This window comes from Candidatus Chloroploca asiatica, from assembly GCF_002532075.1.
Taxonomy (GTDB): Bacteria; Chloroflexota; Chloroflexia; order Chloroflexales; family Chloroflexaceae; genus Chloroploca; species Chloroploca asiatica.
In genome coordinates this window covers 1-57671 of sequence record NZ_LYXE01000069.1, presented here as the reverse complement: position 1 = coordinate 57671, position 57671 = coordinate 1, and the positions used below count along the sequence as shown (strand labels likewise).

The 57671-nt window shown below is 57.7% G+C and carries 50 protein-coding genes (1 of these 50 running past the window's edge); 11 read left to right on the top strand and 39 right to left on the bottom strand.

All coding sequences use genetic code 11. The features are described from left to right. On the top strand, positions 1-665 hold the 3' portion of the coding sequence (locus A9Q02_RS07990) for a tetratricopeptide repeat protein (RefSeq protein ID WP_097651830.1). Its footprint begins 202 nt before the window's first position; only the last 665 of its 867 coding nucleotides appear in the window; the start codon falls outside the window, past its left edge; its stop codon occupies positions 663-665. A 55-nt stretch (positions 666-720) separates the two neighbouring features. Here A9Q02_RS07990 and A9Q02_RS07985 read toward each other — a convergent pair whose 3' ends face one another. The 6 genes from A9Q02_RS07985 to thrC form a co-directional block, all read right to left on the bottom strand. Further along, positions 721-1392, bottom strand: a complete 672-nt coding sequence (locus tag A9Q02_RS07985) for a M23 family metallopeptidase (protein WP_097651829.1) — start codon at positions 1390-1392, stop codon at positions 721-723. Between the two features lie 2 nt (positions 1393-1394). Beyond that, complete coding sequence (locus A9Q02_RS07980; RefSeq protein WP_245860455.1) at positions 1395-2384, bottom strand: glucosaminidase domain-containing protein; 990 nt, start codon at positions 2382-2384, stop codon at positions 1395-1397. Further along, positions 2381-2905 (bottom strand): hypothetical protein, encoded by a 525-nt coding sequence (locus A9Q02_RS07975; protein ID WP_245860454.1) that lies wholly within the window; start codon positions 2903-2905, stop codon positions 2381-2383. Before A9Q02_RS07975 ends, A9Q02_RS07980 begins: the two co-directional genes overlap by 4 nt. Positions 2906-3117: 212 nt before the next feature. After that, entirely contained in the window at positions 3118-4335 is a 1218-nt protein-coding gene (gene rlmD, locus A9Q02_RS07970; RefSeq protein WP_097651853.1) for a 23S rRNA (uracil(1939)-C(5))-methyltransferase RlmD, read from the bottom strand. A 12-nt stretch (positions 4336-4347) separates the two neighbouring features. Continuing rightward, entirely contained in the window at positions 4348-4851 is a 504-nt protein-coding gene (locus A9Q02_RS07965; RefSeq protein ID WP_097651827.1) for a 3-isopropylmalate dehydratase small subunit, read from the bottom strand. A 6-nt stretch (positions 4852-4857) separates the two neighbouring features. Beyond that, positions 4858-6252, bottom strand: coding sequence for a threonine synthase (gene thrC, locus A9Q02_RS07960; RefSeq protein WP_245860453.1), 1395 nt, complete (start codon positions 6250-6252; stop codon positions 4858-4860). 126 nt (positions 6253-6378) lie between these two features. Here thrC and A9Q02_RS07955 point away from each other — a divergent pair, with 126 nt between their 5' ends. Both A9Q02_RS07955 and A9Q02_RS07950 read left to right on the top strand, forming a co-directional pair. Further along, positions 6379-7380, top strand: coding sequence for an ABC transporter ATP-binding protein (locus A9Q02_RS07955; protein WP_097651826.1), 1002 nt, complete (start codon positions 6379-6381; stop codon positions 7378-7380). A gap of 11 nt (positions 7381-7391) precedes the next feature. Then, entirely contained in the window at positions 7392-9632 is a 2241-nt protein-coding gene (locus A9Q02_RS07950; protein ID WP_172450782.1) for a stage II sporulation protein M, read from the top strand. 283 nt (positions 9633-9915) lie between these two features. Here the strand turns inward: A9Q02_RS07950 and A9Q02_RS07945 are convergent, their stop codons facing one another. The 12 genes from A9Q02_RS07945 to A9Q02_RS07890 form a co-directional block, all read right to left on the bottom strand. Continuing rightward, a complete protein-coding gene (locus A9Q02_RS07945; RefSeq protein ID WP_172450780.1) occupies positions 9916-10395 on the bottom strand; it encodes a nitroreductase family deazaflavin-dependent oxidoreductase in 480 nt (159 codons plus the stop codon). A 4-nt stretch (positions 10396-10399) separates the two neighbouring features. Continuing rightward, on the bottom strand, positions 10400-11347 hold the full coding sequence (locus tag A9Q02_RS07940) for a hypothetical protein (RefSeq protein ID WP_097651823.1): 948 nt from the start codon (positions 11345-11347) through the stop codon (positions 10400-10402). Between the two features lie 139 nt (positions 11348-11486). Continuing rightward, complete coding sequence (gene glpX / locus A9Q02_RS07935; RefSeq protein WP_097651822.1) at positions 11487-12467, bottom strand: class II fructose-bisphosphatase; 981 nt, start codon at positions 12465-12467, stop codon at positions 11487-11489. A 22-nt stretch (positions 12468-12489) separates the two neighbouring features. Then, complete coding sequence (locus A9Q02_RS07930; protein ID WP_097651821.1) at positions 12490-14613, bottom strand: SulP family inorganic anion transporter; 2124 nt, start codon at positions 14611-14613, stop codon at positions 12490-12492. 43 nt (positions 14614-14656) lie between these two features. Beyond that, complete coding sequence (locus A9Q02_RS07925) at positions 14657-15700, bottom strand: agmatine deiminase family protein (protein ID WP_097651820.1); 1044 nt, start codon at positions 15698-15700, stop codon at positions 14657-14659. Positions 15701-15705: 5 nt separating this feature from the next. After that, on the bottom strand, positions 15706-16590 hold the full coding sequence (locus A9Q02_RS07920) for a carbon-nitrogen hydrolase (RefSeq protein ID WP_097651819.1): 885 nt from the start codon (positions 16588-16590) through the stop codon (positions 15706-15708). 154 nt (positions 16591-16744) lie between these two features. Next, positions 16745-17779, bottom strand: a complete 1035-nt coding sequence (locus A9Q02_RS07915) for an MraY family glycosyltransferase (protein ID WP_097651818.1) — start codon at positions 17777-17779, stop codon at positions 16745-16747. Position 17780: 1 nt separating this feature from the next. Further along, a complete protein-coding gene (locus A9Q02_RS07910; protein WP_097651817.1) occupies positions 17781-21128 on the bottom strand; it encodes an O-antigen ligase family protein in 3348 nt (1115 codons plus the stop codon). Continuing rightward, entirely contained in the window at positions 21125-22882 is a 1758-nt protein-coding gene (recN, locus tag A9Q02_RS07905; RefSeq protein ID WP_097651816.1) for a DNA repair protein RecN, read from the bottom strand. The genes A9Q02_RS07910 and recN overlap by 4 nt, the downstream gene beginning before the upstream one ends. A 69-nt stretch (positions 22883-22951) precedes the next feature. Continuing rightward, a complete protein-coding gene (locus A9Q02_RS07900; RefSeq protein WP_097651815.1) occupies positions 22952-25027 on the bottom strand; it encodes a diguanylate cyclase in 2076 nt (691 codons plus the stop codon). Further along, positions 25017-26069, bottom strand: a complete 1053-nt coding sequence (locus A9Q02_RS07895) for a uroporphyrinogen decarboxylase family protein (RefSeq protein ID WP_097651814.1) — start codon at positions 26067-26069, stop codon at positions 25017-25019. Before A9Q02_RS07895 ends, A9Q02_RS07900 begins: the two co-directional genes overlap by 11 nt. Then, positions 26066-26716 (bottom strand): cobalamin B12-binding domain-containing protein, encoded by a 651-nt coding sequence (locus A9Q02_RS07890; RefSeq protein WP_097651813.1) that lies wholly within the window; start codon positions 26714-26716, stop codon positions 26066-26068. Before A9Q02_RS07890 ends, A9Q02_RS07895 begins: the two co-directional genes overlap by 4 nt. Before the next feature lie 539 nt (positions 26717-27255). On the opposite strand from A9Q02_RS07890, the gene A9Q02_RS07885 reads away from it, so the two are divergent. Beyond that, the gene (locus A9Q02_RS07885; RefSeq protein ID WP_141508773.1) at positions 27256-28044 is read left to right on the top strand and encodes a hypothetical protein; all 789 of its coding nucleotides are present in this window, start codon (positions 27256-27258) and stop codon (positions 28042-28044) included. 127 nt (positions 28045-28171) lie between these two features. Here the strand turns inward: A9Q02_RS07885 and A9Q02_RS07880 are convergent, their stop codons facing one another. The 3 genes from A9Q02_RS07880 to aroC are packed head-to-tail and all read right to left on the bottom strand — an operon-like array spanning position 28172 to position 30825. Next, positions 28172-29137, bottom strand: a complete 966-nt coding sequence (locus tag A9Q02_RS07880) for a prephenate dehydrogenase (protein ID WP_097651811.1) — start codon at positions 29135-29137, stop codon at positions 28172-28174. 9 nt (positions 29138-29146) lie between these two features. Further along, positions 29147-29740: a hypothetical protein gene (locus tag A9Q02_RS07875; RefSeq protein WP_097651810.1), complete on the bottom strand. Its 594-nt coding sequence runs from the start codon at positions 29738-29740 to the stop codon at positions 29147-29149. 14 nt (positions 29741-29754) lie between these two features. Then, a complete protein-coding gene (gene aroC / locus A9Q02_RS07870) occupies positions 29755-30825 on the bottom strand; it encodes a chorismate synthase (RefSeq protein WP_097651809.1) in 1071 nt (356 codons plus the stop codon). A gap of 294 nt (positions 30826-31119) precedes the next feature. On the opposite strand from aroC, the gene A9Q02_RS07865 reads away from it, so the two are divergent. Next, positions 31120-32151, top strand: a complete 1032-nt coding sequence (locus A9Q02_RS07865) for a gluconeogenesis factor YvcK family protein (RefSeq protein WP_097651808.1) — start codon at positions 31120-31122, stop codon at positions 32149-32151. Positions 32152-32231: 80 nt separating this feature from the next. Here the strand turns inward: A9Q02_RS07865 and A9Q02_RS07860 are convergent, their stop codons facing one another. The 12 genes from A9Q02_RS07860 to A9Q02_RS07805 all read right to left on the bottom strand — a co-directional run bounded on the left by A9Q02_RS07860 (position 32232) and on the right by A9Q02_RS07805 (position 46421). Next, positions 32232-33218 carry an ABC transporter permease gene (locus tag A9Q02_RS07860; RefSeq protein WP_097651807.1) on the bottom strand — a complete coding sequence of 329 codons (987 nt, stop codon included), beginning with the start codon at positions 33216-33218 and terminating at the stop codon, positions 32232-32234. Further along, positions 33215-34291, bottom strand: a complete 1077-nt coding sequence (locus A9Q02_RS07855; RefSeq protein WP_097651806.1) for an ABC transporter permease — start codon at positions 34289-34291, stop codon at positions 33215-33217. Before A9Q02_RS07855 ends, A9Q02_RS07860 begins: the two co-directional genes overlap by 4 nt. A gap of 32 nt (positions 34292-34323) precedes the next feature. Beyond that, the gene (locus A9Q02_RS07850) at positions 34324-35886 is read right to left on the bottom strand and encodes an ABC transporter ATP-binding protein (RefSeq protein ID WP_097651805.1); all 1563 of its coding nucleotides are present in this window, start codon (positions 35884-35886) and stop codon (positions 34324-34326) included. Positions 35887-36013: 127 nt separating this feature from the next. Further along, positions 36014-37330, bottom strand: coding sequence for a BMP family lipoprotein (locus tag A9Q02_RS07845; protein WP_097651804.1), 1317 nt, complete (start codon positions 37328-37330; stop codon positions 36014-36016). Between the two features lie 435 nt (positions 37331-37765). Further along, the gene (locus A9Q02_RS07840) at positions 37766-38770 is read right to left on the bottom strand and encodes a cellulase family glycosylhydrolase (protein WP_245860456.1); all 1005 of its coding nucleotides are present in this window, start codon (positions 38768-38770) and stop codon (positions 37766-37768) included. A 212-nt stretch (positions 38771-38982) separates the two neighbouring features. After that, positions 38983-39807: a PfkB family carbohydrate kinase gene (locus A9Q02_RS07835; RefSeq protein ID WP_097651802.1), complete on the bottom strand. Its 825-nt coding sequence runs from the start codon at positions 39805-39807 to the stop codon at positions 38983-38985. 24 nt (positions 39808-39831) lie between these two features. Then, positions 39832-40527: an RNA-binding cell elongation regulator Jag/EloR gene (jag, locus tag A9Q02_RS07830; protein WP_097651801.1), complete on the bottom strand. Its 696-nt coding sequence runs from the start codon at positions 40525-40527 to the stop codon at positions 39832-39834. A gap of 16 nt (positions 40528-40543) precedes the next feature. After that, complete coding sequence (locus A9Q02_RS07825; protein WP_097651800.1) at positions 40544-41563, bottom strand: YidC/Oxa1 family membrane protein insertase; 1020 nt, start codon at positions 41561-41563, stop codon at positions 40544-40546. Between the two features lie 104 nt (positions 41564-41667). Then, positions 41668-42012: a ribonuclease P protein component gene (gene rnpA, locus A9Q02_RS07820; protein WP_097651799.1), complete on the bottom strand. Its 345-nt coding sequence runs from the start codon at positions 42010-42012 to the stop codon at positions 41668-41670. Positions 42013-42083: 71 nt separating this feature from the next. Next, positions 42084-42257: a 50S ribosomal protein L34 gene (gene rpmH, locus A9Q02_RS07815; protein ID WP_097651798.1), complete on the bottom strand. Its 174-nt coding sequence runs from the start codon at positions 42255-42257 to the stop codon at positions 42084-42086. Between the two features lie 200 nt (positions 42258-42457). Then, entirely contained in the window at positions 42458-44299 is a 1842-nt protein-coding gene (locus A9Q02_RS07810) for a S1 RNA-binding domain-containing protein (RefSeq protein WP_097651797.1), read from the bottom strand. A gap of 52 nt (positions 44300-44351) precedes the next feature. Next, positions 44352-46421: a putative cobaltochelatase gene (locus A9Q02_RS07805; RefSeq protein WP_245860452.1), complete on the bottom strand. Its 2070-nt coding sequence runs from the start codon at positions 46419-46421 to the stop codon at positions 44352-44354. Positions 46422-46777: 356 nt separating this feature from the next. Between A9Q02_RS07805 and A9Q02_RS07800 the strand changes: the two genes are divergently transcribed. The 5 genes from A9Q02_RS07800 (at position 46778) to A9Q02_RS07780 (ending at position 52097) form a co-directional block, all read left to right on the top strand. Next, complete coding sequence (locus tag A9Q02_RS07800; RefSeq protein WP_097651796.1) at positions 46778-47857, top strand: rod shape-determining protein; 1080 nt, start codon at positions 46778-46780, stop codon at positions 47855-47857. 109 nt (positions 47858-47966) lie between these two features. Continuing rightward, positions 47967-48875: a rod shape-determining protein MreC gene (mreC, locus tag A9Q02_RS07795; RefSeq protein WP_097651795.1), complete on the top strand. Its 909-nt coding sequence runs from the start codon at positions 47967-47969 to the stop codon at positions 48873-48875. Next, entirely contained in the window at positions 48848-49381 is a 534-nt protein-coding gene (locus A9Q02_RS07790; protein WP_097651794.1) for a rod shape-determining protein MreD, read from the top strand. Before mreC ends, A9Q02_RS07790 begins: the two co-directional genes overlap by 28 nt. A gap of 16 nt (positions 49382-49397) precedes the next feature. Further along, positions 49398-51743 carry a penicillin-binding transpeptidase domain-containing protein gene (locus tag A9Q02_RS07785; protein ID WP_097651793.1) on the top strand — a complete coding sequence of 782 codons (2346 nt, stop codon included), beginning with the start codon at positions 49398-49400 and terminating at the stop codon, positions 51741-51743. A 66-nt stretch (positions 51744-51809) separates the two neighbouring features. Next, positions 51810-52097: a hypothetical protein gene (locus A9Q02_RS07780; RefSeq protein WP_097651792.1), complete on the top strand. Its 288-nt coding sequence runs from the start codon at positions 51810-51812 to the stop codon at positions 52095-52097. A gap of 89 nt (positions 52098-52186) precedes the next feature. Here A9Q02_RS07780 and A9Q02_RS07775 read toward each other — a convergent pair whose 3' ends face one another. The 4 genes from A9Q02_RS07775 to A9Q02_RS07760 form a co-directional block, all read right to left on the bottom strand. Beyond that, on the bottom strand, positions 52187-52906 hold the full coding sequence (locus A9Q02_RS07775; protein WP_245860449.1) for an SDR family NAD(P)-dependent oxidoreductase: 720 nt from the start codon (positions 52904-52906) through the stop codon (positions 52187-52189). After that, the gene (rsfS, locus tag A9Q02_RS07770) at positions 52906-53238 is read right to left on the bottom strand and encodes a ribosome silencing factor (protein WP_097651790.1); all 333 of its coding nucleotides are present in this window, start codon (positions 53236-53238) and stop codon (positions 52906-52908) included. Before rsfS ends, A9Q02_RS07775 begins: the two co-directional genes overlap by 1 nt. A 78-nt stretch (positions 53239-53316) precedes the next feature. Further along, positions 53317-54540 carry a glycogen synthase gene (glgA, locus tag A9Q02_RS07765; RefSeq protein WP_097651789.1) on the bottom strand — a complete coding sequence of 408 codons (1224 nt, stop codon included), beginning with the start codon at positions 54538-54540 and terminating at the stop codon, positions 53317-53319. Between the two features lie 12 nt (positions 54541-54552). Beyond that, the gene (locus A9Q02_RS07760) at positions 54553-55176 is read right to left on the bottom strand and encodes an MBL fold metallo-hydrolase (protein WP_097651788.1); all 624 of its coding nucleotides are present in this window, start codon (positions 55174-55176) and stop codon (positions 54553-54555) included. 413 nt (positions 55177-55589) lie between these two features. Between A9Q02_RS07760 and A9Q02_RS07755 the strand changes: the two genes are divergently transcribed. Continuing rightward, positions 55590-56651, top strand: a complete 1062-nt coding sequence (locus A9Q02_RS07755) for a ParB/RepB/Spo0J family partition protein (protein ID WP_097651787.1) — start codon at positions 55590-55592, stop codon at positions 56649-56651. 73 nt (positions 56652-56724) lie between these two features. Here A9Q02_RS07755 and A9Q02_RS07750 read toward each other — a convergent pair whose 3' ends face one another. Both A9Q02_RS07750 and trxA read right to left on the bottom strand, forming a co-directional pair. Continuing rightward, positions 56725-57009: a metal-sensitive transcriptional regulator gene (locus tag A9Q02_RS07750; protein WP_097651786.1), complete on the bottom strand. Its 285-nt coding sequence runs from the start codon at positions 57007-57009 to the stop codon at positions 56725-56727. Between the two features lie 94 nt (positions 57010-57103). Next, positions 57104-57430, bottom strand: coding sequence for a thioredoxin (gene trxA / locus A9Q02_RS07745; RefSeq protein WP_097651785.1), 327 nt, complete (start codon positions 57428-57430; stop codon positions 57104-57106). Positions 57431-57671: the final 241 nt, after the last annotated feature.

Genomic DNA, 57671 nt, shown 5'->3' with positions numbered 1-57671 from the left:
TGGGGATGGCACGCCAGGCCGTCACGACAGCCAGCTATGCACGCGCCGAACAGGTGCTCGCATGGCTGCTACGCCTCTATCCATACTCGGCCGATGCATATGCCTTGCAAGGGGCGACCTTGCTGGCACGAGGCCAGAGCGAAGCCGCGATCATGGCCTTTCAGCGGGCGATCGCTCTCTTTCCTGCACATCCCGAATTGCACGCAACGCTGAGCGCCGCGCTCCTCGATACAGGTCTCTTCCACGAAGCACGCCAGGCCGCAACCCAGGCCCTTGAGCTTAATCCACGTTCGGCAAGTGCCTATCTGCAACTCGCCGGCATCGAGGAACAACTGGGCAAACCCATCGCAACCATCGAAATGCTCTTGCGCTCAGGGCTAGCCGTGCATCCATTGCCTCCCGATGAAGCCGCTTTGCGCTGTGCGCTGATAGGTCTCTTACTCAATCAGCAGCGCAGCCAAGAGGCCAGACAGATGCTCACCTTGATTGAGCCCTTGTTGCCAGCTTGTCCTGCCCCGCAACGTGCCGACATCCATTTCTATCTGGGGACGCTGCTCAACGCCATTGACGCGCCCGAGCAGGCCCGCCTCCATTTCGAGCAGAGTACGCAGATCGACCCGCGTGGTCGTCACGCTGCCGATGCCTGGCGCGCTGGCAGACAGTAAGCTCAAGCGCACTGCGGTATGATAACGATGACAATGCAGTGCGCTTGTGATCTGCTCAGGGTGCTAGTTCGAACGGGCTAAAATCGAGGGGGTTGCGATTGATCCACGCACCATTGACCTTTTCCCAAACCTGATAATCAAGGTGCGGACCCGACGACATCCCAGTTGATCCCATCGTGCCAATAAGATCGCCTCGGGCAACAACCTGCCCGTTACTCACCGTAAAAGTAGCCAGATGAGCATACCCTGTGCGATACGCATCATTGACGATCCAGACATGATTGCCAGCGGGATAACTATTTGGCGTGACGGTGACAACCCCATCGTGGGTTGCATAAATTGGATGGTTCCAACTCCCCTGGGGATCAGCCATGCCATTGCCAGTGCTGTCGATCGCCAGATCAATCGCCCCCCAGACGTGCGCCGGGGCATGTGTGCCAACGCCATACCCCTGCGTCATCACAGTACTGGTTGCTCGCAGCGGGTTGCCATAGGGACGCTGCGCATCTGGTTGACCACGCCCCTGCTGAGGTTCAGCGACTGCGCGCAAGCTATTGTCGTTGACCGAGGCGAGTGCATTCGTCATGACCGCCGGGGCAAGGCCCTGCCAGCGCGTATACTGCACTGGCTCGTCGTCAGTGCGCAACCACAAGGCCAGGATACCAAGCGAGATCACCAACAAGAAGATCAACGGGCGTCGCCGGCTCTGAGCATAGTGGGCACTCATAGCTACTGTACCCCCTGGGTACGCCAGCGATCAACGAGCTTTTGGACGACGTTGACATAGCCGTTGACATCATTTTCAAAGGAAGGTGCATAGACAGGAATAATATCGGCGACCGTTTGATGCCCTCGCCCCTGTAGATACTCAACATCAATCAGACGGTACCAATCGGCAATGCCATCGTTCCACGAAGGATAATCACGAAACCGACCATAACAGGTTGGATACCCGGCACAGATAATGTTGCCAACATTATGCGTCGTCGAGCCATCAGGCTTGAGCCCGGCCCAACCCTGAGCAGTCCCAGCACCACTCTCGTGAATGAAAAAGGCAACCGCAAAAGCCGGATCAATGCCACGCTGCTGCCCCAGATCAAACCATACGGCACCTGTGCCAGTGGCGGGTGAACCGTACAAAGCCAGGATGGCGTCAATTTGCTGTGGTGTCAGGCTCGGCGCGGCACGCAAGGCATAATCACCCGGAGGACGAACATCACTCAAAAAGACTGCACTGAGGCTATTAGTAACCTGTGGCTGCCCCTCAGAAAATACTTGTGTGCTCCAATTACTGATCAAACCGCCGTTACCGTCAGGACGCATCAGCACTAGTACCAATAGGCTGAGCAGAGCCACGCCCCCAAGGATGAGCCACTGCTTGAAACCACTGATTGATGGAGCAGAAGGCAGTGACGCAAGATGCATCCCCGTCCGAAAATGTGAGCGAGCCGTCTGATGTTCAAAGCGGATCGCCTCTTCGGTAAGCTCATCAAGACGCTGCTGCGAGCACTGTAGTGGTTCGCTTGCTACAGCATACATGTCATGATCGCCAGGCAATTCATCAAGCGGGGTGGGACGGGGACGTATGGGTAACGGCAGATCATCGCCGTTAAGCCAGTCAATCGAAGAACGACGCATCCGTTGCACCGGCTGTGAAGCAAGAGGGGCCACCCTAGACGTACTGCGACGTCTGACTGGATCTTCGTCAAATCTGTTCACAGCCCCTGCTCCTGCATCATTTGTTGCTGCTCTTCTAGTGTTGGGAGACGGAAACCCTCGGCACGATTCAAGTAGATCACGTGCTCATTCCTTACCGTGGCAAGGAGGTCAAGGCGACCATCACGATCAAGGTCATATAGCGATAATATCACAGGCGTCAAATCTTCGCGTGCCCCAAAAAGGTACGGGCCAGGCAAACTCTGCACGTGAGTCGCATCTCCTCCCGGTAAAGCGAGAATAACAACCTGACGGTCGAGATTCAACCCGATGAACCGGGTTGGCCGACCAGCATCTTCCGCTGGATGCCCAACAAAGCCTTCAATATGGGTGGTACGAGGACGACCATAACGCACATCATCAAGACGCTCTTTTGTCCACCCAACGGCCGCATCAATGACGACGTAACTTGCCATCGCGACCAGCAGGAGGGTGACAATGTAGGCAACAAGGCTGATGCTGCCTGGCAAACGGCTGACGGCGGTAGAATTACTGCGACCGACCTGTTCGCGTGCTGCTGCCATAGATGCCCCCGCTTTCCTCATATCACACGTAGTAGTCTGTAACGTACGTTTTCTGCTTTGCTGCCGAAGGGAGTGCCGGCTGAAGCCGGCTTCAGCCGGCACTCCAGAAGCGCATCAGGAAACTTCGTTGACAGACAACTTCGTGGTGCCCGAATAAGAACAAAGGTTCTTTAAAGATGATGGGCATATGATATCAGAACGTACGTTCGGTGTCAAGCAGATAAATCGAGGATAGCCATGGTTTCAACATGCGGGGTATGGGGAAACATATCGTAGCCCTGCATGCGTTCTACCCGATAGCGGCGCGTGAGCACCTGCAAATCCTCGATCTGGGTCAGCGGATTACAAGAGACATACACTATCCGTGCCGGAGCCAGGCGCAAGAGTTCAGCACACACCTCGGGGCCCAGGCCCGTACGCGGCGGGTCGGCGACCACAAGGTCGAGCTGTGACGCCTCGGACGATTGCAAAAAGGGTAAAACCTCCTGGGCAAAAGCCTGTACATTCGTAACGCCGTGGGCTTCGGCATTCCGCGCCGCCAGCACCGCACTCTCTGCGACCGCCTCGACACACATCACGTTGGCCGCGTGCGACGCCAGGTGCAAGGCAAGTGTCCCAACGCCACCATAGAGATCGCCAACCGTGGGCAGTGCTTGCCCAGGGACAGCCGCAGCGATAACGGCATCACGCACATCATCAAGCAACCGTTCGAGCAAATGGACATTGTTTTGAAAAAAGGTATTCGGTCCAATCGCCAGTTCCGTCGCCCCGGCACGCATCAAGAGGGTCTCGCTGCCCCAGCTACGTACCGGTGTTCCAAACGAAAGATCGGTTCGACTCGCATTGAGCAACCAGTGAAAGCCAACCACCCCTGGCTGCGCCAGCGCAATCTGAGCTAGCGCGTGCATTGCCGGTTCGTACTGCGCCCCTTCAGCCGTCACGACAGCGAGCAACAGGGTATCAGATGGGCTCCGTCGTACCACGACATAGCGCAAAAAACCTTCGTGCGTACGCAGGTTGTAGTCGGGCAAGCCGAGTTCAGTCGCACTGATCCAGATCGTTTTAGCCGCAGCAAAGGCAGCCGGAGGAATCAGGTGACAAGTCTCAAGCTCAACAATATAGTTAAATTTGCCACGCGCACGCAGCCCAAAACGGCCTTTGGTGGCAACATAATCCATGCGTGTACGGTACGCATATGGGTCGGGTGATGCCACAACCTCAAGTGGTTGCGCAGGCAAGCAAGGTGCGAGTTGTTCCGCCGATGCAAAAAGCCTGTTCAACGCCTCAGCTTTGGCCGCCACCTGGTCGCTATACCGACGATCCTGGAAGGCACAGCCACCACACATCGTTGTATGAGGGCAGCGCGGCTCTTGTTCCTCACCTGCTCGTGCAAGGCTCGTCACCAGTGACCGAAACTCTTTGGAACGCATGCGCATTATCTCCTATTCGGCATATCCTTCGTCTTCAACAACACGGCGCATACGAGTCAGTAGCTGTGTCCGGCGCACGGCATCAAGCGTCGCCCGCTCAAGCGGTGTATAGAACCAGGTTGTGTCAGCGCACGTCAGCGACCCGCGTTCCAGATCAAGCCGGACAAGACGTGCTTCAGTCAGCAGCGTGCTTGCCTCGGGAAGGGCAAGGATCGGGAGCCCATAGATGCTCGCGATTGTGGCAACCTCAGGGGCAACTGCGGCACAGATCACTGCGGCAAACCCGACGGATTGCAGGGCAATGACGGCCATCTCGTGGCCTGGCCCGGCGTTCATCGTGCCCGCAACCACCAGCACATCACCCTCAACCACTCGTTCCGTCAGCGCAGGATCAACCGCAGCCAGGCAATGTGCAGCAAGTAAGGCCGGATCGCCACTGGCCGCAATCGCCTGATCAATAATCTGGTGCGGCCACAGATCCCCCTGGACACAACGGGTATAGCCGGTGAGCACCATAGCGCCTCAATTGAGCGGCCGTGCATTCATGCGCTCATCGAGCGCACGACGCACGGCATCAAGCTCAGCCGGCAACTCAATGGGCGGATTCGCATACTGACCGACAACATCACGCAGGGTGTGTTCGTGATAATCTACCTTGAAACGGCTAAACTTCAGACCGTGCGCCGTTGAGACGACCACGACCTGATCGGCGGGGTGGATAATGCCCCGATCAATGAGCTTGATCGTTGCCGCAAGCGCAACCCCTGTATGCGGACACGCATACGCCCCGGTGCGGTCAGCTCGGGCCGCTGCATCAGCCAACTCTTGCTCACTCGCCTGCTCAACAATGCCGTTGAAGCGTTGGAGCATCGTAATCGCCCGGTTAATGCTGATCGGGTCGCCGATCTGGATCGCCGAAGCGGCCGTAGGGCGCGCCGTGATCGGCTCATAGCGCCAATCATTGCAAAAGGCCCGATAAAGCGGATTGGCATGCTCGGCCTGGGCACAGACAATGCGCGGCAATCTGGTGATCAAACCCAACTCATACATCAGCAACAGGCCCTTGCCAAGGGCAAAGGTATTGCCAAGATTGCCCCCAGGAATGACAATCCAATCCGGCACCTGCCAGTCAAACTGCTGCACAATTTCGATCCCAACCGTCTTCTGACCTTCCACGCGCAATGAGTTGAGTGAGTTAGCCAGATAAATACCACTATTTGGATCGGCCGTCACGTCGCGCACCAGGCGCATACAGCCATCAAAATCAGTATCCAACGAAAGCACCGTCGCACCGTGGGCAATCGGCTGCACTAGTTGCGCCACACTGACTTTGCCCTTGGGCAGGAAGACGATCGTCGGAATACCCGCCGCCGCCCCGTAGGCCGCAAGCGCCGCCGAGGTGTCGCCGGTCGAAGCGCAGGCAATCGCACGGATCGGTTTGCCCTCGCTGATCATCTGACGCACCACGCTGACAAGCACGGTCATGCCGAGATCTTTGAAACTGCCAGTATGACTATTGCCACACATTTTGATCCAGAGGTTTTCGACCCCGATCTCGCGCCCGAAACGCTCGGCCCAGAAGAGGTTTGTGCCACCCTCAAACATGCTCACGATATTTTCATCGTCAACCGTTGGACAAACCCACTCCTTTTTTCCCCACACCCCAGAACCAAACGGCCACGTCGTCCGCATCCAACGCCCCTCAAAGAGGCGCCGCCACTCATCGGCACTCCGCTGGCGCAGGGCATCGAGATCATGGCGTACTTCAAGCAACCCACCCGAACGTGAATAGTAGACAACCTCGGTCAGGGGATAACGCTCATCCGGGTCATCCTGGGCAGCAAACCAGGCACTATACGGGGTCATAATCGTCCACCTGAGGGCATTCGCATACGCGGCAAGCTTCTGTGCAACCATGCCATCCTGTTGCACACCTGGAAAGGTATTATACCATTCCTTATCCTTTCACCTGTGACGAAACAGGGTACAATGATTCAAGGGAAAACATGTCAAGCGTCCACCTCAACAACTCGGGAGTTGATCATGATTGAGGCCTATCAACTAAGTAAGCAGTTTGGCGGCTTCCACGCGGTACGTAGTATTGATCTTGAGGTGCATCCTGGTGAACTGCTTGCCCTGCTCGGACCAAATGGGGCAGGCAAGACGACGACCGTGCGCATGCTCGGGGCTATCTTGCGCCCGTCGAGCGGGTATGCCCGGATCTGCGGCCTTGATGTCGTCACACAAGCCCAAACCGTACGCGGCAAAGTCGGCCTCCTCACCGAATATCCGGGTCTCTATGGGCGTATGGCCGCCCTCGAGTATCTCGATTTTTTTGGCGGCCTACTCGGGCTCGATCCACGTCAACGCAGTGCGCGCGCCAATCTCTTGTTGCAGCAGTTTGGCCTATGGGAAGCCCGCCACCGGCGTCTCGACGGCTATTCCAAAGGCATGAAGCAGAAGATTGCCCTCGTCCGTGCCTTGATCCACGATCCGCCGGTGCTCTTTCTCGATGAACCAACGACCGCCATGGATCCGCAGAGCGCCCGCACCGTGCGCGATGCCATCGGTGAGTTGCGCCAGGCTGACCGCTCGATCCTGTTGACGACGCACAATCTGGCCGAGGCCGAAACGCTGGCTGACCGCGTTGCGATCATTCGCGGCGGGCAAATCATTGCGCTCGGCACCTTTGCCGAACTGAGCCGCCAGTTGCTCGGCGAGCCGCTCTTCGAACTGGTGCTTGCTGCGCCTTACACAGGTGCCGAGGCTGAACCACTGCTTACCGATCTCGTCACCGTCGAAGCCACCAACGCAACACGTCTGCGCTTCCGTAGCGCCCAACCCAACCAGGTCAATCCGGTCATCCTGAGCCGCCTGACCGCACGCGGGATGCCCGTCGTGGCCCTCGCTGAAGTGACCCGTAGCCTTGAGGATGTCTATTTGCGCATCGTCGCGGATGATTCTTCGTTTGGCCGCACCATCCCCGAAGCGACTGAAACGATCATGACCAACTTGAATCCAGAGCTTGACTCGGCAAAACTATGAAGACCAACCATATGCTCGCTATTACGCGACGTGAAGTGCGCGAAACCCTGGGCGATTGGCGCGTCGTTTTACCGATGCTGCTCTTGACCCTGATTTTGCCCCAATTGCTCGTCGCAGCCTCATCGCAGGTGATCCGTTTTGTTGATGATCCCGATCTCGCTGAACGCCTCGTGCCGTTTGCGGCCCTACTGGTCGGATTTGTCCCTGCGAGCTTTTCGTTGATTACGGCCCTCGAGTCCTTTGTCGGCGAACGTGAACGCAATACGCTCGAGTCGCTGCTTGCGATGCCCCTCTCAGATAATGAACTCTATCTGGGCAAGCTCGGTTCGTCACTCTTGACGCCGCTGCTTTCGAGTTTGATCGCGATGCTGATCTTTGTTGGCCTCTTGCTTGGCTTTCGCCCCGATCTCTATTTTGGGTCGATGGATCTGTCGCGCTTGGTCTTGCTGTTGCTCCTGGTTACGTGTATGGCCGTGGTGATGGTGACCGGTGCCGTCGTGATTTCGTCACACATCACGACCGTGCGAGCGGCCAACTTGATGTCGAGTTTTATCCTCATCCCAATGGTGGGGATTATGCAGATTGCTGCCTTTCTGATCATCAACGGTCGGTGGACTGAGTTGTGGCTGGTTGCTGCCGCCCTGGTTGTCCTTAGCGCACTGTTGATCCGCATCGGTATGCGTACCTTCAGCCGCGAAGAACTCCTCTCACGTGAGCATCTCCAGGGCCAGATCAACTGGAGTTTACCGCTGCCAGCCTGGTGGAAAGAACGCCGATCACCTCGCAAGGTGCATCAAGCCAGGTGGTCCCAATCGGCAGTCTGGCTCATTGCCCGCCGTGAACTGAACGAAGTTATCACCGACTGGCGCGTGCTTATTCCGCTCTTCACCTTGATCTTTGGGTTGCCCCTGGGGTTGCTCGCCGGGGTGAATCTGGCGCTCGATTTTGTTGAGGGCGAAGGAAATATCGCTCGCCTGGTTCCTTTTGTTGGCCTGCTCGTCGGGTTTGTTCCCGCCAGTTTTGCCCTCATTACGGCCATCGAGTCCTTTGTCGGCGAACGCGAACGCAACAGTCTCGAGTCGCTCCTGGCAATGCCCGTCTCGGATCGCGAACTCTACCTGGGCAAGTTGATCGCCGCCCTGATCGTGCCCCTCGTTGGCAGTCTGACCGCCATGTTCACCTTTCTCGCGGCCATCCGCCTTGTCTTTCCACGGCTCTATCTGGTGGGGATGCAGCCCGAGACACTGCCCCTGCTGATCCTGATGATCAGTGTGGTGAACCTGCTGATGGTTGCCGGGGCCGTGGTGATTTCGACCAATACGAGCAGCATTCGGGCCGCCACGCTCCTCGCTTCGGCTGTCCTGGTGCCCACCGCCGTGGTGATCCAGCTTCAAGTCCTGCTCTTCATTGCCCAACGCTACGATGTGCTCTGGTATGTGCTCGCCGGTCTCTTTGTGGTTGCACTCGCCTTTATTCGCAGTGGCATGGCCGGTTTTAACCGCGAGGAGATTCTCTCGCGTGAACATGATGACCTCAATCCAAGCCACATTGCGGCGACCTTGCGCAGCTTCTTCCGCGAGCACCAGCCTGCTGGGGTTCCCGTAACAGCGTATCACGGGTTGGCCTTTTCACCACGCCGGTTTTATCGGTACGAATTTCCGGCCCTCTTGCGCGAGCTGCGCTTGCCCATCCTGGCCGTGCTCCTTGTCTCCATCGGCGGAACCTGGCTGGGGCTTAACTTTGCTCCCTCCATCCTCAATGTTAATATCCAAAACCAACTTGGCAATCCTCCGCCTCCCTCGTTCGCATTGGCGGCGTTTGTCTTTGCCAACAACCTGCGCGTCTCGGTGCTCTCGAATATCTTTTCGGTGATCAGTTTCGGTATCTTTGCCCTGATGGTGCCAGGCGTGGCCTTTGGTCAGATCGGCTTTTTTGCCGGTCAACTGGCCCGCGAGGGCGGCAACTGGCTGGCACTCGGCAATGATAGCCCGTTGCAGTTTCTGCTAGCGTATGTGGTGCCCCACGGAATCATCGAATTGCCGACGTTTATCCTGAGCGCAGCGCTGGGCCTGCGGATCGGCGCGGCTTTGCTTTCGCCACCGCCCGGGTTTAGCCCCGCCGACAATCTGCTCTGGGCCCTGGCGAATTTCGCCAAAGTCTGGATGCTCGTGCTCGTGCCGCTGATTGCACTTGGAGCGCTCGTCGAAGGGCTGATCACGCCACGGGTGGTGCTGATGCTCTATGGGGGCTAGGGCGATTGCATCTTCCGCAAGGGCACCCGCAAGGGCACCCGCAAGGGCACCCGCAAGGGGTGCCCGCAAGGGCACCCGCAAGGGGTGCCCCTACACCGGATTCGGGCCCCGCCCCGGTACGGGCACCCCTTGCGGGTGTCCCGTTGTATCCGATTTCGTATGATGCAATCGCCCTACTATGGAGGCTGAGTCAGCTTGCCCTAGTTACACTGAGAAACGCCCGTATAGCGGGCGCTTCTCAGTGTAACCACTAAAGTTTGGAGGCGTGGCGCTCAGCCGATCCTTATTCAAGCACCATAATTGGAATAATACGTCCATCAGTATTGTTCTGATACGACGCATAGCCAGCATAGAGGGCCACTGCGCGCTTCCAGAGGTGGTCGCGCTCTTCGCCTTCGGCCTGACGCGCCCGATAGGTTGTGGTGCGTCCGGCAATATGGACCTGACACGCGGGGTTCGCCTTGAGATTATGGTACCAGGCCGGATGTTTCGTTGAGCCGTAGTTCGAAGCGATCAGCACAATCCGTTCGCCGTCACGCAGATAGACCAGCGGCACAGTGCGCGACTCACCACTGCGTGCTCCCGTGCTCGTTAACATGAGCGTCGGCACGAAAAAATTAAGAAAGAGGATCTGGCCGCCACTGGCTTGATAAAAAAAATGGTCAAGCGGCTGGATCACATTGCGAATAACCTCAACCCCGATGGGTGAGCCGAAAAAGTTGACTGCGCATTCGCGCATGCGTGTTAGTGGATAATTTTGCATATTTTTATGAGACAGGTAAGCCATATTCGTGCGCAACATCACGCAACGTGTGTATCAACTCAATCGTCGCCCCAATTTCAGCTTTGTTAATCGAGACACTCTCGACCACAATACCCAGCGGGATCTGGTTAAGGTAGGGCTGGTCAAGGATGCGCCGCAGCAGATCCCGACACACCGCAATCGAGCGACTCAGCGGGGCTGGATCATCTAAAATTGCCGCTGCCGTGGTATCGGGAATAGCAATACCCAGCCAACGCATAAAATTCATGGTCTGTGGACGACCGACCGGGACAAAGTCGAGCAGCATGCGTTGTGGCTGCGCATTGCGTGCAGCACAGTCACGAACATAATCGCCAAGCAGCCGGATCGTCGGCTCGGCATCATAGACGGCCTGCGAGATAAAGTAGCGGATCCCTCGCTGCGCCTTTTGAATCAGGCGGAGACTCTCGCTCCGTTCAGCCCCGTGACGCTCGGCAATCGCCACCCCACCAAGCACAAAGCCAGCAGGATGGGCCGCGGCAAGCTCGGTCGCCCGCGACAGCGCAATGCTACTCTGCGCAGCTTTGGCACTCGACAGGCCAACCAGCGACAGATAGCGAACCTTATGCTGCTCAGCCGCCCGGTCAAGCCATTCGGGCCAACTCTGCTCGTTTTCGGTGGCAATGCATTTGTAGGTTACGACCGGCTTGTGCGTCAACTGGCGCAACAGGGTGGCATACGGCGGTGAGTCAATCGTTGGGAGAAAAGGGAACGGGCGCGGCTCACTCGTCCGCGCTGATTCGTCCTGGACATCATAGACAACCAGGCCGTCGAGCGGCAGATCCGCAACGCGCTCGGCGAGCCGCGCCGCCGCCCCGAGGACCCGATCAGCCGGGGCATCCGCACGCGGCGGGGTCGTCCCATAGAGCAGCGCAAAACGCTGCGGATCAGCCATCGTTGTTTCAAGTGACATAAACACATCCATCCCTACGGCAAGGCGCAACGGAGCCTGCGGCCCCAACCACATTTGCTGACCGAGCCAACCGCCCGTCATGACGGGCGGTTGGCTCGGTCAGGTATGAATCTAGTCTAGGCTGAAACTGCGCTACCTGTCAAGGCCGTTCTGGTTCGACCAGATGCTCGGCCACAATCATGCGTCGCGTGCGGGTTTCACTCCGCAAGATCAGCGAATTGGTCGTCGCCCGTGGGCCATCAAAATGTACCCCGTCCAACAAAAGGCCATCAGTAATGCCCGTCGCCACAAAAAAGATCTGATTGCTACGCACCAGATCGTCACACATCATTGTACGACGTAGATCGAGACCAGCCTCAACGACGGCCATGCGCTCGTCGACGCTCTGCGGGGCGAGGCGCGCCAGCATCCCGCCGCCAAGGGCCTTGACCGCACATGCGGCCATCACGCCTTCGGCCGCGCCCCCCGACCCCATCAAGGCATCAACCGGACCATCAGGCAAACTCGCAAGCACAGCCCCCGAAATATCACCATCATCGGCAAGCATCACCCGCGCCCCAGCCGCCCGAATCTCGGTAATCAGGTCAGCATGACGAGGCCGCTCCAGCACAAAGATCACCAGATCACGGATCGCTTTGCCTTTGGCCCGGGCAATCAAGCCAATCGTCCAGGCCGCCGGAGCCGTGATGCACTCGGGCACCAAGGCCGGGGCAACGACCCGATTGACGACAATCTTTTCCATATAGACTGCAGCACTGGCGGCCCACATCGTGCCTTGCGGTGCGACGGCCGCGACGGCAACCGCGCCCGGTCGCCCTCGCGCCAGCAGACGGCGTCCATCAATCGCATCAACCACGACATCAACAGGCGCGCCGCGCCCACTGCCAACCCGTTCACCGCCCGGCAAGGCACTCCGCAGCCGCAGCCGTCCACCTTCACAGATCACAATCCGCCCATCGAGATCAATCGCCGCCAGCGCATCACTCATCGCCTGACTCGCCGCGAGTTCAGCTTCCTGGCGGTATCCAAGGCCCATCCAGCGTGCTGCGGCCATCGCCGCCGCCTCGGTGGCTCGCACGAGATCGAGCCCCGTATTGCGATGAAGTTGTGGCTCGCTCATCGATGCTCCTCTCCCTCTAACCCTACGTCTCAACTGCCATCAACAGATTCTGGCCTTCCCAGGTCAAGAGCCCCCCCCCAAGAATGCGTACATTCGCATACCCTTGCTCAGTCAAAGCCAGAGACGCCCGTTCACTCCGACGGCCACTGCGACAAACCAGGATAAGCGGGGCTTCGCGCGGTAGATCCGATGGCTTGATGAGCAGGTCACTCAGCGGAATCGAAATTGCCCCCGGGATATGGCCCAACCGAAACTCACGTGGTTCACGGACATCAACCACCAGAGGGGGCACCTCATTGTGCATCATCTTCCAGAGTTCATGGGCTGCAACCTTTGGAGCCGTCGTACTGCCAAGCGGCAACAACGGAATGGGAGGGGCACCACCCGGCAGGGTACGTTTGGGGAGCGTGTGACACTCACGAAAAGCGCGCCACTCGCACTCATAGATACAAACAGCCGGATCAAGAATTCGATAGAAGATCGTCTCAATCGCCAGATCTTCATCAAGAAAGCGCGCCGCTCCAACCTGATCATAAAACCCGGTCAAACGCATGCGTTCAAGCACCGGATCGCGCACCCGCACAAAATAGATCTCGCCCCCGCGATCCCGCACCACTCGCCGCACATTTTCGAGCATACGAATACCACTGATATCACAGTGTTGCACGCTATGCATGCGCAACAACAAAAACCGTTGACCCGGTGGCGCATCAAGGATGCGAAGGAGTTCCTCTTCGATATGATTGACAGCCCCAAAATAGAGATCGCCCAGCACATCAACCACCGCCAGTTGTGGACACTGCGGACGCTCGGGAAAAGCTGACCAGTGACTGAAGGTCAGGTCAGGCAACACTGCGACCACCCGCGGCATACTGGTGCGCAACAGATAGTAGCCCAACGACATCAATACCCCGATCAAAATGGCAAACTGCAGCGGGAGTACCAGCGTCGCCAGAAACGTGATCACCATAATCACCGCATCGCCAGGCGCTCCACGCCAGATCCGTTTCATCGAACGGAGATCGATCATGCTCCAGGCCGTCACTGCCAGTGCTCCGGCGAGCACAGCCAGCGGAATCTGGCCAATGACATCGCTCAAGACCAGCGCCGCGACCAGCACAAACACACCACTGAACGCATTGCCAAGCGCCGTCATCCCGCCAGACTGATAGCTGAGCGCGGAACGGTTAAACGAACTCGAACAGGGATGCCCACCAAAAAAACCAGCGGCAATATTGGCAATGCCCTGCCCAACAAATTCCTGATTGCTATCAAGACGCTGGCGCGAATGGCTCGCCACCGCTCGCGCAATCGCAACGGCCTCGACCAGACCAATCAGCGCAATGGCAAGAGCGCCATTCGCCAGTTGGCCAATCAGACTGAGATCGAACAGAGGCAGCGACGTAAAGGGCGGCAAACCCTGTGGCAGCGTACCGAGCAGACGCACGCCCTGCCCTTCAAGTTGCAACACCCAGGCACTCAAACTGATCGCCGTCACGCCAACCAGCACCGCCGGCACCACACGTGTGACCCGCGGCCAGAAAATAATCAAGCCAATCGTCGCCACACCAAGGACAAGCGACGGCACATGAACAGCCTCCAGCTGCGACAGCGCCCCGATCACCACACCAAGCGGGCCTTCTGTTACAGGGATCGACAGACGTAACATCGGGCCGATCTGATTGGCCATGATCAACAGCCCAGCGCCCGCCGTAAAACCCACTGCCACCGAGTCAGAAACAAAGTTAACCAGAATCCCGAGGCGCGCAAGCCCCATCAGCAACCTGATCAGCCCGGCAAGCACGGCAAGCAACCCGGCTGCCAGCAGAAACTCGGGCGAACCCGGCAGAAAGAGCGGGGCGAGAATCGACAGGGTCAGAATCGAAGCCGTATTGGTTGGGCCACTATTGAGATGGCTCGACGAACCCCAGAGCGCCCCGACCATCGAGGCAACAAAGGCCGTATAGAGCCCCATCGTTGGAGGAAGACCGGCAAGCAGCGCAAACGCGAGCGCTTGAGGAAGCAACACGAGGCCAACCGTCAACCCGGCAAGCAGATCAGACCGCAGGGCGACAAGAGGATAGCCACGCAAGAGACGCACCGGCTGGCTCAACAACACCGGCATCGTCCGTAAATAAGCCAGCATGAGCCTGTCTCAATAGCAGCGGTGTCTTACACCGCCAAACGCGTCACTGAGGTGGTGAAGGAACCTGCTGGGTCAGACAATGCCAGGCCCCGAGGCCCCATACCAACTCGGTACAATCGAGTCCTACCACCTCACGCTCAGGGAAACACTGTTGCAGGATGGCCTGGGCTCGCTGATCATTGGCATGGTTGAAGAATGGCACCAGCACCACCTGGTTCGCGACATAAAAATTGGCATAACTGGCGGGCAAGCGTTGACCTTCGTACACCACCGGTGGGGGCATCGGCAGCTTCAACACGGTCAAATGATGACCGGCCAGGTCAGTCATATGCTGCAAGCGGGCGAGATTCTCTTGCAACACGTGGTAATTCTCATCAGACGGATCTTCTTCCACGGCTGCGAGCACCACGCCGGGGGCAACAAAGCGGGCGATATCATCAACGTGCCCATCAGTATCATCGCCCACAATGCCCTCACCGAGCCAGAGGATGCGTTGCACCCCAAGGTACGCACACAGTTGCGTCTCGATCTCGGCCTGACTCAGCGTCGGATTGCGGTTCGGATTGAGTAAACACTGCTCACTTGTCAGCAGCAACCCGGTGCCATCCACCTCAATCGAGCCACCTTCGAGCACCATCGGATTCGCAAAGCAGGGCGTATCGAGATAGGCCGCCATCTGACGGGGAATCTCGTTGTCGAGCTCAAACGGCGGATATTTGCCCCCCCACGCATTATAGTTCCAGTCAATCGCGGCCACCTGCGGCTCTTCATCACGCACCACAAAGATCGCCCCGTGGTCACGGCACCAGGCATCATTGGTCGGAAACCGATGAAAAAAGAGCTCACCCGTTGCCCCGGCATCAGCGAGCAACGCCCGCGCATGGGCTTCCATCGCCGCATCATTCACATTGATATGCACCGGCTCAGAGCGCAGCAAAATTGCCACGGCCTGCGCGTAGATCGGCAGAATTGCCTCAAGCTTGCCCGGCCAACTGGCCTCATTGTGCGGCCACGACAGCCATGTCGCCTGATGGAGGGCCCATTCCGGCGGCATCCGGTACCCAAGTTCAACTGGAGTTGCGCGCATAGCTCTCACTCATCAATAAAACGGCGCGTGATGTCGCCATAGGCATCGATCCGGCGGTCACGCAGGAACGGCCAGTGGGTACGCTGCACATCAAGCTTGCCCAGATCAATCGGCACAACCAGTACCGCAGGTGCATCCACTGGCGCAAGCGCCAGGATCGTACCCTGAGGATCACTCACAAAACTCTGCCCCCAAAACTCGATGCCACCCTCGGGATCGCCTTCGTGACCCGTGCGATTCACACTCACCACGTAACATCCATTGGCAACCCCGTGCGAGCGCTGGATCAGCTCCCAACTCTGGTGCTGAGCCTTGCCATGTTCAGCCTTTTCCGAGGGATGCCAGCCAATCGCCGTCGGATAAAAGAGGATATCTGCGCCACGCAGGGCCGTCAAGCGAGCACCCTCGGGATACCACTGATCCCAGCAGATCAGCACCCCAAGCCGCCCAAAACGCGACGGAAAGACCTTGAAACCAAGATCCCCAGGGGTAAAGTAGAACTTCTCATAGAAGAGCGGATCATCGGGGATATGCATCTTGCGATACTTGCCGAGATAGCTCCCATCGGCATCCAGCACCGCAGCGGTATTATGGTAAAGACCTTCGGCTCGCTTTTCAAATAGGCTGACAATCAAAACCACCCCGAGCTCACGGGCCAGTTGACCAAAGCGCTCGGTGGAAGGACCCGGTACCCGCTCGGCTAGTTGGAAATGATCATGATCTTCACGCTGACAAAAATAGAGCGACCGGAAGAGTTCGGGTAAACAGATGATCTGCGCCCCACGGGCAGCCGCTTCACGAATCCCCGCCTCGGCCCGACGATCATTCTCGGCGGCCTCAGCCGTCAGTTGCAACTGTACCACCCCGAGGTGAACCTGCTGAGCGGCCATATCTCTCCTCATCCCTGGTCGATCCTCCCTCAGCATTGTACCATAGAGCAGATCCCACGCCTGCGGCCACCAAAAAATATTTCTTTTCGTGACAGATGCTAGCGTTGCTGGCATCTGTCACGAAAAGAAGCACAGGGTTTTGAAGGCGGCAGCCCTAACGCTCTCGCCCGTGGGGCGCAGCCACCCCACCCGGACACACCCGTTCCAGCCAGATCAGCGCCGCAACCCCCACCGCAGCCATCATCCCCGCGACAAAATAGGCCTCAACCATCGTGGCCCGCGTCAGATAGACCCCCACCATGCCCGCCGCACCACCAAGCAGATAACAGGTCAAGACCGCCTCGCGTCGGGTCAACCCGAGCGCATGCAGGCGGTGCGATAGGTGATCTTTGCCCGCAGTTGTGAATGGGTTGACCCCACGCCGTATGCGTGAGACCACCACGAGGCTCGTATCAAAAAGTGGCACCGCGAGAACGCAGAGCGGCACCATCCATGTAACAACCGGGGTATTACTTGGGAAACGAAGCTTGATCGCCAGTGCCGCCAGCATAAAGCCGAGAAAGAGACTCCCGGTATCACCCATAAAGACGGTTGCCGGGTTGAGGTTGTAGCGTAAAAAGCCGATGCACGCCCCGATTAAGGCCGCCGCCATCGCGCCAACCAGCACCTGCCGTGGTTCGTTCATCGCGGCCAACAAGAGAAAAAAGGTGGCCGCAATCGTGGTGATCCCCCCCGATAGACCATCCATATTATCGAGAAAGTTGATCGCATTTGTAATGATGACCACCCAGAGCAAGGTCACCAACCAATTGAGCCAGATCAGCGGAAAGAGTTGTACCTGTGTCCCACCAAGTAACAAGACGACCCCGGCCATGAGTTGACCCGCCAGTTTCGCCCGCGCACTGAGGCCCCACCGGTCATCGGCCAAACCAAAGAGCGAAACCAGGGTTGCCCCGACCAGGATCGCGATCAACTCGACAATATGCGCCCGATCGCCAAACAAAATCAGCGCCGCCACAAAACTGCCATAGATCGCCAACCCACCCAACAGCGGCACCGGGGTGATATGCAGATCACGCACGCGTGGCACCGCAACGACCCCCGCCCGCAATGCCAGACGCCGAGCCAGCGGGGTTGCTAGCATCGAAAAGGTCAGCGCGACAATGGCGATCAGGGCCGTCTGGATCATGCTACGGTGCTCCCTGCAATTGCTCGAAGTAGGCAATCAGTTGTTGCGCCTCAGCAATCGTGGCTTCGTTCCCTGTTCCCGTCTCGAGCCGTCCGATCAACGCCCGCAACTCGACGACTGCATCGGCATGCCGCGACAGTTCGCTCAACACAATCGCATAGTTGCGAATGTAGTTGAGGTTATTTGGTTCGAGTTCAGCGGCCCGCGCATACACCTCCAACGCCACCTCGGTCTCGCCGCCCCGCACCGACAACAACCCGGCCACAGTGGAAAACAAGGCAAGATCGGTGCGCAAGCTTTGCGCCGCACTGCTCTGCGGGTCAAGCTTCTGGTAGCGCTCCTCCTGGGTTGCGATCACGCGCATGTAGGCATCACGCAACTGCAGGATCAGTTCGGGCTGCCCGGCCAGCGCATTGGCGACATTCTCAATGGAATTGACCGTCTGGCGGGCCGAGATACCGATGGCCTGACTGTACGCATTGGTCGCCGCAACCAGATCTTGATTGCGTGAGAGGGTCAGATCGGCAAGCCTGATATACGTGTCAACATAACGCTGGTCAAGCGCCGCCGAACGCTGAAGCAACTCCTCGGCCCGTGCAAAAGCGGCCTGAGCCTCTTCCGTCTGCCCCTCGGCCACCAACTGATCACCCTTGAGGATCAAGACCCCCGCAAACTCGTTGAGCAGCGTGACATCCTGCGGGGCCAACTCTTCGACCTGATCGTACCAGTTGAGCGCGTTTTCGAGGTGTACCGGGTCATTCGACCAGCGGTACCAGACACTGTTGAGCCGCCCAAGATTGGCAAAATGGTCTTTGTTCAGTGGGCTCCGGTTATGCGCATGCAAGAGCACCGCTTCGGCATAACTCATCAATTCATTCGGGCTGCTCTGCTGCACAAAAGCGGCAATCGCATTGCTCGATTCAAGCCCCAAGAGCACCGTGAGTTGAGGATCGTCGTTGGGGGTTCCCAGTTCAGGGCTTTGCGCACGCACTGTATCAGCAAGCGACATCAGAACCCGCCCAAGGTTCAAGTAGTAGAAATCTTCGCGTGCATTGAGCCGGATCGTTTGCAGGTACTCATTGAGCGCCACGATCAAGCTGTCAGCCGATGAATCAGCTCGTTCACTCAAGCCCTGAGCTTGCTGGAAATGCATATCGGCCCTGATCGGATTGAAGTTAAAGCTGAAAATGGCGATGAGGGTGAGGACGGCAACCATGCTATAAGCAAAGATCGGTCCCGCTCCCGGCATTGTATTGCGTGAACGCGCCGCGTTGCCTCCCCGTGCAACCTGCTGACCACGCACCGGCCCCTTCCGTCGTTTGCCGCTCACCTGTCCACTACGGTGCGCCTGGTCAGCAGAGGCTCCGCCTTCAGGGACAGCAACCGCAGCCACCGTCGGTTCCGGTGGCGCAAGTGAGAGGCGATAGTGTCCCGCCAGAGCTCCGCCCGTCACGGTCATTGCCAGCACCATCCAGAAGTGGGTCAGGGTCGAGACAATGGGAATCCCCGTCAGGCCCTCGACAAACGTCGCGGTAATGGTGCTCAAACAGGCAATGAAGAAGACTTGCCAGCGCCAACTCGCGCTATTCCGGATCAGTTTCCAACTCAAGACAACAAAGCTCACCAGCAAGAATAGATAACTGACCAGGCCCAGCAACCCTCGGGTCACCAGTTCATCAAGCAGCGCCTGGTGGGATCGGTCTGGTGAAGCCCCACGCGCCTCGATATTGGCAAGCGAAGGTGGATAAAACGGGTTAAAAGCGACAAACATGCTCTCGGGGCCCCAGCCAATCACCGCACGCACGGGATCACTCATGATTAACGCGACCGCACCGCCCGCATGCTCATCGCCAATCCAGATCAACCGCCGTACCAGGCCGGTTCCTTCACCGACTTCGAGTAAACGCCCCATGCGCCCGATGTAGGGCACTTGGCGCAGTTGCTCAAACACAGGTGCGTTCGACAGGTTGAACGTGATCAAAAAACCGCCGACCGCCAACGTCAACGTGACCCAACCGATCAAGAGCCCCCGGAAGAGGCGCGCCCGCGCCATCTGCTCGGTCGCCCTAGCGTGACGCAACGCTTGCCACAGCACAAGCGAGAAGAAGACAAAGAGCCCTGCACCGAGACCAATCCACGGGCCACGACTCTGCGAAAAGACAATCGCAACCAGCAGGATCAAGGTCGCCAGGCCGGACGCGGCCCCGTCAAGCAACCGCCCCGCCCGGGTCGGCTCAAGCGGACGACGCGGCAACGTCATTCCCAGGGCATACGCCCCGATCAAGGCAACAAGCGACGCAAAAAACCAGATGCTCCAGTCACTCGCATTCGCCGCCTGCTCACCAGTCAACAGCGTCTGCGCCCCACTGCCCGCGGCGATCGCAAACTGCATTGCAAAGACTAGCAGAAAACCCATCGTAAAGAGACCGGGCCAGAGCGGCATCCGTCGGTCGCCCCGATCAAAATTGGTCGTCAGCAGCCACCAGATCGTCGTCGTCGCCACAATCGAACCCGGCCAGACCCACCAGTAGCGTGCGTCAATAACCCGGATCACGGCCCCAAACTTAATCGTCGCCAGCAAGAGCATCAAACCGGCCAGCACCAGCAGCGCTCGCACCAGGAACCACAACCACTCACGCCCGAGCAACGGCCCCGCCTGAGGCGCCGTTGGGGCGTCACTGAAGGCAACAATCGTCCGGTAGAGCGCGAAGGGCACGACCATGATCATATAAGCGGCCACAAAGATCGAGTTGCCCATCGTCGAGGCAATGCGGGTGAGCACATCGCCGCGCCAGGGCAGGGGATCGAGGCCGAAGTGCTGCAAAAGCCCGTAGCCCGCTACGGCGATCCCCGTCGCAAGCATGATGGTAACCATGCGTTCAAGCTGTTCCCAGTGACGCAACGTCACCAGAATGACCACAAACAGCATGATGTACGAAAGATTCGTGTACGTTCCCTGAAGGCGCTGGTACGACCCCCAAAAACTCATCCAGGGCGTCACCGACGTGATCGTCGTCAGCAAAAAGACCACAGCATACACTGCGGTTGGCACCGCCAAAGGAATGGCCGCAAACCTCCGCCAAAGTGGCGGCACCGACGTGGCCTCTTCAGGCGGGGGATCGGCTGTGGCAGGCTTGCGTTTCTCTCGCGACAACCAGCCATCAAGAAGCCCAATCAGGACGGCGGCGGCCCCAATCAACGCCAGCGAGCGCACCACTGCGATCTTATCGGGCTCGAAATGGCGGGCCGAATAGAGATTAAAATAGAGTGGAATAAGTGTCAGGGCAAGCAACCAACTGGCCTCGGCAATACGTGCCGCCCAGCGGCTGACAGAAGTATTCGCAGTCATAGCGTAGGTACCTGTCGGTTCGCTTTCCAGGCAATGGCCCGCTCGATAATTTCGCGGGCGTTCGCGCGACTATGCTCGCTGGGGCTGCCATCAAGCATCGCCGCGAGTTCATCAATCCGTTGGTGGTCATCAAGACGTTGAACCTGTGTCCGCGTACGTTCAGGGTCAAACTCTTTGCGAATATGGTAATGCGTATCGGCAAACGCCGCGACCTGTGGAAGGTGCGAGATACAGATGACCTGATGATTCTCGGTGATCGCCCAGAGTTTCTGACCGACTACCTGGCCGGCACGCCCGCCGACGCCAACATCAATCTCATCAAAAATAAGGGTTGCGACTTCATCCACCCGTGAGAGAATTGATTTCAGCGCAAGCAGCAAGCGGGCACTCTCGCCACCCGAGGCAATCTTCGCCAGGGGCTTGAGTGGTTCGCCAGGATTCGGCGCAATTTGAAATTCAACCTGATCAATGCCAGTGCGATCAACCGCCACCCGGCGACCCGCCGAAGGTACACCCTGTGGATCAGGCGTCTGTTTGATGCTCACAAAGAAGCGTACCTGCGGCATCGCGAGATCGCCCATCGCGCCTTCGATCCGTCGCGCCAGTTCATCACCAACCTCGCGTCGTCGCTGCGACAAGGTAGTCGCAAGGGTGCCCAATTCCGCCAGCGTTGCTGCCTCTTGTCGTTCAAGTTCGGCAATATGCACCGCGCTATTTTGCAAGCGCTCAATCTCGGTTTCGGCACTGGCCGCCCGTTCAACCAGACTGGCAAGATCGCCGCCATATTTGCGCTGCAAATCACGCAGCACCGTCAACCGATCTTCGAGGGCATCAAGACGGCCTGGATCAGCATCAAGCCCGAGGCGGTACGTACGCAGGGCAGCCGCCAGATCTTCAAGTTGGTAATGCAACTCGCTCGCCGTCGTCGCCATGCTCTCTACCGAAGGATCAAGGCGCGCCAGTTCGGCCAGGTTTCCGGCAACTGTGGCGATCAACTCAATGATTGGACGCCCAGGCGTACGTCCACCTTCGCGCCCGGCATACAGGTCGGCATACGCTTCCGTCGCCAACCCGGTCACCCGCGCCATATTCTGCACCACTTGCCGCTCGCGCAGCAGATCTTCTTCTTCGCCCGGTCGCATCCTGGCGGCAGTCACATCCTCGATCAGAAAACGCAACTCTTCGATCCGCGCCTGGCGCTGGGCCTCGTTACGCCGCAGATCGGCCAACTCATTGCGAAGACCGCGGAGGATCTGCACCTGGGTGGCAACCTGCTCGCGCATGGGCAGCAGTTCCCCAAAACGGTCAAGCATCTCGAGATGCGTTCGCGGATTAAAGAGCGAAAGCCCCTCGTGCTGCCCGTGGATGTCAATCAACCGCCCACCAATCTCACGCAGCACCGCCGTATTGACCGCACGTCCATTGATCCGCGCTACACTCCGCCCTGACTCAGCACTGATCTCACGCACCACGATGACTTGCCCGTCATCCTCATCAAGCAGATCATGCTCACGCAGCAGTGGGGCTAGTTGGGGGCAGTCATCCAGGCTAAAGATACCCTCGATCCGCGCACGCGTACAACCTGCCCGCACAAACGTAAGATCAACCTTTTCGCCCCGTAACATGCCCAGCGCATCAATAATAATTGACTTGCCAGCTCCGGTCTCGCCGGTCAACACTGTAAAACCTTCACCAAGGCGAAGGTGCAGACGATCAATAATGGCAAAATCACGGATCTGCAGCTCAAGTAGCATAGGAAAATAATGGCACGCACAAAAGAGCTATGGATCACCACTAAAAAGCATTGTACCACAATGCCTCTGCTAATGCGTTTCTGCCTCTTTCCAGGTACAAACGCGATTGCGTCCAATGCACTTCGCATGGTAGAGCGCCTGGTCAGCCCGCCAGATCAATTCACCCAGGGTTCTGAGGTCGGGTTCAAGTGTTGCGACCCCAAAGCTCATGGTGATCTGCACTGGCCCACTCAACGTCTCAACGGGTGTGCGTTCGATGGTCTGTCGCAATCGCTCGGCAACCTGCACCGCCTCACTCAAACCGGTCTCTAGACAGACAATGATAAACTCTTCGCCGCCATAGCGGGCAACAATATCGAGTGGGCGTACCTGCTTAAGCGCCTTTGCTACGTACTCCAGTACCTGATCGCCCACAGCATGGCTAAAGACATCATTCACCCGCTTGAAATGGTCAATATCCATAAAGATCGCCGAGAGTTTGCCCCCATAACGCTGCACGCGCCTGAACTCGGTCTCGGCCAGTTCACTGAACCGCCGCCGATTGTAAAGCCTCGTCAGCGGATCAGTTCCAGCCAGCATATAGACTTCGCGGAAGAGCCGCCCATTCTCGAGGGCTATGGCAACTTCATTGGCGAGCACCTGCATCATCGTTACCTGACTCGGCGTATACGTCTCTTCCTGCTGACTTCCAAGCGTCAAAAGCCCGAGGAGATGCTCTTGATGGAGTAACGGGAGACCCATCCAGCTCTTGAAACCTGTCACCATCGGAAGCCCGAGTGACGCCAGGGCCGCTTCATCAAGCGTGAGCGGCATCCGACGCTGCATAATCTCGGCAAATGGGGGCTGTTCAGGACTAAACTCTCCCCCGATCAGTCTGACCTGCCCTTCAACAGGATGGGCAGAAACAAGGCGCAGGGTGCTCTCTTCCAATAAGAAAAGATGCGACTGGTGATGCGGCACGATCTTATCAAGCTGCACTAATACTTGATGCAACATCGCATCCATCTCAACATTCGAGTTGAGATGGGCCATCATCTGACGCAACTCTTCGGTCAAATCACGTTCATTCCGTAACGAAGCTTCCGCTTCGCGCAACATCGAATAGGTGCGCGCATTAGCCAGGGCAAGCCCACACTGATTGGCAATCGCCAACCCCAGGTTGAGGTATTGATTGCGATATTCGGGAAAGGTGATATGCCGTACAACCACCAGGCCAAAAGTCTCATCGTGATAGCGAATCCGCAGATAAAAGCCTTCTTCCTGAGGAATAAGGGCGTGATCACGCTCCATCGAGGCCAGTACCTGCGCAAGTTCAGCGTGGCGTTCAGGCTGATCATGACCATCTTTGGCAAAAACAGCGACAATCTGATGACCCTGGATCTGGGCGTATTCTAAATTGTTACAGCCAAAGAGCATCGCAAACATATGGCGAATCGCGGTAATGGTTGTTTCTTCTGAACGGATCTGCGAGAGATCAACCAGCAGATCAAAGGCCATCGCATATTCGGCAATTTTGCGATTCGCGTCTTGCAAGACGCGTTTCGTCTCGCTTTGCGATGTCTTGAGATACCATTCTAAAATGACTTTCGCCAGGTAGAGCTTGAGATAATCAAGCCCAATTGTCCGCACCCGATACGGCATGTCAAGATAGGCGGCAAACTCTTCTAACCTGGACAGCGCCTCGGGATCAGTTCCAGTATCAAGCAACAACAAGTCTTCGACTGACTCGTGAAAGTAGTCACGGGCCAGCGCTTGATCAAACCCCCATGCATACAGATGCGCACGCCAAGCCCGCAACCACCCCGGTGAAAGCAGGTAAGCCCCGCGCTTCGTTTCGGTGTCGATCAACTCTGGCCCGGCGAGCATGACCAGACAGTGGTTGAGATGGATCAACTGTGTCTGAGCGTCTAGCTTCGCCGGGAGTGCATCGGGTGTTGCCGCACACGCACCAAGTACAATCAGATCCGCCCGTGACGCAGCAACTGGTCGCTCAAAGATCTGATCGGTATACGACAACAATTGAGGACGCCCGCAGGTCAGGGCATACGCTTCAACGGTTACAAAAGGATACCCAAGTTCACCGACAGCTTGTACGACATCCTCATAATAGTGTCGGCACACTCGCAGACAAAGCTTAACGTTCATTACCTACCCAGTCGAGCGGATACCGACCCCAGCGTTGTACCGCTTCGCTGATCACCATCAACGTCGTTTCGGGCACCTGGAAGGGGATTTCGCCATGATTATCGGCGAGAATAAAGCCGCCCCCACGCCCAGCCGCCGCAATTGCCGCCTTGACGGCCGCCTCAGCCTCGGCTTCCGTCCAACGACGCATCTCAATCCCATTCAGATTGCCAAGCAGACTCACCCGCCCCGCGACCTTCTGCTTCATCAGGGCCAGATCTTCCTCGATACTGACCGCAACCGCGAGCGCCCCCGTCTGCGCAAAATCATCAAGCAGCGGCATGCAGCGCCCCGACGCTACATGGGTTGCAACCGGCCCTTTGATCCGTGCAATCACGTCTTTACTCAGGCGATGATCAAAGTCCAGATATTGTTCCCGCGAGACCACCGTGGTTGAGGCGACCGGATCAAAATAGCAGATGGCCGTCGCCCCGGCTTCAAGCTGCGCATTGGCCCAGGCCACCGCAAATTCTGCGTTGATCTGCAAGAGATGCTTGACAACCTCAGGCTGTTCGTACATCCACGTCAGGTACTGCTCGAAGCCCAGTTGCATCACGGGCAATGAGAAGGGGGCAATCACAACCCCAATAATCGGCATCGCCTCCTCACTGCGTGAGCGCATCTGCCTGATCGCATCCAGAACACGCCCAAGGACAGGCGAGGTTTCGACCACTGGGGCTTTGAGGGTGCGAATCGCTTCCGGCTTGCGGATCATGGGCTCGCCAGCATTGGCCGGACCATCATCGCTGAAGATGACCTCGCCCCCCCACGCCTCGACCTCCAATGCCGCATAAAAAAGTGCGTAGAGGCAGTCGTTTTGATACTTGTGCGCCATCCGCAACTGACCTTCAGCCACATACTCGGCATGCGCGAAATAGTCTCGCAGCGACAAGCCCAATTCACGTGCGCCATGCATTGTGACGAGCAGAAAGAGCGGCACCCGATCAGGCTCCTGATGCCCAAGCGTCGTCAAGACCCGCTCTAGTGAAGTCATAGCTGTCATGCGGATGCCTCCAACAAACTCGTCACCAGCCCAACACTATCCGACGCCGTGTAGCCCACCGCATCGGCCCCGACCTCTTGCCAGAGCTGTCGGTCAAACCGGAACGGGGCACCACCAACAATGATTTTTGGTCGCCATCCTGCCGCATCGAGTCGCTCACGCACCGCTTTGACCTGCAACGCCGAGGGCAGCATCAACACTGAAATAAGCAAGATAGCAACCCGTTCACGCACAACCCTGGCAACAAGATTATCGGTATCAATCCGACCATAATCGCTGACGACAAAGCCACCCGAGCGTAACGTCGCATAGACCATCCGCTTGCCCAGCATATGGTAGTCTTCGAGCACCGCAATCGCGATGACAGGTTGTCTTTGCTGCTGGACATTCGCCGCTGGCAAGAGCGTATCAACAATCTCTTCACAGATACGCCCGCTCATATAGACCTGTGCCAGCGGTACGTCACCTTGCTCCCAGCGTTCACCAATCACTTCAAGCGCCGGCACGATGAGTTGCTCAACCATTATGACCGGACTGATCTCGGACACAAGTTCTTCGAGGAGGCGCCGCACTTCGAGGCGATCAATGGCAAGCAAGGCTTCGAGAAATACGTTACGTTGTGCGTCAATGTCTCGTTCTGCCGTCATAAGAACCTCTCTCATTGTCCTTCGCTGGACAGAATGCCTTGTACCATCTCATGGTACAAGCCCAGTGCCCTCACATTGGAAGAGAGACAGTTATCCCCAGGAAAGATCTCTTCACCGGGGCGTCAAAGATAATCGGCCCTGAGGCTGATCGCGTTTGTAACCAGTACTCGCGAGTCAAGGATAATCCGGCTAAAGGCTGATCTTGTTTGTAACCGGGTTTGTTATACTCATCACAGGTCAGGCGTCCGGAGCGACAGACGTGTCCCTGACAGATACCTCTAATAACCCCACTGTCGTCCCCTTATACCCCCAACGGCTGCCATATGGCAGCCGTTTCCACATGAAGGAGGCATATGAGACGGTCCCACTCACCATCCAGACAGCAACCCAGACCACGGCATAACTCCCGACATGCCATGCTTGCCATGGGGATGCTTTTGGCCCTCGGAACGCTTCTTTTGATCGTTATGTTGGTCACGAGGTCGCCGGCAAACCAACCGACCTCCACCGTACCGTTAGCAACCGACGGATGCCGCGGATTGCCCGCCTTTGCCACTACCTTCGCTGCCGAAGCCGGAAGTACACTTGCGCTGGCAACCGATCGCACCGAGCAAGGCCTCGTTCTGCTCACTGACTCAACCGTCTATCAGCATCCAACCTGGGATGCTGCCGGATACCTCGGGGCCATGGCCTATGATCATATGGGCAATGTCTATGTGGCCCCCACCCCGCGGATTTCACTGCAAGATAACCCCCTGGCAGGCGTGACCACCCTCTGGCGCGTTGACAGTGCCACCGGAATCATGAGTCCCTTTGCCACCCTCGCAGGCGAGGCTGGCGAACGCAATCCCTTTGGCATCCTGGGCCTGACCTATGCCTGTGGGCTTGACCGCCTCTTTGCCGGGACAGTCATCGGCTCAACCCCTGGCGAAGAACGGGGCGGCATCGTTGCGATCGATCGCGGCGGGCAACAGACCAGCCTGGTGACGGACCTTGATGTGATGGGGGTGCTCGTTGTGGCAACCCCCGATGGCTATGATCTCTATGCGGGCCTGGCCCGCAGCCCTGATCTTGTTGCCCTTCCGCTCGATGCCAGCGGAACCCCCAGCGGCCCACTTCGTCCGCTGCTCGATCTCACCACCGCTGGGGCCACTGCCGGCGAACGCGCCCGCAAAATGCGCCTCGTCGGTGACGAACTCATCGTTGATCTGGTGCCCTTCAACTTCTCATTGCAATCGAGCGCCACCGGCAACCCACAGGCTCGTCAAGCTACCTGGGGGTGGGATGCTGATTTGGCGACATGGGTGGTGCGGGCCTCAGCGCGGTAAGTAGTCTGTCAACGAAGTTTTCCGACTTTCCTGGGTGCGCGCACCTACGCGAAAACCTTTGCGCCTTTGCGTCAAAACAACCGCCTTCTTGGCAAGCTATTGGGTCTAGCCCGAGAGAAGAGCGATCTTACGAGCGACGCCGGGGGAGGCGGAAGGTGAGCAAGTTGCGGCGTTCAGGTTCGGGTTGATGCAAGAAGGCATCTTCACCGGGGCGCAGACCAGGCCGCGTCTCAAGCCAGCCTTCGCGTTGCTCGCGTACCCGTTGCAGCAACGCCTCGATATCTTCGGCGTCGCCCTCGTCAACCTGATCGCGGACTTCCAACAGAAAGCTGATCATCTCGTCGATCCAGCGCTGGAGGCCCACGCGATTGGTCAACAGGATATCGCGGTGCATTTCAGGGTCACCCGAGGCAAGCCGCGAAACATCGCGAAAGCCCGTCGCCGCCAGGGCCGCCATCTCTTTCCAGGCCGCGCTGCGCCCAGTGATCTCGACCAATCCGACCGAAAGCAACATAGGCAGGTGCGAGATACCAGCCACATACACATCATGCTCTTCAGGGTCGATATAGTACGGCTTGGCCCCGACCGTCCGCACCATCGCCTCAACCGCTTCAAGCGCCGCCTGAGGGGTACTCCGCCCGGTGGTTAAACAGTAGATCGCCCCATTGAAGAGCTCAGGATCAGCGGCTTTGGCCCCGGCCTTCTCTTTGCCTGCCATCGGGTGCCCACCCACATAGGCCACCCCCGACGGCAAGGTTGCAGCCCACTGCGCGACTTCGGCCTTGGTACTCGCAACATCAGTCACAACGGTGCCTGACGCCAGCAGCGGCCCAAGCTGAGCAAACACCTCACGGATCGCAAGCACCGGGGTTGCCACCACAATAATCTGAGCGTCACGCACCGCCTCGACCAGCGTCCGCGCCTCGCGATCAATCGCCAGCCGCCCGCGCGCCTCCTTGACCGCCCGCTGATCACGATCCCACCCAACAACTTCCAGGGCACCCAGCGGCGACTCACTCGCCTCAGCCGAACGCAACGCCATGCCAAGCGACGTACCAATCAATCCCAACCCGATAATGCTTATCCGAACCATGCATGCTCCTTAGACTTCGCCGCTTACTTCGGCACGCACCTGAGCGAGAAAGAGCAATTCAGCAATCACGACCACCACTGTCAGCAACAGCAAACTGACCCAGGTGAGAACCCGTAGCCCAGCGAGCATGGCAATCATTGCCACCAGTAGGCCAATTTCATACGACTGACGACGTACCCGCCGACTATCAAGCGCCCGCGCCCGTGTGTGAAAGAGGCGCAGGCTGGCAGCATGAAGAAAAGGACGACTGACCGCCGCCCCAACCAGAAAGAGAGCCCCGATAAAGAGGGCGTAGATTGGCAGATCAGGCAAATCAAGCAGCCAGTCTTGTGGTGCAGGCACAAAGGCAAGAATGTAGAGCAACAAAAACGAACCGACGGTACCCTCAATCGTCAACCCCGTCAGACCCATCGCCCGCTCAACCGGGATAAAGGTCAACAGCGGAGCGGTCAGGGCCAACCCATAAAAGAGCAACCGCTGCAGTGCAAAGACGGGATCAGCCGGTGAAAGCCCGCCAAAAAGCAGCAGCGCCAGCGCCGCCGCCCAGCAGAGGCCAGCGATCGCTGCGAGCAACAACGAGATTTGCGGTCGCGCAAGATTCATAAGGTCACTCAGCGTTATGCCCGCGCCGTACGCTGGCGCAGAAGATGGTCAGCCAGCACAAGCGCGAGCATGGCTTCAGCCACCGGCACCAGGCGCGGCAGCACCGTCGGATCGTGACGCCCTCGCACCTCGATGGTCGCCGCATTGCCCTCGCGATCCACCGTTTGTTGGGCCTGCGCAATGCTCGCCGGCGGCTTGGCAGCCAGGCGGATCACAATCTCTTCGCCCGTCGAAATGCCACCGAGGATCCCTCCGTGACGGTTGCTGACCGTGCCAATACGCCCATCCTCGCGGCGCACAAAGGGATCATTATGCTCAGAGCCACGCAACCCGGCGACTCCAAAGCCTTCGCCGATCTCGACCCCTTTGATCGCGGGAATCGAAAACATCGCCTTGCCGATCTCCGCCTGCAGTTTATCAAAGACTGGTTCACCCAGACCAGGTGGCACACCACGGGCGCGAACCTCGACAATGCCACCAAGCGAGTCGAGCGACCGACGCGCCTGATCAACCCGCTCAACCATCAACGCAGCCACCCGGGCATCTGGGCACCGCATAATATTGCGCTCAATCTCATCCTCGTCAAACACCTCGGCACACAGATCACCCATCTGCAGCGTATAGGCAATAATCGAGATGCCTTCGCGAGCGAGGAGCAAGCGGGCAATCGCCCCACCAGCGACCCGCCCGATCGTCTCACGCGCACTCGAACGCCCACCGCCCCGCCAATCGCGAAAGCCATATTTGGCGTCCCAGCTATAATCGGCGTGGCCGGGGCGATAGAGATCTTTGATATTTTCGTAATGCCCCGACTTGGCGTCGGTGTTGAAGACAAGCATCGTAATCGGCGAGCCAGTGGTGCGCCCCTCGAAAACCCCCGACAGGATCTGTACCTGATCGGGTTCCTGCCGTTGTGAACTCACCTTGCTCTGTCCAACACGGCGACGGTCAAGCTCGCGCTGGATCGCCTCAGGTTCGAGTGGCAATCCAGACGGGCAGCCATCAACCGTGCAACCCACGGCTGGCCCGTGCGACTCGCCCCATGTGGTCAACCGAAAGATCTGCCCAAAACTATTGCCTGCCATACGAATGTAACGCCTCCGGCTGAAACTCGCAGGGCTTGCCCCCCCAAACCCGACTTCTTGCCAACGCAAGTAAGCTTCCTGGGGGGCACTGCCCCATACGCATGAACGCAGAAACCGACGCGTATGCTGGCTTTTTCGCCACCACAAGCCTGATTTCGGGGGGCCTGCGGCCCCTAAACTCTCTGCCAACATAACATAGTTTTCAGGGCACGGCAAGTCGGAAGTCCTGGCCGAAAAGAGCAGGATCTACCGTACAATTAGGCGATGGTAGAGTACGACGCCAGGAGAGACACCATGACCAACGGGATAGATGAGGGAGCGGGTTTCAAGCTCGTAGCGATCGGTGGCGGTGGTGGGGTCAGCCAGGTATTGCAAGGGATGCAGCCCTATCATGGCAACCTCACCGGGGTGATTGCGGTCACCGATACTGGGCGCAGCACCGGGGTCGCTCGTGAACTTGGGGGCATCCCGGCCCCGGGCGATCTGCGCAATACGCTCGCCAAACTCGCCCGCGACCCCGACGACCTGCTCGCACGGTTGATGCAGTACCGCTTTGTTGCCCCAACGCTGCCAGCCCTTGACGGGATGGCCTTTGGTAATCTCTTGATCGCTGCTCTCGCCCAGATGACCGGTGATTTTGGGCAGGCGATCACGATCATCAGCACGATGCTTGCTTGTCGTGCGACCATTCTGCCCGTTGCAACCGTTGATGCCCATCTCTGCGCCGAACTCGCGGATGGCAGCCTGGTCGAGACCGAACTGGCCGTACGCGGCCTCAACAAACCCCCGCTTGCCCGCCTCTTCCTCAAACCCGCTTCAGCCCCCGCCAATCCTGCGGTGCTCGCGGCAATCAGCGAAGCCGATTTGATTGTGCTTGGCCCGGGCAGTTTCTTTACGTCGGTGCTAGCCTCGTTGCTCTTTGACGGTATGATCGACGCCCTCCGCACAAGCAAGGCCCGCATCGTTTTTGTCTGCAATACCACCACCCAGCCAGGTCAGACCGACGGCATGAATGTCTACGCGCATATCGATCATCTAGTCGCTCTGCTTGGGCCGGGCACCTTGACGTCCGCTTTGATCAACCGCAGTGAAGATCTTGATCCTGCGATCCTGGCGGCCTACGCCGCCGAAGGGGTGCATCTCCTCGAGCCTGACGATCAAGAACTGGCCCGCATCGCCGCACATGGCGTCACGCCACTGGTGCGCAACCTCACCGAAACCCCCTCAGGCAAACGCGAGCTCTGGAACAAACAGGACACCATCCGCCACGACCCTGCCTTGATCGGCATGGCGCTCTGGAAACTCATCCTCGATCAACGCCTCTGATACTTGCTCTTTTGCTCGCACACAAGGCCAGTTTCGCTGGCCTTGTGTGCGAGCAAAGGAACGCTTGCTGGGTCACGCCCTCAAGGGCGCTCGAAGCGTTGCCCAAGGGCCGCAGGGGCCGCAACGGCCAACCGTGAAACAAGCATCGCGACAGGGCCGCGCAAGGTCGGTGGGAGGCTCGCAATCCGCCGGAGCGCTTGCGGGCTAGAGACCAGGTTCACCAGCGCCAACACCAGGATCATCAGCACAAATGGTGCCACCTGGAAGACCTGTGTTGGTACACCTGCCATCGTACGCTGCGAGCGAAGCGCGACAATCTCAAGCGCCGCAAAGAGATAGCAACCAAAGGCGACGCGCCACGGACGCCATCCCCCAAAGATCACAATCGCCAGTGCGATCCATCCCATGCCAAAGGTGTGTCGGTACGACCAACCCTGCCGGAGATCGAGCGAATAGGCCGCCCCAGCAATGCCCACCAGTGCCCCCCCAAGAATGCACATCAGGTAGCGCATCCGCGTCACGGGAACCCCACGCGCAAATGCTGCCGCAGGTCGCTCGCCAAGCGCCCGCACCGTCAAACCCATGCGCGTATGAAAGAGCATCCACCAGATAAAGGGCACCAGCAGAAAGCTAAGATAGATCAGCAAATTATGCCGAAAAAAGACCACCCCAACGATTGGCAGATCAGCCAGCAACGGAATCGGCAGAAACGGCACTGACGGGCCAGGCACGCGCACCACTGGTGCACCAAGAAACGAGGAGAGTTCAATCCCAAGCAGCGCAAGCACAAAACCCACCGCTGTCTGTGACTGGCCCAGCGTGAGGCTGAGGATGCACAGGATCAGGGCGATCGCCGCCCCGATCAGCGCCGCCCCGCCAAAGCCCAGCGGAACGCTGTTGGTCACAAGGGCCACCGTGAAACCGCCCATCGCCCCGAGCATAATTGTGCCATCAAGCGAGAGATTGATCACCCCCGAGCGCTCGCTGAGCAACGCGCCCATCGTGGCAAAGATCAGCGGTGCCGCCGCCGCAAGCACAGCCCCCAGATCAATTGCTAGCTGGTTCATGCCCTTCTCCTGCGCTGCATCAAACCGCGTGATACCAGGGCGGCCAGCACAAGTGCCCCCTGCAAAACACCAGCAATGCTGCTATCAATCCCCAACGTCAGAGGCAACTGTACACTCCCAACGGTGAACGTCGCAAAAACGACCGCCACTGGCAACACCCAGATCGGGCGGGCCAGCACCAGCAAGACCACCAGCAAACCAATGAGACCAACCCCACTCGAGATATTGGGAATCAGCTGGTGAAAGACGCCAAGCACCTGAAGTGTGCCGGCCAGACCAGCCAGCAGGCCACAACCCGCCATAGCTTGCGCCATGCGTTTGACCGCTGGCACACCCAAGCGATCGGCTGCCGCCCCATTTAGCCCGACCGCCCGCACCTCCAGGCCCCATCGCATCCGTGACAATACCCACCAGACGACCACCAGGGCCACAAGGGCAATAATTGGCGCAAGCGGGGCCAGGCGCAACGAACCGACCGTAGGCAACCAGAGTTCGCGCGGCAACAGCGCCGTCCCCGAAGAAGAAGCGCTGCCTTCGCGCCGCCACGGCCCAAGAATGAGATAGAGCGCAATCCCACTGGCGAGAAAATTCAAGCCCAGGCCCGCAAAGATCTCGTTCACCCCCGCCCCGAGGCGCAAACTCGCCGCCAGCAGCGCCCAGAGCATTCCACCGGCAGCGCCAAACGCAAAACTGAGCATCCAGAGCAACGGGGGCGGCAGATCCGGAAAGAGCCGGAGCGGGATCATCGCGGCAATCGCCCCGAGCACGACCTGTCCTTCGATCCCCAGATTATAGAGACCTGCGGCAAAGGTCAGCGTCAACCCACCGGCACAGAGGATCAACGGCGACGCAAGCATCACCATATCACCAAATCGGATCGGGGTACTGAAAGCACCAAAAAGAAGGATTCGGTATGCATCAAGTGGAGCCACATCAACCGTCAGCAACACAACGGTTGTCAGCACCAGGGCACCGAGAAAAGGCAAGACCAGACGAGCCAGATAATCAGCGAGATCAGCTAGCTGATATGTCGCGCGACTGGTGAGTTGTCCTCCCGCGTCTTGGATCTGCATAACAACTTCAGGCTCACGCCCTTCAAGGTGCGTCAAGACGCACTGCGTTCAAAACCGACGCCACCAATCAACTCGGCCAGTCGTGCCCCAGTCAGCGTAGCCCGCGGCAATGGGGCCGACATTTCGCCCGCAAAAAAGACCAGGATCTCATCACTATAAGCCATGAGCTCATCAAGATCCGCCGAAGCAAAGACCACCGAGCAACCAGTGGCACAGCGTGCCTGCAGGCGTTGCCAGATCCCCTGCGCCGAGGCCACATCAAGCCCGCGGGTCGGCTGTTCACATGCCAGCCCGCGACAAGCATCGGGCACCAGCGCAAGCATCGCCCGCTGCTGATTCCCGCCAGACAACGCAATGAGTGGGGTGATCGGGGTTGCCTTAATTTCGTACGCTGCAATCGCCTCGCGGGCTGCCTGCGCGGCAACCTGCCGATCAACTGTAATCCCCGCCGGTTGCAACAGCGCAAAATGATCAGTCAACGAGAGGGCACCGACAATCCCATCACGCATACGATCAGCCGGCAAGTATTCGATCCCGGCCTCGCGGTAGGTGCGCGTGCGTGCGCGCGTCATATCCACACCATTGATCAGGATCCGGCCACTATCCGGGTGCAGACGACCGGCCAGCAGGCGGAGCAAAATCTGCTGTCCACTCCCATCCAGTCCCGCCAGACCAATGACCCGCCCCTGCGGGATCCGCAGATCAACGTTGCGTAGCCTGACCATCCCCTCGCGAGCCGTGACCTGCTCAAGCTGCCAGACCAGTGGTCTCGTTGGGCTAGCCTCAGAGGATCGCTCATCCTGGATTGGTTGAACCACAGGGAGACCCTGCGGCTCAGACACGGACACCCCTGCCAGCAACAACGCCTGTCCACTTGCCTGCACAATCCGTTCACCAAACATCAACTCAAGCAAGCGTTGCTGTGGTTGCGGCATCGGTAACTGTTCACCGACCAGTTGCCCGGTGCGCAGCACACTGACTGTATCGCAGAGCGCCGCAACTTCATCAAGTTTGTGGGAAACAAAAAGCACGGTATTGCCATCGGCGGCCAACTGGCGCAGCGCGTCAAAAAGAGCATGGGCCTGGGCCGCGGTGATCCCGGTCGTTGGTTCATCAAGAATGAGCGTACGGGCACCACAGGCGAGCAGACGAACAATTTCGAGTTGCTGCCGTTGCCCAACCGTCATGGCCCCGACCGGCGTATCAGGCGCAAGGGTAAAACCGAGGCGTTGCGCCATCGTAGTCAATGTTGTCCGGGCCATCGCCCGTGAAGGAAAAGCACGCCGCGGGGCCGCACAGAGCAGATTCTCCAGGGCCGTAAAACCAGGTACATCAAGCGGATCTTGATGCACCATACCCACCCCGGCCTGAAGCGCATCGCCCGGCCCACGCAGCCTGACGGGTTGACCGTCAAACGCAAGCTGACCCGCATCGGGCTGCAGAAAACCCGACACGAGTTTCATCAGGGTACTTTTGCCAGCCCCGTTCTCACCCAGCACACCGTGAATCTTGCCCGACGCAAAGCGCAACGACAGCCCATCGTTGGCACGAAGGCTGCCGAAGGTTTTGGTTAAGTTCGTGACGGCAATTTCCATCCCTCACCCGGCTTCTTCCGCTGGTTCCATTGCCTACGTCCCAAAAACTCGATACTTTGCGGTCAAACAAGCCAGCAATGCCGGCTTGCTCGACCGCAAAGTATTTGGCGTCCGCAGGCCCTATACGCTACGGCGCACTCTGACCTTCGATACCCTCAAGCAACTGCGGTGTATTCCAGATGGCCAGATCGTCAGCAACCGCACCTTCAGCCACAAAGACTGTCCCATCCTGGAAATTCAGCGGCCCGGTAAAGAGATCCAGACTGCCATCGGCCAGTTTGCTGATGAAATCATCAAGGAATGCCCCATTCTCAGGCGTCAACCCCGCCCCCTTGATGAACCCAATCATACTGGTATCGGGATTATTGATATCGCTCCAATCTGGCCCGATCCATTCCCACTGTGACTCAAACCGACCTGCCTGAGCTTCAGTCAGGATTTCGGTATAGCGTGGTCCCCAGTTAAAATAGGGCACCCCAAGACACACATCCTCACCTTGCGCACAGGCATCTTCGTAGTCATACGGCACCGCCCAAACGGTTCGCCCGGCTGCCGAGGCCTTATTCGCCTCAACCAACGCCTCGGTCGTATCAATGCCCGAGATAATGACATCGTTGCCTTCATTGATGAAATCAGTCGCCACACGGGTCGGATCAAGCGTAACCCCAGGAATATTGAACCAGAAGCCAATCCAGGTCACCTTGAAGTCAAGGCTATCAGCCGGCTGCTCACGGTAATTTTCCCAGCAATACTTCGCGCCCAGATAGGTCGAGTTGACCAGACGGCGCGTCTCAGGGTCAATCAACGGGCCCAGGTAGGCCAGTTTGCCCGCGTCGCTCTGCAGCGCAGCGGCACAACCTGCCATCATTTTGCCATACTCCATGCGCCCCATCAGATTGGTCAGATTGGACGGCGCACTCCCCGTCAAAACAGCATCACCTGAGGCATGCAAGAAATAGACCTCCGGATGGGCTTCGGCGGCAAGCTTCGTTCCATCAGCAAACTCGGCGCTATTGGTAATCACAAACTTGGCGCCCTGGTTGATCAACTCCTCAATCGCCTGCTCAACCTGGACATTGGGGCGATCAGCAGGATTGACTTTATCAATGTAGATAAAGCGTGACCCTGGCAAACGCGCCTGGGCATACTCAGCCGCCTCGAAGTGGGCCTGGTTCCAGCCGCCATCATTCGTCGGGCCAACTAGAATCATCCCAAAGACAAACTCTTCTTCAGCCGGGGCTTCGGTCGCTGCGGGTGGCTCGGTGGGCTGAGTCGCTTCAGCTGTAGGCTCAGCGGGGGCATCTGTTGGCTCAACCGGTGGCGCACCGGTAGCCTCGGGGGCAGGCGCAGCGGTCGGTTGCGCGGCGGGGGTTGTCCCACACGCGCCCAGCAGCAAGGCGAACAGAACAAGCAGGGCAATGAACCGGACGGGTGGCTGACGCATGGTTGCGCTCCTCTGGTATCTGGACAAGCCGGCAATAACAAATGCTGACAACAACGTGGAGTTGCTGTCAGCATTGATGCATTCGCACGAAGACAATGGTCTTACAACGGGCTCATGCCCTTTGCCGCGTCATCGCTGGCGTTCATATATTAAGTTCAGGTTAACAACTATGGGGGAGTATACTCGATGCCTGGATGCGTGTCAACTTGGGATGCTACCAGCGCAGGGCTACTGCAACGTCTGCCTCCGGCGGTGGGGTGTGGGGCGGCTGCACCGCCCCACGAGATTTTTTGGTTCGTTTTGGCGGCTTCGCCGCCAAAACGAACCAAAAACTGGGGTGTGCGGCGCAACCCCAACGATGTTGCAACAGCCCTGGCTGCCAGCGAAGCTGGCAACACATCCACGTCGAGGATGGGGATGCTCGGCACCGTCAACTCAGTTGGCGATGAAGAGATCGCCAACTAACCCATCAAGTGTCGGCTGAAAAGGCCAGAGCATAACCCCCGCTGCACCTGCAGCACGGCTCGTGGCAAGCCCAATCCGCAGATCACGGCGCAATTCCTCTTCGTTGCGCAGGGTTCCGGGGCCAGTTGGAAAACCGAGTTCCGTAACGACGATTGGTTTTTGCTGAGGCAAATTCCTCAATTCAACAAGCGCACGGCGGAGATCTGTGGGAAAACCAGCTCCATAATACCAGTGCTGAGCATAGCGCCCCGAATCATACGGATCATTGTCATAGTAGTGAAACGAGTAGAAATCCACCAGATCTGCCGGTGAGGCATAGAGTCCAGCAGGACGGAAATAGCTTTTACCAAAACCCATACCAATCGTTATCGGGCGTCCGGGGTCAAAGGCACGCACATCGGCGCTCATGCGTGCGAGAAAGACCACGCGATGCCAGGCCAGTTCACGGCATAACGAAAAATCACCATTATCCCAGTCCCAGCACCGCTGGTCCATCGGGCTCCCGATATCAGGCTCATTGAAGAGATCCCAGCCGAGCAGACCGGAACGTCCTGCGAGATGGCTGACGACCGGGCGAATATGCAAGGCAGCGGCAGCCTCGTACTGACCACCGTGCAGCTGATCTTGCGGAAATTTCGCCAGCAAGACCGGCAAGACATAGATGCCGTGGCGATTGGCACTGGCAATCAGGGCATCAAGGTGAGCCAAGGCAGGGGCTTGATTATAGGCTTCACTCGTTGTCCGTGCGCCACCAAAGACATAATAATTAAGAAAGATCCGGATCGTATTGACGCCAAGTGTCTGCAGGCGCACCATATCAGCATCAATCAACGCCTGATCCCAGGGGCAGCGTCCATCCGCTCCGAAATGCAATTCAGGGCAGCCAGGTGGGGCACCAGTATAGTCAATATAGTTGACGCCACGCACCTCAAAGGGGTGTCCATCAACGAGCAACTGATCACCGGCCACTGTCACGGCAGGCAAACTCGGCCCACCTTGTGCACGCGCCGTGCTCCGCCGGGCCTCAGCCACATCTGAATGTGTTGCGCCTAGCACAACCAGAAGGATTACCAGCACCATCAGGCCAATTGATCTACGCCAACAAGATGCGATCATCGTCAACAACAGCCTCTCATACCAATTAACCGGTGAGGTATCCGCATCCGTACATGGACATGGTATCACATCTAGAGACGAGCCAACACCGCGTCACGGTTGGTCAAATTGCCTAGACCTCGTCCTTCAACCGCCAAGGCAGCCGCAGCACTGGCAAACTGTGCGGCAGCCAGCGCATCACCGGTCTCAGCCAGGCGCACGAGCATCGCCGCAGCGAACACATCGCCCGCACCCGTCGGATCATACTCCTGCGCAGGACACGCAGCGATTGGATGGCTCACACCATACTGGTAGAGCGTCGCCCCCAAAGCACCGCGCGTCACCACAACGAGCGGGCAATGGCGCGCATAACTCGCGACGAGCGCTTCATCACCTGCCACATCCTCAATACTAACCACCAGCAGATTGATCCGACGCAACAATGCTGGCGGCGGCAGCCAGCGGCAGGGTTGCACCAGTGCCGGCAGAGGCTGCGCCCAAGTTCGCATCCAGCCCTGGGGAGTCACCACGATCAAGGCCTCGGGAAAGGCCGTGATCAGCGCAAGATCAAATTCATGCGCAACAGGAGCCAGATGCACGAGCCGGGTGGCGTACCATGCGGCAGGCAGATGGTCAAGCACAAGCGGCGAAGCCAGCGCGTGCAGCCACTGACTTCGCCGATGAGCATCATAGCGATTTTCAAATGTCGTCACCGCTGGTGAAGGCACCAGAACCGTCTGAACACCTTCATGGTTGGCAAGGGGCGCCGCTGGAGTGCCGGCCGTCACCATTGCGGCGGTCAAACCCAGACGTACCGCAGCCCCCGTCGCATAACGCACGGTGCCCCCAGGCGCAAACCGGCCATCAGCCAACCGATCATACGTAGCATGCCCGAGGGCAAGAAACTGCGGCACCATCGTCTTCAACAGCCTAGCAACAACTTATGAGCGTGCCGGAAAGATCACAATCTTACGGTTCTCACCCTCACCAGAACTCTCGGTATAGATCGTCTTATCATCACGGAGTGCAAGGTGGACAATCCGACGCTCGTAGGCGGCCATTGGTTCCAGCATCATCGGGCGACCGGTCTGGCGTACCCGTTCAGCCATCCGGCGGGCCAGACCTTCGAGCGACTCCTGGCGACGCTGGCGATAATTGCCAACATCAACGACAATTTGCGGCCACTTCTGCACCTGACGACTCACGAGCAGATTAAGCATAAACTGAAGCGAACGCAGTGTCTCGCCACGGCGACCAATCAACAGACCCATTGCCTCTTCATCGGCCCCCTCGACGTGCAGCGTGATCGTCTCTTCGACATCACCTTTTTGCCCAGGCACCCGCGAGACAACTGGCGTCACATAGGCATGGATATCCATACGTGCGAGCAACTCATCAAGCACCGTCTGGGCTATCGTCTGCACATCATCGGTCGAAGAGGCTCGAGTGATCGGAAGCGCAGACACTGGTTCGTCATCATCATCATCTACCACCGTGACACGTACCAGGGCCTCATCACCAGCCTCGCCAGGCTCGAGCACCGCGATCATCACCTCGTCACGGTCTTTGCCGAGCTGCGCCAAGGCGAGCTCAACGGCTTCAGTGACGGTGCGTGCGCTGATCTCGATGCTTTTCATAGTCTTCCTTTTACTCCTATTTGCGTCTACGATTGCGGCGTGGACTTACCTGTCCTCGCATCTGTGACTGAGATGACTTGTTGACCTGTTCTCCTGGTTGATCCACGATCAGGTCAGCGCCACCTTCGGCGCTACTCGCTGATGCAACCGCAGGCTGTAACTCGGTCAACGGACGCATCACACCCCAGAAATCAGCACGTGTGGTTGCGACAGATGCTTCAGCCGAAGCACCCGTGTCGGTGGCAACGGCGGCCACGGCCGGTGCAGGCAGTGTCGTCGACTTGCCATCCGGGGGCAAAAACTTGAGATAATTGGCCAGCGAACCCCACCCAGTAATGAAATACTGTTGAACCACCCCAACCATGCTGCTGACAACCCAGTAGAGCACCGCACCCTGAGGGAAGGTGAAGGCGATATAGCCAAACACCAGCGGCATAAACATCATCATCTGGGTCATCATCTTCTGCTGGGGATCCTGAACCCGCGGGGTTGCCATCACCGTCTGCAAGAACTGGAAGACGATCGAGAGAATCGGCAGCACAACATAGGCCAAGCCTGCAAAACCATTGGCCCCAAACGCGACACCGCCGGGATCAATCAGACCAAACAACTGTTGTGAAAAGACTGCGGCAACGGCAGGATCTTGTAACGCAGCTTCAGCCGCAGGACTCAGATACTGACGTCCCTGCTCACCACCAAACAGGTGATAGACAGCCTGATACACACCAAAAAAGATCGGCAGTTGGAGCAGCAACGGCAGACAACCACCAACCGGATTAACCTTATGCTCTTTATAGAGCTTCATCGTCTCTTCTTGCAGCTTTTGCGGATCTTTGCCATACTTCCGCTGCAATTCTTTCATCAACGGCTGAAGCTGCTGCATTCCCCGACTCGAACGAATCGAACTCAGGGTGAGGGGCAAAATAAGCAGGCGTGCGGCAATGGTAAAGAGAATAATGCCAAGGGCCACATTGCCTGTAGCTGATGAAAACCAGATCAGCGCCTGCTCAAGCAGGCCAACAAACCATGACCACATATGGTCTCCTCAACGTATGCGCACCCTTGACGACCTAGCCATGTTCTTCGGCTTCACACCAGGGGCGGATAGATACCGCAGGGGCAAAATAAACACTCAACAGGTTAAACGCTGCGCCAGAGTTTTGCCTGGCGCAGCAATCCTTCAACCAACTGTTGCAACTGTGGGAAGGGTAACTCACCCACTTCAGGCTTACGCACAACAAAAACGAGATCATAGCCTGTTTCAACGTAGGGTAAAGCCAGACGAACAGCTTCACGCACGCGTCGCTTGGCTCGATTGCGTATCACAGCGCCTCCCAGGTACTTGCCAACGACGAACCCACAACGAAGACGGTGGGGTCTGCCAATCCGCATATACAAGGTCAGCAGCGGTGACACGAAACGTTGACCCTGGTTTCGCACACGCCGAAACTGTTCAGGATGCCGCAAGCGGAGAGCACGTTTCATATCAGATCATGACACCATAGCCACGGCTTCAGGCGTGTTGTGATCGTACGCTGTGCGACGTGCAGTACCATTTAGCGATGCCCACGTCGCACCTGACGACGCTCATCGCTTACCGACAGTTTATAGCGACCCTTGATGCGACGACGGCGCAGAATGGCACGTCCGTCTTTTGTCTCCATCCGTGAAAGAAACCCATGTTTACGCCGGCGCGGAATGCGCTTGGGCTGCCATGTACGTTTTGGCATCTCTACGCTCCTCTCTATGACAAACTCAGAGTATTATACGTGCCACGTTCGGGCAGTGTCAAATCCGTTTCCCCCAGGCGAATACTTATTCCCCACGTTATCAGGTGGGTGTGAGCAACTTCGCTGCTCACACCCACCTGATAACATGGGGACTGGGGGGTTACATCCCAGACCGTTGCGCAAGCCCTGGCAACGGAATCCTAGTCGTCGCGGCCAACCTGCTGTAACGTTCGTTTGATAGCATCACGCTGGCGGCGATCCTGCCGATCCTGGCGCTCCTCTGGATCGTCTTCAAAGTCCTGTTCTTCACGCTTATTTGTTTTGCGCTCACGACGCGGCGGAACCGACCCACCAAACTTGCTGAGCAGATCTTCGAGGGTGGCATCACCGACGAACTCTTCTTCAACATCCTCGGTGCTATAGGTTTCGGGCTGAACGGCATTGCGACGCTCGCGTTCACGCTCACGGCGTTCGCGGCGCTCACGCTCACGCTCACGCCCGGCCTTGGCCTCGGCTGCGGATGAGGCAAACCGTGCTGCCGCTGGTGCATTCGCCGAACTAGCCGCCCCACGTGACGGAGCCCCGGCACTGCTCGTCGCCGAAGTGTAGCCCTCTTCGTCACCCTCGGCCATTACTTCGTCATCGGACTCGTCAAGCCGCATAGTCAGGCTTATCCGCTTGCTCTGCTGGTCGACTTCAAGCACCCGGACACTGACCTTATCGCCAACGGATACGACATCCTCAACCCGATTGACCCGATTCGACGACAGAGCTGAAATATGAACCAGGCCATCGCGCCCAACCCCGATATCAACAAAAGCACCAAACGGGGCAATCCCACTGACAACACCTTCAAGGATCTGATTGGGCTCAAGTTGCTGCATCTTCTGCGAGCGTTGAGCGCGGCGCAGGCTCAAGCTGATGCGCGTTCCATCGGGGTCAACTTCCAGGATCTTGAAGGCGAAACGATCCCCAACTTTGACCGCATCTTCAGGCTTTTCAACCCGACCCTCAGCCAGTTCACTCACGTGAACCAGGCCATCCTTGCCCACACCGATATCCGCAAAGGCCCCAAACGGTGCATAGCCCGTAATGACCCCTTCGACCACATCACCGATTTTCAACGAAGCAAGACGTTCTTTGTCAACCTCGGCACGACGGGGACGATTCGCATTGCGTGGCGCCCCACGAACAACCTCAGGGCTCCGTTCGCGTTCACCGCTACCCGTTCGCATCGTCAGACTAATCCGACGCGCTTCGGGATCGACACTTTTGATCCGCACGTTGACGGTATCGCCAATTTGCACCAGATCAGACGGCGTATCAATGCGCGTATCACTCATTTCCGAGATATGCACCAGACCATCGCGCCCAACTCCGATGTCAACAAAAATGCCATAGAGCGCAATCGACGTGACACGGCCTTCGAGTTCCATCCCCGCACGCAGATCTTTGAGTTTACGTGGGCGCGAACCATCCTCGGCCACCGGGGTAAAGCTAGCCCCTGACTCGGCAGAAGTTTCACCTGTCACCGCTGTTGCAACTGTCGCGGTCTCTTCAGTCACGGCTGCAACTACCGACTCAGCCTCGGACGTGGCGACTGCTTCCGCCTCGGGCGTGGCGACTGCTTCGGCCTCGGGCGTGGCGACCGCTTCGACCTCGGGCGTGGCAACTGCTTCCGCCTCGGGCGTGGCGACTGCTTCCGCCTCGGGCGTGGCGACCGCTTCGACCTCGGGCGTGGCGACCGCTTCGACCTCGGGCGTGGCGACCGCTTCGGCCTCGGGCGTGGCGACCGCTTCGACCTCGGGCGTGGCGACCGCTTCCGCCGTAGCAACGGCATCTTCAGTTGTCACAACCTGTTCGGTGTCTGCTGAGGCAACAGACTCAGTCAGTTCAGACGCAGGCTGACCCTCAGACACAACCGCTTCTGCTTGCTCTGATGGGGCAACTATGGCCTCAACTGCTGGAGTTTCCACTACGGCGAGCGGCGTCGTCAGCCCCTCATTCTCGGTGGTCTCATCGTTACGTACCTGATCGGTCATCTCCTGCGCTCCTCCTGACGTGTGGCGTCCACTGCTCTACTTATCCATCTATCTATATTTGCATCTGGCGACGGACAGCCTGTACCAGGCCATCATCGCTCAGGTCTTCAAGCCGATAATACGAACCTTTAAGGTGTTCAGCGAGGCGACGTGAAAGCCCTCGCTCAAAGGTTGGATGCTCGGTATCGATCACGATCGCCCGAATATCACGGGCCGCAATCAGATCAGCAATCTGATAGGCCTCTTGTTGAGGAGGCAACCGACTAATCGCAACATTGGCCTGGCCGTCGGTCAAAAGAACCATCAACGGCAAGATTTCGCTATCCTGACGACGTGCGCGTTCGAGTAACTCAAAGGCGGTCAACATACCTCGCGCGAGTGGGGTTTTGCCACCGGTCGGCATAGTCTGGAGACGTTTCTGGGCAAGTTCGACACTATTCGTCAGGGGCAAGAGCACCCGAGCATAGTCACGCTGAAAACTCACCAAACCAACGCGATCGCGGCGCTGATAGGCGTCGCGCAAGAGTGACAGCACTGCTGCTTTGGTCGCCTGCATGCGTTCTTCCGCAGCCATACTCCAACTTGCATCGACCACAAAGCAGACCGCATTACGGGTACGCCGGACGCGCACCTTCTGGCGGAGATCGCGGCGGGTGAGCAGCACCCGTGGGCGGCGACGCCCGTGGGCTGAACCCAAGGCGCGGCGCTCGCGCTGATAAATCGCGGCTTCGCGCAAAGTTGCATCAAGCGCCAGATCAGTCACCCGGTGTTGCTGACGACTCGTAATGTAACGACCCTGCTTGCGGGTTGTCCGGGTACGTGTACGCTTACCCGGCGAATGTCGCTGCTTCCGATCAGAAGTCGCCTCGAGTCGACGCGTCCGAAACATCTCATCGGCGTCAAACTGCTTCCCCCCCGTCTGGTTGTCACTCGTCTGTCCGCTCACGTCAGCAGTCCCCGCACTGCCAGTTGGTGTCACTGAGCCATCCGTATTGCCCTGGTCATCGCCACTCTCACCATCATCACCTGGCTCACCTAAATCAGCTTTTTTTTTTACTTCATCCTGGGCCGCAGCTTCGGCAGCCTTGCCATTGCGCTCGAGGATCGAGGCAACACGCTGTTCATCAAGCTTGATCTCGGCAAAGGGTTGACGTCGCATGCGATGGGGCAACGCCAGTTCGGCGGCAGTACGAATATCTTCCACCGTCAGTTGCGTACGACCACTCCACGCAGCGTGCGTGCGAGCAGTCTCAAGGATCGTCAGATCAGCCCGATGGCCATCGACACCAAGTTCGATACAGAGGCTCGCGACGGCAGCCATATCAGAACGATCCATACGCACTGCGGGTAATAACTCACGTGCAGCGACAATGCGCGCAGCTAACTCGGTTTCAGCGGTGCGCCACTCTTCACTGAAAAAGTGGGGGTTCGTCTCATAAGCGAGACGGCGCTCGATCACAGCCACCCGGGAAGCAACGTCGGTCAGGCCGACAACCTCAACCGCAAGGCCAAAGCGATCAAGCAACTGCGGACGCAACTCACCCTCTTCGGGGTTCATCGTGCCAACGAGGATGAAGCGTGACGGATGCGAAATACTCACCCCTTCACGTTCAACCGTATTAATGCCCATGGCAGCGGCATCAAGCAGCAGATCAACGAGATGGTCATCAAGCAGATTGACTTCATCAACATAGAGCAGGCCACGATTAACCTGAGCAAGCAGACCGGGCTCAAAACGGCGCTGACCTTCGGTAATCGCATGTTCGAGATCGAGGGAACCGACAACCCGATCTTCTGATGCTGAAACAGGCAACTCAACCAAACGAATAGTTCGGGTACGAGTTGGGGGTGGCTCCCCTTCGCCGAGGGCCTGACAGGTATGGCAGAGGCCAGCGACGCGATCCGGCTGACAGGAATAGGGACACCCTTCCACAACCGTAATTGACGGCATGAGATGAGCCAGGCCGCGCACAGCGGTCGACTTGGCCGTTCCCTTCTCACCACGAATAAGCACCCCACCCACACGTGAATTGATCGCGTTGAGGATCAGGGCGCGTTTGAGCCGTTCCTGGCCAACGATGGCAGTGAAAGGATAAACTGGACGTAAAACCGAGGTTGTCACAACAATAAAAATCTTCCAGCCCTCAGAAGAGCCAGAAGTCCTAAGCTGCAGCGCCGGTAGAGAGTTTGAAGCGAAAACGACCCAATGACGACCACCCGCCCGATGTGTACGCGTGCTGCCAGACTTCCCCACAAGGATCTGCACTGACTTCAACCACAGCAGTACGCATTCTCTCACAACCCGGCGCAAAAGTCAAATCTCGAAGCAAAGGCTTCGTTGTGCCGTTGCAACAAGCGACTATGCTATAATGAGGGCGAACTCTAAGGCATCGCACATTAGAGTTGCACACGAGGGATCTTTATTTGGTGCTAATTTCTATTTCCGCACATGGGCTGCGGCGATTTTTGGAGTAGAACGTGGGCTTTAACCCGATCAATTCGCTGTTTGGAGCATTTAGTCGTGATCTTGGGGTTGATCTTGGCACAGCCAATACCCTGGTGCATGTACGTGGCAAGGGCATCGTCATCAGCGAACCTTCGGTGGTTGCGATTGATGCCAAGTCCAAGCAAGTATATGCCGTCGGGGCGGAGGCCAAGGCAATGGTAGGCAAGACACCAGCTAATATTATTGCCGTACGTCCACTAAAAGACGGGGTAATTGCTGATTTTGATGTCGTTGAAAAGATGCTGGCCTATTTTATCAAAAAGGCCCACGCTTATTCGGCGATGCGGCTGATGGATCCCCGTCCGCGGGTAGTAGTTGGCGTTCCTTCGGGCGTAACCGAAGTCGAACGGCGCGCAGCCCGTGATGCGACCCTGAATGCGAAGGCTCGCGAGGCCTATGTCGTTGAAGAGCCCATGGCGGCTGCGATCGGGGCAGGCCTGCCCGTTGATGAGCCAATTGGCAGCATGATTGTTGATGTGGGTGGTGGCACAACCGAGGTAGCCGTTATTTCGCTGGGTGGGATTGTCGTCAACCACTCGATCCGCACAGCCGGTGACGAGATCGATGATGCGATTGTCCAGTTTGCCCGTCGTGAGTACAACCTGCTGATCGGTGAGCGGATGGCCGAACGGGCCAAGATCGCGGCCGGATCGGCGTATCCACTTGATGAAGAAATCAAAGTGGTGCTGCGCGGGCGTGACTTACTAACTGGCTTGCCGAAAGCAGTCGAGGTTAGTTCGGTGGAAATCCGTGAGGGCATTGCTGGCCCGGTTAATGCGATTATTCAAGAGGTACGCCTCGCACTCGAAGAGACACCCCCAGAACTTGTCGCCGATGTCATGGAGCATGGCATCACCCTGGCTGGTGGTGGCTCGTTGTTGCATGGGCTCGACCGGCGCATTGCTGCCGAAACCCGCATGCCGGTACATATCGCCGAAGATCCGCTTTCATGTGTCGCACGCGGTGCGGGCAAAATGGTCGAGAATTTTGAGAACAAAGTCTATCAAGATATTTTGACCCGTTCGCAAAATTCGCGCCGCGCCAAGTTTTAAAAATCAGGTTAGCCCTGACTAGCCGATAGTCACGTACTACCTTGACAAAAGATAGCGTCTTGCCTATCCGGGGTCGCCCGTTGCAGCTGACCTGTAGTATAGTGCAGTTATGCATGATTTGCTGAACGATAAACCAATCAAGCTGCGCCGCAGCCAGATCAGGCTTCCACTCGGGCTACGGTCGCTGCTGGTGGGGTTGTTCCTCTGTGGCCTGGCCGTCCTGTTGATCGCCCTTGATGGGCAGGGGAAACTCGGGTCGGCTCGCGCATTCGTGCAGCAGGGGCTTGCCCCCGTGGCACAGGTATTGACGGGCATTCGTGGGCAGGTTGACGCGTTCGCTATGGCTCCTTTTGGTGATGCCGCTATCCAGGCGCGTTTGCAAGAGCTTGAACGGGAAAATAGTCGGCTTGCCGATCAATTGCTCCGCCTTGAGCAAGCCCAGGTCGAGAACGTTTTCTTACGCCAGCAGCTTCAGATTCAACGTGAGCATCCCTGGACTTTGCTGGGGGCTGAAGTCACCGTACGCTCGCCTGATGCAGGACGACGGGTGATTGTGATTGCCCGCGGGACACGTGATGGCCTCGCGCCAGGGATGGCGGTGATCAGCCAGCTGCCCGGTGGTCCAACGGCACTGATCGGGATTGTTGAGGCTGCCGGCCCAAGGACGGCCGAAGTGCTCTTGATCACTGATATTAGTAGTCAGATCAGTGCTCGGGTGATGAACGAAGGGCGTTCAGCACTGGGAATGATGCAGGGCCAATGGCAAAATGGATCACGTTTACGGCTCAACCAAGTTGACCGGGGCTTGCCACTCAAGCAAGGGGCATCGGTGATGACAGCAGGAATGACCGCCGCCCTCAATTTGCCCCTTGATCTCGCCTCGGTGCCCTCTAACATTCCTGTCGGCGTGATCGAAGAGGTACGCACAGCCGAGAATTATCAGTATGCTGACCTACGCCCTTTTGTTGATCCAGACCAGGTACGGTACGTGTGGGTGATTCTCAACCAAGACGATTAGAAGAACGTGTTGTTCATGAACTGAGTCGCCTTGTGGGTATGCTTGTGCTGGCGCTCGTTCAGGTAACACTCCTGAGTACACCGCTCGGGTTCTCTGTCCCACTCGTTTTGATTGTGGTAATTTCAGGTGCGCTGCTGAGCATGGGCGCGGCGTTTCCTGATGTTGGCGTCCAGCGCGTTTTGCGCTGGGCACTCTATGGGGGATTGACGCTCGATATCCTGGCGGCGACCTATCTGGGGACTCACGCCCTGGCCCTGCTCACAGCAACTCTAGTCGTCGTCGTGCTGGCGCGACGGATACGCATTGAAGGTATCATGATTCCGTTGCTGGCCGTGCTGATCGCGAGCGTGATCTATGAACTCGTGCTAGCGTTGTTGATCAATCGAGGCATGATAGAATGGTCAACATACGCCCTGCTTATTATGTTGCCGAGTATTCTCATCACCCTGATCCCAACCCTGCCGATCTTTTTCCTGGTACGCTGGTTGCTCCGCAATCAGTTGTGATCATGTGAGCAATAGTATGCCACGCTTAATTTTGTTACGTCTCCTTGTCATCATTGTTGTGACCATTCTGGTGGGACGACTCTATCAACTTCAGTTGGTTGATCAGGAGAGTCAGCGTTTTGGGAGCAACCCCGATGTCATCACCCGACGAACGTTGACGGTTCTGCCCCGTCGCGGTGAAATATATGCGGCGGATGGCATTACCCTGGTTGCCGAGAGTCTGCCTATCTATAATCTCTCGGTGGTACCGGGACGCCTGCCCAACGCAACGACTGAGCCTGAGCGCCGTGCTGATGTACTCACACGGCTAAGCCTCGTGGCAGGCTTGCCGGCAACCCTACGGCTCGATCCAGCGGTGAGTATTGCAACCCATCCTGCCCTCTATGCCAGGCTGCAACAACTCGATCCCGTGCTGGAATGGCATACCACCGAGCCATCCACGCTCAGCGTTGCACCCGAAGGCCTCCTAGAGATCCTCGATCTCGTGCGGGCCTACGCCCCCCTGTTGGAACTCACGAACCCGATTGAAGCAATGATTGTCCAACAGAATGTCCGTGGCTATCAATATGTCCTCGTGAAAGAGGATATTAGCCCCGATCTTGCCATGGCTATTCGCGAAAATGCCAATTATTTGCCCGGTACCGAGGTGACAGAGGGCTATCGCCGCGCGTATCCGCAAAGTGAAGCGATACAGAGCTTGTCGCACACGCTGGGGTATGTTGGACGGATCACCGAATGCGAGCTCATGCTCGAAAATCCGTCTACGTCGTGGTTGACCAGCCTGGTTGATGTCGTCAGCCGTGCTGGACGGTGTGGCCTGATCCCCAAACAGATTGATCCAACGAGCATCGGTCAGTTACCCTATCAACTTGATGATCGCATTGGCAAAGAGGGGCTCGAAGGGGCGTATGAACATGATCTCCGCGGGCGCATTGGGATCGATACGCTGCTTGTTGATGCCTTGCAACGGCCGGTTGGCCCGATCCAGCAGGTACGCCCAGTGCTCAATGGCAATAATCTGGTCATGACGCTTGACCTGGCGTTCCAGTCTGAGGTTGAACAGATTATGCGCCGCTGGATCGCGGAGGGCGAACGCCGGCGGGTGACGGCCCCTGAACCATATAAACAGGGCTATGATCCGATTATCGCTGGCAGTGCCGTCGTCATTGACCCGCGTGATGGGCGCATTCTGGCGATGGTCTCATTGCCAACGTACGACAATAATGTCTGGGTCACTCCAGAGCGTCAGGCCGAATTGCAAGCCCTCTTGACACGCAGCGATCCAGAAGAACTGGCCGAATTGTTGCGCCTCGCCCCACTGACGAATCGGGCCATTGCCGGTCAGTATCCACCGGGTTCAACCCTCAAGCAATTTGTCGGTGCCATCGCCCTGCAAGAAGGAGTCATTACCCCCGAAACCCGATTGCGTGACCCAGGGTTGCTGCAATTGATTGAGCGGAGCGGTGCGCTCTTTGAGTTACCCAACTCGGTACGTAATCGCGACAATGGCGAATTGACGGTCATTGATGCAATGCGCCTCTCGTCAAATGTCTTTTTTGCCTCGATTGCTGGCGGGAATGATCAGGCATCAAATCTGCGAGCAAGCGATCTGCGAGTGAATGGCCTGCAAATTGATCGCCTGGTCGAGGGCCTCGAGTGGTTTCAACTCGGACGTCGTACTGGGATTGATCTGGTCGGTGAGGCGAGTGGGCTCGTACCAACCCGCACCTGGAAAGTTCAGGCCAAACGGGAAGTCTGGACGACTGGTGACACCTATAATACGGCCATCGGCCAGGGTGATATGCAGGTGACGCCGTTGCAACTTGCGGTTGCGGCAGGGGCCGTTGCTATTGACGGTACAATTTACCGACCGCATATTGTGTCACGGATTGTGGATAGCAATGGCAATCTGGTGCGTGAAATCACCCCTGAGGTGCTCCAGCGCGTTCCCATCGAACCAGATTACCTGAGGGTGATGCGTGAAGGCATGCTCGAGTCGATCATCAATGGTCTGGGTATTGCTGCACGTCCTGAATGTTCTGGCTTGGTAATTGCTGGCAAAACTGGCACTGCGGAGTTTGGGCCATTGATCCAGCGTACCGATGGTCGTCTCATACGTCAGAGTCATGCCTGGTTTGTCGGTTTTGCCCCATATGACAACCCGGAAGTAGTCGTTGCGGTGCTCATCGAGGGAGTAGGCGACCTGAGTGACGGATCTTCGACGATGGCCGTACCTGCTACAACCGAGATTATGCAAGCTTATTTTGGCGCGAGTCGGCCAGAAGATGCCCCGATGAGTTGCCCCGTTTTGCCTGTTGAACCGACTGAGCCTGCCCTTGGCACGGTTGGGCATACTCCTTAGGGACAGTTTGCGTTATAATACCAATAGCCAGACAGCATACTGCATCCCGGGAAGGAGCAACTTGAGATGGCAGGCAGGACGACAACGGCGATGGATCCAGGCCAGATCTTGACTGAAGCCGGGGCCGACACCTTTCGCGGTGAACTGCTAAGTGCCCATGCTGTACGCTGTCAGAACCTCTGGTTGGCGACGGCAACCGTTTATCATGACGGTGCAGCAGAGATTGCCATTTGGTGCAGCCTGAACCCAGTGCATGGGCGGTGGGACGCCGAAATCTACTACTTTTCGTTTGAACAGGCTGTACGTGCCTTGCGCGAATACGAAGAGACGGGGAATATCCCTGAGGGTGAGTAGGCGGGTTGCGTCTGTGGGTCAAGGAACGCGGCTAGCTTCGCTAGCCGCGTTCCTTGACCCACGGACACAGTGTAGAATACCTGGGTCGTTCAGGCGTCACCATAAACGGGGACATGCGCCCCGCTGATGATGCGTGCGTCGGGGCCAACTAGGAAGAGGACGACGCGGGCAATTGCCTCGGGGGGCACCCATGCATCGTAATTGGCATTGGGCATCGCACTCCGGTTTGCGGGTGTATCGATGACACTTGGCAAAATAGTATTGGCCGTAATGCGGTATGGTTGCAATTCGGCAGCAAGTGCTTCGGTAAGCTGCAAGATAGCCCGCTTTGAGGCAGCATACGCAGCAAGCCTTGCCCCGGGTTGCGTCGCCGTGCGGGTACCCACATTGACAATCGCACCGCCACCTCGGGCCATCATATGGGGCACAGCCGCAGCACACGAAAGCACGGCTGTTTTTAAATTCAGATCAAGTTGGGTTTGCCAGATCGCCCAACCGCTCTCATGGACTGGTTTACCCCCGTCGAAACCTCCTGCCACATTGACGAGGATATCAAGCCCACCACAATCCTGCGCCACCTGGTTATAGTAGGCGTTCACCGCCTGCTCATCCGTGAGATCGACCTGTGCACCGATGAGGGCAGCGTGGGGCGGAAGCGCGAGACGATCACGTAAACGGTCAAGATCCTGCTCGCGATGGGAGGGAACCGCAACCGTGGCCCCGGCAGCGAGCAAGATCTGCACAATGGCACTGCCAAGCGCCCCTGTCCCACCTGTGACGACCGCTCTTTTTTGTTCCAGATTCATCATCACTGCACCACCACCACTGGCGGAACGAGACTCCAGAGGCGTTCGAGGCGATAGTAGTCGCGCTGAAGTTGATTAAAGACATGCACGACGACATCGCCATAGTCAAGCACAATCCATCCGGTGTCCGGCGTACCCTCCATCCGAGGATTCAGGCCATATTCCTGCTGAATTTTTTCATCAACGTGTTCAACAATCGCCTTGATCTGACGATCGTTGTCGGCAGAACAGATCACAAAATAATCAGCGATGGTACTCTGCGGTCGGATATCGAGCAAGACGATTTCGTGCGCCTGCTTATCCTCGGCCAGTTCAACCACGCGTCGGGCAATCATTCCAGTCTCGATGGCCTTTGCTCCTCTCTTTGTATTGCTTCCTAACGGAATCATAACATACTTTATTGTGCTTGCCAGCTACCCTTGCGTCCCCTCGGCAACCAGCGACTCATACAGAGCAAGCGTCTTCTGGGCAATCGCGTCCCAGCTAAAATGCTCTTCAACGCGACGCCGTCCGGCGAGCCCAAAACGTTCACGGAGAGCTGCATCACCTGCGACACGATTGATGGCCGCGGCCAGATCAGCCGAGAAAGCCGCCGGATCGTCTGGCTCGAAACTATCTGGCTTGAGACCAGGATCAACGAGCAGACCGGTCTCTTCGGGAACGACAACCTCTTTGATGCCACCAACCGCCGAGGCGACAACTGCGGTCTCACAGGCCATCGCCTCAAGGTTGATAATACCAAAGGGCTCGTACACCGAAGGGCAACAGAAGACAGCGGCATGCGAATAGAGCTGAATGACATCGGGGCGGGCCAGCATCTCGCGGATCCAGATCACACCGGGGCGGCCGGCGCTCGCCATAGCCACGCCTTCTTCCATCTCTTTGCCAATTTCGGGCGTATCGGGGGCACCGGCGCAGAGCACGATTTGCAATGCGGGATCGATGTGCGGAATGGCATTGACCAGGTGAATAATGCCCTTCTGACGGGTAATGCGTCCAACGAAGAGCACAAAAGGACGGGCAGGATCGATCCCGTAACGCTCCAAGGCATCAGTTGCGGCCGTGCGGCGATACTCTGCCAGATCGATGCCATTATAGATCACATGAACCTTTTCAGGGTCAATATTAAAGAAGCGCAGCACATCGGAACGTGTCTCTTTTGAGACGGCAATAATCGCGCTCGCTTGCTCGATGGCCGTGCGTTCCATCCAGGAACTGAGGTGATAGCCATTGCCCAGTTGCTCAACCTTCCACGGGCGTAACGGCTCGAGCGAGTGGATAGTCAACACATAGGGAATGCCCCAGAGTTTGCCGGCGAGCAAGCCACCCATATCGGTATACCAGGTATGGCAATGCACCACATCAGCATCAAGGGTATCTTTGGACATCAAGAGTGAACGGACAAACGCATCAACGGCGCCAGAAAAGCGGGGGTCGGTATTGCGTTTGGTCTCCTCCCACTGGGGATAGCCACGCACCGTGAGAGCGGGGTCATCAACGACCTGATCGCCAAAACAGCGCACCTCTACCGACACAAGCTTAGCGAGCGCACGGCTCAGATACTCAACATGAACGCCAGCACCACCATAGACATTGGGCGGATACTCATTGGTAAAAAGGGCAACTTTGCGCAGCATAACTACTCCATGTCACCATTCAGCATGGCCGTAAAAATCGGCGGGGTGTTGTCGAGCGAGGAATTGCTCGATCAGCGGGCGAACTTCGCCGAGCCGAAACGAGGGGCCGTGGCCGGGATAGCAGTGCGCCGTATCAGGCCAGGGCAGCACAACGGTACGAAGAGTCGCAAGCGACGTCTGAAAATCTCTGGCTGACCAGGTACGTCCCGGGCCACCGGCAAAGAGGGTATCACCAACCAGGATCGCTTCGCCACCAACAACAGCAAGACTCACCTGATCGGCGCAGTGGCCGGGGGTGGCATAGATACGCACCTGGCCTTCACCAATGTTCAGCGTCGCATCGTGATGTAGGTGCGCATCGAGTTCGAGGTGCAGATCGTTGGCGTGCGGGCCAGGGTGGGCATAAAGAGGAACGTGCAGGAGGGCACGCATCTCTTCTAGTGCGCCGATATGATCACGATGGGTATGGGTCAAGATCAGTGCGACGGGTTGCGTACCCTGCAGCAGCGCAAGCAAGTGCTCGGGATCAGCCCCGGGATCAACCAGGGCGCTCACACCAGTCTGAGGGCAGACCAGGGCATATGCATTCATCGGCCAGGGGCCTACTTCACAGGTACGAACAAGCAATGGCACCATTGGCAGCACCTCACGTTGGTTCATGGTATGTGGGGATAGTATAACATGGCCCTCAGCAACTGAGGGCCATGGGTGCGTGGGTGGGTAGGGCGATTGCATCATACGAAATCGGATACAACGGGGCACCCGCAAGGGGTACCCGTACCGGGGCGGGGCACCCGCGAGGGGTGCCCCTACACCGGGCCCGCCCCCCGGCCCTGTAGGGGCACCCCTCGCGGGTGCCCCTCGCGGGTGCCCTCGCGGGTGCCCTCGCGGGTGCCCTCGCGGGTGCCCTCGCGGGTGCCCTCGCGGGTGCATACACAGAAGATGCAATCGCCCTAGGTTCGATGCATGTCCAGATTGCTCCCTGGCACGATCTATGGTACACTTGTGCGTCTTATGGGAACACTTTGCAGTGAGAAGGCCAGGAGGGTATGCAACTCCTCTATCTTGATCCGCAACAACTTGAACTCGATCCTGAGGGCGTCCGCGAAGATCCGGGTGATCTTGCTGGTCTCGCCGCAACGATTGCCGAGTGTGGTCTGCTGCAACCGCTTGGCGTAGTCGCAATTGGCACCGGACGGTATCGGGTTGTCTATGGTGGCCGTCGCCGTGCGGCAGCCGTGCAGCTCGGGCTAGAACGGGTTCCGTGCATCGTACTGGATGCCGATGATCCTGATCTCTTGCTGCGCCAGTTGATCGAAAATGTGCAGCGCCAGGATCTGAATGATCTTGAACAGGCGCGTGCCTATGTGCGTTTGCGTGCCCATCTGATCGAGCAGCATGGCAAACAACCCGAAGGTGAACTGGATGAGGCCGTGGGCAAACTCGTTGGTATGACGGGGCGCACGGTTCGTCGCTATCTCGGTTTGCTCGAATTGCCTGAAGAAGTCCAGTTGATGGTACGCCGTGGTGAGTTGAATGTCACGCAAGCCCAGCATCTCCGTCGGGTACCGAGTCCGAAAACCCAGCTTGAATTGGCCCGCTTTGCCGCTGATGAAGGTATGTCGGCATCTGAGTTGAGCCGTCTGACCGCCTATTTTGCAGCTAATCCTAACCTGACGCTTGAAACGGCGTTGCAGGCCCTCGAGGCTGGCGAGCAATTGCGCACGACACCTTCACCTGCTGATCATGGGAGTGCGGGAGGCCCGCTCGCCAAAACGAGTGGGGTTGTTGTGGAGGAGGTCGAACGTGACGCCGATCTCTGGGATGATGACGGAACTGACGACGATGACCAGTATCTACGGGTCGAAGAAGAGACCGTTGAGAATCAGCCCAAAAATAAAGCGCGCGTCTTTCGCATTCGCTCGCTTGACCAGATGGTCGACGAGACTGATCGCCTTTCACGGGCCTATGTTGAGGGCGATCTCAATAAGTGGGTCGAGCACGACGATGGCGCACCCTTCAAGCTCCGGTTGCTCTTGAAGCAACTCGAGAGCCTCAGTCGTGGGCTGCGTGACCTGGCCCGTCAACGCGGCTGGCCAACCGAAGAGTAAGCTCCTCGCCCCTAAAATAACGTGCTACGAGGAGAGGCCAGCTTTGCTGGCCTCTCCTCGTAGCCCCCTAGCCTTACTTTGCGCCCTGAAAGAGTGCGATTAACTCGGCAATCGTTTGCTCTTGTGGTACCTCGCTATCGCCAAGGCACCCTTGGGCATAACACTGCAGTACCACACTGCTCACGCTCGAGAGAGCCGACTTGACTGCCGCTACCTGGGTGACAATCTCGCGGCAGTCACGGCCAGCCTCGACCATGCGCTGGATACCACGCACTTGCCCTTCAATCTTGCGCAGGCGCAACAGAACCTCATCACGCCGAGGGTCACTAAGGGTATGTACGTGATCCTGATCGGTCATAATAGTCTCTCTCGATCTGAAATAGAAACCAAATATCTCGCTTATTTGGGTCTACATGCACAGATTAGCATGCAAGCTTGACTATCGACATCAATCAGGCGAGAATTTTATCGAAGGCCTCGCGATAGCGAGCCTCGGGCTGTGAACCAACCATCCGCCCGATCTCAAGGCCATCCTTGAAGATGACAAGGGTCGGAATGCCCTGAATACCCAGCTTGCTGGCATTCTGAACCTCTTCATCGGTATTGACCTTGGCAATCGTCAGGCGCCCTTCGTACTCACCGGCCAGTTTATCAAGGATTGGCCCGATCACGCGACACGGCCCACACCAGGGTGCCCAGAAATCAACGACAACCGGCGTCTCAGCCTGCAAGACCTGCTGCGCAAAGTTAGCATCGGTGACCACAATTGGCTTTGCCATTAGAATTCCTCCCAAAGACGGGTCATCCCGACCCGCACTATAGCTTTCATAAATTACCTTCCGGGGGTACCCCCCTGGGGTATAGTATACCCGGAGCCTTTTCTCTTGTCAAGTCCTTACCGTTAGGGCGTCAGGGCGATTGCATCATACGAAATCGGATACAACGGGGCACCCGCAAGGGGTGCCCGTACCGGGGCGGGGCACCCGCAAGGGGTGCCCGTACCGGGGCGAGGCCGCATCC

Bases quoted from the DNA above. Each gene is read 5' to 3' on its own strand.
- A9Q02_RS07985 (WP_097651829.1), bottom strand. From the start codon at position 1,392: ATGAGTGCCCACTATGCTCAGAGCCGGCGACGCCCGTTGATCTTCTTG.
- A9Q02_RS07975 (WP_245860454.1), bottom strand. From the start codon at position 2,905: ATGGCAGCAGCACGCGAACAGGTCGGTCGCAGTAATTCTACCGCCGTC.
- rlmD (WP_097651853.1), bottom strand. From the start codon at position 4,335: ATGCGTTCCAAAGAGTTTCGGTCACTGGTGACGAGCCTTGCACGAGCA.
- A9Q02_RS07965 (WP_097651827.1), bottom strand. From the start codon at position 4,851: ATGGTGCTCACCGGCTATACCCGTTGTGTCCAGGGGGATCTGTGGCCG.
- thrC (WP_245860453.1), bottom strand. From the start codon at position 6,252: ATGGTTGCACAGAAGCTTGCCGCGTATGCGAATGCCCTCAGGTGGACG.
- A9Q02_RS07955 (WP_097651826.1), top strand. From the start codon at position 6,379: ATGATTGAGGCCTATCAACTAAGTAAGCAGTTTGGCGGCTTCCACGCG.
- A9Q02_RS07950 (WP_172450782.1), top strand. From the start codon at position 7,392: ATGCTCGCTATTACGCGACGTGAAGTGCGCGAAACCCTGGGCGATTGG.
- A9Q02_RS07945 (WP_172450780.1), bottom strand. From the start codon at position 10,395: ATGCAAAATTATCCACTAACACGCATGCGCGAATGCGCAGTCAACTTT.
- A9Q02_RS07940 (WP_097651823.1), bottom strand. From the start codon at position 11,347: ATGTCACTTGAAACAACGATGGCTGATCCGCAGCGTTTTGCGCTGCTC.
- glpX (WP_097651822.1), bottom strand. From the start codon at position 12,467: ATGAGCGAGCCACAACTTCATCGCAATACGGGGCTCGATCTCGTGCGA.
- A9Q02_RS07930 (WP_097651821.1), bottom strand. From the start codon at position 14,613: ATGCTGGCTTATTTACGGACGATGCCGGTGTTGTTGAGCCAGCCGGTG.
- A9Q02_RS07925 (WP_097651820.1), bottom strand. From the start codon at position 15,700: ATGCGCGCAACTCCAGTTGAACTTGGGTACCGGATGCCGCCGGAATGG.
- A9Q02_RS07920 (WP_097651819.1), bottom strand. From the start codon at position 16,590: ATGGCCGCTCAGCAGGTTCACCTCGGGGTGGTACAGTTGCAACTGACG.
- A9Q02_RS07915 (WP_097651818.1), bottom strand. From the start codon at position 17,779: ATGATCCAGACGGCCCTGATCGCCATTGTCGCGCTGACCTTTTCGATG.
- A9Q02_RS07910 (WP_097651817.1), bottom strand. From the start codon at position 21,128: ATGACTGCGAATACTTCTGTCAGCCGCTGGGCGGCACGTATTGCCGAG.
- recN (WP_097651816.1), bottom strand. From the start codon at position 22,882: ATGCTACTTGAGCTGCAGATCCGTGATTTTGCCATTATTGATCGTCTG.
- A9Q02_RS07900 (WP_097651815.1), bottom strand. From the start codon at position 25,027: ATGAACGTTAAGCTTTGTCTGCGAGTGTGCCGACACTATTATGAGGAT.
- A9Q02_RS07895 (WP_097651814.1), bottom strand. From the start codon at position 26,069: ATGACAGCTATGACTTCACTAGAGCGGGTCTTGACGACGCTTGGGCAT.
- A9Q02_RS07890 (WP_097651813.1), bottom strand. From the start codon at position 26,716: ATGACGGCAGAACGAGACATTGACGCACAACGTAACGTATTTCTCGAA.
- A9Q02_RS07880 (WP_097651811.1), bottom strand. From the start codon at position 29,137: ATGGTTCGGATAAGCATTATCGGGTTGGGATTGATTGGTACGTCGCTT.
- A9Q02_RS07875 (WP_097651810.1), bottom strand. From the start codon at position 29,740: ATGAATCTTGCGCGACCGCAAATCTCGTTGTTGCTCGCAGCGATCGCT.
- aroC (WP_097651809.1), bottom strand. From the start codon at position 30,825: ATGGCAGGCAATAGTTTTGGGCAGATCTTTCGGTTGACCACATGGGGC.
- A9Q02_RS07865 (WP_097651808.1), top strand. From the start codon at position 31,120: ATGACCAACGGGATAGATGAGGGAGCGGGTTTCAAGCTCGTAGCGATC.
- A9Q02_RS07860 (WP_097651807.1), bottom strand. From the start codon at position 33,218: ATGAACCAGCTAGCAATTGATCTGGGGGCTGTGCTTGCGGCGGCGGCA.
- A9Q02_RS07855 (WP_097651806.1), bottom strand. From the start codon at position 34,291: ATGCAGATCCAAGACGCGGGAGGACAACTCACCAGTCGCGCGACATAT.
- A9Q02_RS07850 (WP_097651805.1), bottom strand. From the start codon at position 35,886: ATGGAAATTGCCGTCACGAACTTAACCAAAACCTTCGGCAGCCTTCGT.
- A9Q02_RS07845 (WP_097651804.1), bottom strand. From the start codon at position 37,330: ATGCGTCAGCCACCCGTCCGGTTCATTGCCCTGCTTGTTCTGTTCGCC.
- A9Q02_RS07835 (WP_097651802.1), bottom strand. From the start codon at position 39,807: ATGGTGCCGCAGTTTCTTGCCCTCGGGCATGCTACGTATGATCGGTTG.
- jag (WP_097651801.1), bottom strand. From the start codon at position 40,527: ATGAAAAGCATCGAGATCAGCGCACGCACCGTCACTGAAGCCGTTGAG.
- A9Q02_RS07825 (WP_097651800.1), bottom strand. From the start codon at position 41,563: ATGTGGTCATGGTTTGTTGGCCTGCTTGAGCAGGCGCTGATCTGGTTT.
- rnpA (WP_097651799.1), bottom strand. From the start codon at position 42,012: ATGAAACGTGCTCTCCGCTTGCGGCATCCTGAACAGTTTCGGCGTGTG.
- rpmH (WP_097651798.1), bottom strand. From the start codon at position 42,257: ATGCCAAAACGTACATGGCAGCCCAAGCGCATTCCGCGCCGGCGTAAA.
- A9Q02_RS07810 (WP_097651797.1), bottom strand. From the start codon at position 44,299: ATGACCGATCAGGTACGTAACGATGAGACCACCGAGAATGAGGGGCTG.
- mreC (WP_097651795.1), top strand. From the start codon at position 47,967: ATGCATGATTTGCTGAACGATAAACCAATCAAGCTGCGCCGCAGCCAG.
- A9Q02_RS07785 (WP_097651793.1), top strand. From the start codon at position 49,398: ATGCCACGCTTAATTTTGTTACGTCTCCTTGTCATCATTGTTGTGACC.
- A9Q02_RS07780 (WP_097651792.1), top strand. From the start codon at position 51,810: ATGGCAGGCAGGACGACAACGGCGATGGATCCAGGCCAGATCTTGACT.
- A9Q02_RS07775 (WP_245860449.1), bottom strand. From the start codon at position 52,906: ATGATGAATCTGGAACAAAAAAGAGCGGTCGTCACAGGTGGGACAGGG.
- rsfS (WP_097651790.1), bottom strand. From the start codon at position 53,238: ATGATTGCCCGACGCGTGGTTGAACTGGCCGAGGATAAGCAGGCGCAC.
- glgA (WP_097651789.1), bottom strand. From the start codon at position 54,540: ATGCTGCGCAAAGTTGCCCTTTTTACCAATGAGTATCCGCCCAATGTC.
- A9Q02_RS07760 (WP_097651788.1), bottom strand. From the start codon at position 55,176: ATGGTGCCATTGCTTGTTCGTACCTGTGAAGTAGGCCCCTGGCCGATG.
- A9Q02_RS07755 (WP_097651787.1), top strand. From the start codon at position 55,590: ATGCAACTCCTCTATCTTGATCCGCAACAACTTGAACTCGATCCTGAG.
- A9Q02_RS07750 (WP_097651786.1), bottom strand. From the start codon at position 57,009: ATGACCGATCAGGATCACGTACATACCCTTAGTGACCCTCGGCGTGAT.
- trxA (WP_097651785.1), bottom strand. From the start codon at position 57,430: ATGGCAAAGCCAATTGTGGTCACCGATGCTAACTTTGCGCAGCAGGTC.